Annotated in this window: 56 protein-coding genes (1 of these 56 running past the window's edge); 30 read left to right on the plus strand and 26 right to left on the minus strand. The window is 50.7% G+C overall.

Annotated elements, in window-relative coordinates; translation table 11 throughout:
• From ACFOMG_RS11030 to ACFOMG_RS11115, 18 genes are all read left to right on the plus strand, one after another.
• Window positions 1-255: transposase (locus tag ACFOMG_RS11030; RefSeq protein ID WP_376866641.1), on the plus strand; the 255-nt coding region annotated here is incomplete at its 5' end.
• A gap of 220 nt (window positions 256-475) precedes the next feature.
• Window positions 476-862 carry a hypothetical protein gene (locus tag ACFOMG_RS11035; protein ID WP_345849297.1) on the plus strand — a complete coding sequence of 129 codons (387 nt, stop codon included), beginning with the start codon at window positions 476-478 and terminating at the stop codon, window positions 860-862.
• A 96-nt stretch (window positions 863-958) separates the two neighbouring features.
• Window positions 959-1,735, plus strand: a complete 777-nt coding sequence (locus ACFOMG_RS11040; RefSeq protein WP_376866642.1) for a hypothetical protein — start codon at window positions 959-961, stop codon at window positions 1,733-1,735.
• 92 nt (window positions 1,736-1,827) lie between these two features.
• Entirely contained in the window at window positions 1,828-2,172 is a 345-nt protein-coding gene (locus ACFOMG_RS11045) for a hypothetical protein (protein ID WP_376866643.1), read from the plus strand.
• Between the two features lie 136 nt (window positions 2,173-2,308).
• Window positions 2,309-4,750, plus strand: a complete 2,442-nt coding sequence (locus tag ACFOMG_RS11050) for a hypothetical protein (RefSeq protein ID WP_376866644.1) — start codon at window positions 2,309-2,311, stop codon at window positions 4,748-4,750.
• A gap of 163 nt (window positions 4,751-4,913) precedes the next feature.
• On the plus strand, window positions 4,914-5,231 hold the full coding sequence (locus tag ACFOMG_RS11055) for a transposase (protein WP_376866646.1): 318 nt from the start codon (window positions 4,914-4,916) through the stop codon (window positions 5,229-5,231).
• Window positions 5,225-6,097 carry an IS3 family transposase gene (locus ACFOMG_RS11060; protein WP_376866647.1) on the plus strand — a complete coding sequence of 291 codons (873 nt, stop codon included), beginning with the start codon at window positions 5,225-5,227 and terminating at the stop codon, window positions 6,095-6,097. The genes ACFOMG_RS11055 and ACFOMG_RS11060 overlap by 7 nt, the downstream gene beginning before the upstream one ends.
• Window positions 6,098-6,664: 567 nt before the next feature.
• Window positions 6,665-8,656: a hypothetical protein gene (locus ACFOMG_RS11065; RefSeq protein WP_376866648.1), complete on the plus strand. Its 1,992-nt coding sequence runs from the start codon at window positions 6,665-6,667 to the stop codon at window positions 8,654-8,656.
• A 249-nt stretch (window positions 8,657-8,905) separates the two neighbouring features.
• On the plus strand, window positions 8,906-9,586 hold the full coding sequence (locus ACFOMG_RS11070) for an RNA polymerase sigma factor (RefSeq protein WP_376866649.1): 681 nt from the start codon (window positions 8,906-8,908) through the stop codon (window positions 9,584-9,586).
• Entirely contained in the window at window positions 9,579-9,968 is a 390-nt protein-coding gene (locus ACFOMG_RS11075; protein ID WP_376866650.1) for a VOC family protein, read from the plus strand. Before ACFOMG_RS11070 ends, ACFOMG_RS11075 begins: the two co-directional genes overlap by 8 nt.
• Before the next feature lie 162 nt (window positions 9,969-10,130).
• A complete protein-coding gene (locus ACFOMG_RS11080; RefSeq protein ID WP_376866652.1) occupies window positions 10,131-10,592 on the plus strand; it encodes a carboxymuconolactone decarboxylase family protein in 462 nt (153 codons plus the stop codon).
• Between the two features lie 52 nt (window positions 10,593-10,644).
• Window positions 10,645-11,388, plus strand: a complete 744-nt coding sequence (locus tag ACFOMG_RS11085; protein WP_376866711.1) for an AraC family transcriptional regulator — start codon at window positions 10,645-10,647, stop codon at window positions 11,386-11,388.
• An 87-nt stretch (window positions 11,389-11,475) separates the two neighbouring features.
• Window positions 11,476-13,098, plus strand: coding sequence for a hypothetical protein (locus tag ACFOMG_RS11090; protein WP_376866653.1), 1,623 nt, complete (start codon window positions 11,476-11,478; stop codon window positions 13,096-13,098).
• A 237-nt stretch (window positions 13,099-13,335) separates the two neighbouring features.
• Window positions 13,336-14,940, plus strand: a complete 1,605-nt coding sequence (locus ACFOMG_RS11095; protein WP_376866654.1) for an ATP-binding cassette domain-containing protein — start codon at window positions 13,336-13,338, stop codon at window positions 14,938-14,940.
• A gap of 62 nt (window positions 14,941-15,002) precedes the next feature.
• Complete coding sequence (locus ACFOMG_RS11100) at window positions 15,003-16,151, plus strand: glutathione S-transferase family protein (protein WP_376866655.1); 1,149 nt, start codon at window positions 15,003-15,005, stop codon at window positions 16,149-16,151.
• Window positions 16,152-16,519: 368 nt separating this feature from the next.
• Window positions 16,520-16,837 (plus strand): DMT family transporter, encoded by a 318-nt coding sequence (locus ACFOMG_RS11105; protein WP_376866656.1) that lies wholly within the window; start codon window positions 16,520-16,522, stop codon window positions 16,835-16,837.
• Window positions 16,838-16,937: 100 nt separating this feature from the next.
• Entirely contained in the window at window positions 16,938-17,867 is a 930-nt protein-coding gene (locus ACFOMG_RS11110) for an ABC transporter substrate-binding protein (RefSeq protein ID WP_376866657.1), read from the plus strand.
• Window positions 17,864-19,597 carry a diguanylate cyclase domain-containing protein gene (locus tag ACFOMG_RS11115; RefSeq protein ID WP_376866658.1) on the plus strand — a complete coding sequence of 578 codons (1,734 nt, stop codon included), beginning with the start codon at window positions 17,864-17,866 and terminating at the stop codon, window positions 19,595-19,597. Before ACFOMG_RS11110 ends, ACFOMG_RS11115 begins: the two co-directional genes overlap by 4 nt.
• Window positions 19,598-19,665: 68 nt before the next feature.
• On the opposite strand, the gene ACFOMG_RS11120 is transcribed toward ACFOMG_RS11115, so the two are convergent.
• From ACFOMG_RS11120 to ACFOMG_RS11150, 7 genes are all read right to left on the minus strand, one after another.
• Complete coding sequence (locus ACFOMG_RS11120; RefSeq protein ID WP_376866659.1) at window positions 19,666-20,589, minus strand: porin; 924 nt, start codon at window positions 20,587-20,589, stop codon at window positions 19,666-19,668.
• A gap of 313 nt (window positions 20,590-20,902) precedes the next feature.
• On the minus strand, window positions 20,903-21,616 hold the full coding sequence (gene phoU, locus ACFOMG_RS11125; RefSeq protein WP_376866661.1) for a phosphate signaling complex protein PhoU: 714 nt from the start codon (window positions 21,614-21,616) through the stop codon (window positions 20,903-20,905).
• Window positions 21,617-21,641: 25 nt separating this feature from the next.
• On the minus strand, window positions 21,642-22,445 hold the full coding sequence (gene pstB, locus ACFOMG_RS11130; protein WP_376866662.1) for a phosphate ABC transporter ATP-binding protein PstB: 804 nt from the start codon (window positions 22,443-22,445) through the stop codon (window positions 21,642-21,644).
• A 57-nt stretch (window positions 22,446-22,502) separates the two neighbouring features.
• The gene (gene pstA / locus ACFOMG_RS11135; RefSeq protein ID WP_376866663.1) at window positions 22,503-23,789 is read right to left on the minus strand and encodes a phosphate ABC transporter permease PstA; all 1,287 of its coding nucleotides are present in this window, start codon (window positions 23,787-23,789) and stop codon (window positions 22,503-22,505) included.
• On the minus strand, window positions 23,782-25,155 hold the full coding sequence (pstC, locus tag ACFOMG_RS11140; protein ID WP_376866664.1) for a phosphate ABC transporter permease subunit PstC: 1,374 nt from the start codon (window positions 25,153-25,155) through the stop codon (window positions 23,782-23,784). The genes pstA and pstC overlap by 8 nt, the downstream gene beginning before the upstream one ends.
• 98 nt (window positions 25,156-25,253) lie before the next feature.
• Window positions 25,254-26,297, minus strand: coding sequence for a PstS family phosphate ABC transporter substrate-binding protein (locus ACFOMG_RS11145; RefSeq protein WP_376866665.1), 1,044 nt, complete (start codon window positions 26,295-26,297; stop codon window positions 25,254-25,256).
• A gap of 163 nt (window positions 26,298-26,460) precedes the next feature.
• The gene (locus tag ACFOMG_RS11150; protein ID WP_376866666.1) at window positions 26,461-27,141 is read right to left on the minus strand and encodes a zinc metallopeptidase; all 681 of its coding nucleotides are present in this window, start codon (window positions 27,139-27,141) and stop codon (window positions 26,461-26,463) included.
• A 130-nt stretch (window positions 27,142-27,271) separates the two neighbouring features.
• On the opposite strand from ACFOMG_RS11150, the gene ribA reads away from it, so the two are divergent.
• Complete coding sequence (ribA, locus tag ACFOMG_RS11155; RefSeq protein WP_376866667.1) at window positions 27,272-27,919, plus strand: GTP cyclohydrolase II; 648 nt, start codon at window positions 27,272-27,274, stop codon at window positions 27,917-27,919.
• On the opposite strand, the gene ACFOMG_RS11160 is transcribed toward ribA, so the two are convergent.
• The 5 genes from ACFOMG_RS11160 to ACFOMG_RS11180 all read right to left on the minus strand — a co-directional run bounded on the left by ACFOMG_RS11160 (window position 27,901) and on the right by ACFOMG_RS11180 (window position 34,154).
• Window positions 27,901-29,256: an HD domain-containing phosphohydrolase gene (locus ACFOMG_RS11160; protein WP_376866668.1), complete on the minus strand. Its 1,356-nt coding sequence runs from the start codon at window positions 29,254-29,256 to the stop codon at window positions 27,901-27,903. The two genes, ribA and ACFOMG_RS11160, sit on opposite strands and share 19 nt — an antisense overlap.
• Entirely contained in the window at window positions 29,243-30,931 is a 1,689-nt protein-coding gene (locus ACFOMG_RS11165; protein ID WP_376866669.1) for a sensor histidine kinase, read from the minus strand. Before ACFOMG_RS11165 ends, ACFOMG_RS11160 begins: the two co-directional genes overlap by 14 nt.
• 75 nt (window positions 30,932-31,006) lie before the next feature.
• The gene (gene dxs, locus ACFOMG_RS11170) at window positions 31,007-32,878 is read right to left on the minus strand and encodes a 1-deoxy-D-xylulose-5-phosphate synthase (RefSeq protein WP_376866670.1); all 1,872 of its coding nucleotides are present in this window, start codon (window positions 32,876-32,878) and stop codon (window positions 31,007-31,009) included.
• Between the two features lie 113 nt (window positions 32,879-32,991).
• A complete protein-coding gene (gene ispA, locus ACFOMG_RS11175; RefSeq protein ID WP_376866671.1) occupies window positions 32,992-33,870 on the minus strand; it encodes a (2E,6E)-farnesyl diphosphate synthase in 879 nt (292 codons plus the stop codon).
• A complete protein-coding gene (locus tag ACFOMG_RS11180; protein WP_376866673.1) occupies window positions 33,870-34,154 on the minus strand; it encodes an exodeoxyribonuclease VII small subunit in 285 nt (94 codons plus the stop codon). Before ACFOMG_RS11180 ends, ispA begins: the two co-directional genes overlap by 1 nt.
• Before the next feature lie 174 nt (window positions 34,155-34,328).
• Here ACFOMG_RS11180 and pomA point away from each other — a divergent pair, with 174 nt between their 5' ends.
• The 4 genes from pomA to ACFOMG_RS11200 all read left to right on the plus strand — a co-directional run bounded on the left by pomA (window position 34,329) and on the right by ACFOMG_RS11200 (window position 37,555).
• Window positions 34,329-35,084 carry a flagellar motor protein PomA gene (gene pomA, locus ACFOMG_RS11185; RefSeq protein WP_376866674.1) on the plus strand — a complete coding sequence of 252 codons (756 nt, stop codon included), beginning with the start codon at window positions 34,329-34,331 and terminating at the stop codon, window positions 35,082-35,084.
• Between the two features lie 43 nt (window positions 35,085-35,127).
• A complete protein-coding gene (locus ACFOMG_RS11190; RefSeq protein WP_376866675.1) occupies window positions 35,128-36,123 on the plus strand; it encodes a flagellar motor protein MotB in 996 nt (331 codons plus the stop codon).
• A 40-nt stretch (window positions 36,124-36,163) separates the two neighbouring features.
• Window positions 36,164-36,736 carry a PilZ domain-containing protein gene (locus ACFOMG_RS11195; protein ID WP_376866677.1) on the plus strand — a complete coding sequence of 191 codons (573 nt, stop codon included), beginning with the start codon at window positions 36,164-36,166 and terminating at the stop codon, window positions 36,734-36,736.
• Between the two features lie 93 nt (window positions 36,737-36,829).
• Window positions 36,830-37,555 carry a 16S rRNA (uracil(1498)-N(3))-methyltransferase gene (locus ACFOMG_RS11200; protein ID WP_376866679.1) on the plus strand — a complete coding sequence of 242 codons (726 nt, stop codon included), beginning with the start codon at window positions 36,830-36,832 and terminating at the stop codon, window positions 37,553-37,555.
• A 22-nt stretch (window positions 37,556-37,577) separates the two neighbouring features.
• Here the strand turns inward: ACFOMG_RS11200 and ACFOMG_RS11205 are convergent, their stop codons facing one another.
• The 3 genes from ACFOMG_RS11205 to rep form a co-directional block, all read right to left on the minus strand.
• Window positions 37,578-37,859, minus strand: a complete 282-nt coding sequence (locus tag ACFOMG_RS11205) for a hypothetical protein (protein ID WP_376866680.1) — start codon at window positions 37,857-37,859, stop codon at window positions 37,578-37,580.
• Window positions 37,860-37,957: 98 nt separating this feature from the next.
• Window positions 37,958-38,647 (minus strand): 2OG-Fe(II) oxygenase, encoded by a 690-nt coding sequence (locus ACFOMG_RS11210; RefSeq protein WP_376866681.1) that lies wholly within the window; start codon window positions 38,645-38,647, stop codon window positions 37,958-37,960.
• 99 nt (window positions 38,648-38,746) lie between these two features.
• A complete protein-coding gene (gene rep / locus ACFOMG_RS11215) occupies window positions 38,747-40,774 on the minus strand; it encodes a DNA helicase Rep (protein WP_376866682.1) in 2,028 nt (675 codons plus the stop codon).
• 250 nt (window positions 40,775-41,024) lie between these two features.
• Here rep and ACFOMG_RS11220 point away from each other — a divergent pair, with 250 nt between their 5' ends.
• Window positions 41,025-41,315 carry an EAL domain-containing protein gene (locus ACFOMG_RS11220; RefSeq protein WP_376866684.1) on the plus strand — a complete coding sequence of 97 codons (291 nt, stop codon included), beginning with the start codon at window positions 41,025-41,027 and terminating at the stop codon, window positions 41,313-41,315.
• Between the two features lie 5 nt (window positions 41,316-41,320).
• On the opposite strand, the gene ACFOMG_RS11225 is transcribed toward ACFOMG_RS11220, so the two are convergent.
• The 10 genes from ACFOMG_RS11225 to ACFOMG_RS11270 form a co-directional block, all read right to left on the minus strand.
• Window positions 41,321-41,470, minus strand: a complete 150-nt coding sequence (locus ACFOMG_RS11225) for a hypothetical protein (RefSeq protein WP_376866686.1) — start codon at window positions 41,468-41,470, stop codon at window positions 41,321-41,323.
• Between the two features lie 71 nt (window positions 41,471-41,541).
• Window positions 41,542-43,059 (minus strand): YifB family Mg chelatase-like AAA ATPase, encoded by a 1,518-nt coding sequence (locus ACFOMG_RS11230; protein WP_376866688.1) that lies wholly within the window; start codon window positions 43,057-43,059, stop codon window positions 41,542-41,544.
• A gap of 128 nt (window positions 43,060-43,187) precedes the next feature.
• A complete protein-coding gene (locus ACFOMG_RS11235) occupies window positions 43,188-44,234 on the minus strand; it encodes an SMP-30/gluconolactonase/LRE family protein (RefSeq protein WP_376866690.1) in 1,047 nt (348 codons plus the stop codon).
• A 344-nt stretch (window positions 44,235-44,578) separates the two neighbouring features.
• Entirely contained in the window at window positions 44,579-45,349 is a 771-nt protein-coding gene (locus ACFOMG_RS11240) for an SDR family oxidoreductase (protein WP_376866692.1), read from the minus strand.
• Between the two features lie 42 nt (window positions 45,350-45,391).
• Window positions 45,392-46,081: a histidine phosphatase family protein gene (locus ACFOMG_RS11245; RefSeq protein WP_376866694.1), complete on the minus strand. Its 690-nt coding sequence runs from the start codon at window positions 46,079-46,081 to the stop codon at window positions 45,392-45,394.
• A 2-nt stretch (window positions 46,082-46,083) separates the two neighbouring features.
• Window positions 46,084-47,184 carry a phosphotransferase family protein gene (locus ACFOMG_RS11250; protein ID WP_376866696.1) on the minus strand — a complete coding sequence of 367 codons (1,101 nt, stop codon included), beginning with the start codon at window positions 47,182-47,184 and terminating at the stop codon, window positions 46,084-46,086.
• Window positions 47,181-48,032 (minus strand): SDR family oxidoreductase, encoded by an 852-nt coding sequence (locus ACFOMG_RS11255; RefSeq protein ID WP_376866697.1) that lies wholly within the window; start codon window positions 48,030-48,032, stop codon window positions 47,181-47,183. Before ACFOMG_RS11255 ends, ACFOMG_RS11250 begins: the two co-directional genes overlap by 4 nt.
• Window positions 48,033-48,131: 99 nt before the next feature.
• On the minus strand, window positions 48,132-49,355 hold the full coding sequence (locus tag ACFOMG_RS11260; protein WP_376866699.1) for an acyl-CoA dehydrogenase family protein: 1,224 nt from the start codon (window positions 49,353-49,355) through the stop codon (window positions 48,132-48,134).
• Window positions 49,356-49,487: 132 nt separating this feature from the next.
• A complete protein-coding gene (locus tag ACFOMG_RS11265; RefSeq protein WP_376866700.1) occupies window positions 49,488-50,603 on the minus strand; it encodes a PilT/PilU family type 4a pilus ATPase in 1,116 nt (371 codons plus the stop codon).
• A gap of 28 nt (window positions 50,604-50,631) precedes the next feature.
• Window positions 50,632-51,666 (minus strand): type IV pilus twitching motility protein PilT, encoded by a 1,035-nt coding sequence (locus tag ACFOMG_RS11270; protein ID WP_376866701.1) that lies wholly within the window; start codon window positions 51,664-51,666, stop codon window positions 50,632-50,634.
• Between the two features lie 188 nt (window positions 51,667-51,854).
• On the opposite strand from ACFOMG_RS11270, the gene ACFOMG_RS11275 reads away from it, so the two are divergent.
• The 3 genes from ACFOMG_RS11275 to ACFOMG_RS11285 all read left to right on the plus strand — a co-directional run bounded on the left by ACFOMG_RS11275 (window position 51,855) and on the right by ACFOMG_RS11285 (window position 54,101).
• Window positions 51,855-52,541 carry a YggS family pyridoxal phosphate-dependent enzyme gene (locus ACFOMG_RS11275; RefSeq protein WP_376866702.1) on the plus strand — a complete coding sequence of 229 codons (687 nt, stop codon included), beginning with the start codon at window positions 51,855-51,857 and terminating at the stop codon, window positions 52,539-52,541.
• Window positions 52,542-52,609: 68 nt separating this feature from the next.
• Window positions 52,610-53,428 carry a pyrroline-5-carboxylate reductase gene (proC, locus tag ACFOMG_RS11280; protein ID WP_376866703.1) on the plus strand — a complete coding sequence of 273 codons (819 nt, stop codon included), beginning with the start codon at window positions 52,610-52,612 and terminating at the stop codon, window positions 53,426-53,428.
• An 85-nt stretch (window positions 53,429-53,513) separates the two neighbouring features.
• Complete coding sequence (locus ACFOMG_RS11285; protein ID WP_376866704.1) at window positions 53,514-54,101, plus strand: YggT family protein; 588 nt, start codon at window positions 53,514-53,516, stop codon at window positions 54,099-54,101.
• A gap of 3 nt (window positions 54,102-54,104) precedes the next feature.
• On the opposite strand, the gene ACFOMG_RS11290 is transcribed toward ACFOMG_RS11285, so the two are convergent.
• The gene (locus ACFOMG_RS11290) at window positions 54,105-56,084 is read right to left on the minus strand and encodes a DNA topoisomerase III (RefSeq protein WP_376866705.1); all 1,980 of its coding nucleotides are present in this window, start codon (window positions 56,082-56,084) and stop codon (window positions 54,105-54,107) included.
• Window positions 56,085-56,216: 132 nt separating this feature from the next.
• Between ACFOMG_RS11290 and ACFOMG_RS11295 the strand changes: the two genes are divergently transcribed.
• The 3 genes in view from ACFOMG_RS11295 to ACFOMG_RS11305 are tightly spaced (at most 17 nt apart) and all read left to right on the plus strand, a layout consistent with a single transcriptional unit that may run on beyond the window.
• On the plus strand, window positions 56,217-56,879 hold the full coding sequence (locus ACFOMG_RS11295) for a hypothetical protein (RefSeq protein WP_376866707.1): 663 nt from the start codon (window positions 56,217-56,219) through the stop codon (window positions 56,877-56,879).
• 1 nt (window position 56,880) lies between these two features.
• Entirely contained in the window at window positions 56,881-57,534 is a 654-nt protein-coding gene (locus tag ACFOMG_RS11300) for a hypothetical protein (RefSeq protein ID WP_376866708.1), read from the plus strand.
• A gap of 17 nt (window positions 57,535-57,551) precedes the next feature.
• Window positions 57,552-57,671, plus strand: partial view of a Dyp-type peroxidase gene (locus tag ACFOMG_RS11305; RefSeq protein ID WP_376866709.1) — the beginning only. Its footprint extends 1,437 nt past the window's final position; the window shows 120 of its 1,557 coding nt (coding positions 1-120); its start codon is at window positions 57,552-57,554; the stop codon falls past the right edge of the window.

Below are 57,671 nucleotides of genomic sequence, written 5' to 3' on the forward strand. Positions count from 1 at the left end.
GGAAAGCAAAATTTACAAGGCATCAGCAAGCGAGGTGATGCTTATATTCGTAAGATGCTAATCCATGGTGCCAGAGCCGTAATTCGTCATATGAATAGGAATAACGCTCCGGTAGATTGGCTTGAAGATCTTATGAGGCGTCGTCACCACAATGTAGTCATTGTGGCGTTGGCGAACAAACTAGCAAGAACGATCTGGGCTTTGCTGAGCAAGGAACAGAATTACAAACGATATGAAGACACCGTAGTTGCGTAAGTGAAATTAGATGTCTAAAAGGTAGGACCGCAATCCGGAAACTCTGTTACTAACTACGTTCTTCGGGAACGATAAGCTGATAAGAACCGGGTTGGCGAAGTTCATCAAGGATCTGGCCTGTAGGCCAATTGGAATCCGAATAGATGGCTGCACTACACCAAAGACAGATTTCGCTTGCACAATGAGGGGTGTCCATAGATGTTAAATGTAAGGAAGGCTCATGTATCTGCGTTTTGAAATAGATGAAAAGGACGATGTCTCGGGCAGGGAGAAAGGAATATTCATGGCCATGGATATCCTTCTTGAAAATGGCGATCTATATGAGTACGAGCAAGAGCTAGAAAAGGAGATCTATGCTTGGTTCAAGAAATATCTCAAGGTGCCAAAAGCTCAATCTAGCAAATCTGGGTATCATGCCAAACCAAGATCAATTAGCTGGTTTAAAAGTTCGGCAACAGAGCACATTGATAAAATGCGCCAATATGCACAGATTCTTGAGGCACATGATATGTCTGTAAAACAGCTAGCTACAGACCGACCTGGCAATATCGTGTACGAAGACGAACACCAAATAGCAGCTATACCGTTCAATGACACATTTAAGTAAAACATTTAACAAGGCCAGCCAGAGGGACCAAAAAACCGCCGCTCCGCTCTGGTTTTTCGGCCCCTGCTGGCGGCGTTAACTCACTAAAGGGAAATTATGCCAGCAACAGCAAAAAAGCATTTTGATGAAGATGTATCAAGAGCAAATGCTATTCTAAATCAGGCACATGGAATGCCACACACAACGCCCCAAGAAAAGCTGCTCAGAGACGATTTGCTTCGTAGTAGCTTAATGTATGGTGTTGGAGCTGTAGATGCGTATTTCTGTGATGCCTATGCTGATCTGGTCGCCAGAATTCTTAGAGCAAAAACACTGCAAGGAAATGTCTCCATTCCAAGCGGAGTTCAGAATATTGTGTTGCCTGTGTCAGCTCTATTCTCCAGTCAGACGCAACGGGATAACTGGAAATGGCGTATGGCTGCAAGAGGCATTGTCGAAAAAGACAATGTTCTTTCTCTCTCAAAAATACAGAAGTTGTTAAATCCATTTTTTCGCACCGGAAACAAGCTCTTCGATCCAGTCGTAATGGATAGCTTGATAATTAGTCATAACGCCCCGAATAGGGTAACTGGAATAACAAGAACAGAATACCGCCGCAGGACAGGTCAGCACCTAGATAGCGCAAGAAAATCTATAAGAAAAAAGATCAATGAAAGGTATTCAAAAATATTCCAGCGTAGACATGACTGCATACATAACTGCGATAGGCCAAAACAAAGCGTACAAACCATTTCTTACGAAAGAGCAGTAAAGGTGATAAAAGACTTGAACTTGTTGGTTGCTGTTATTGATCAACATATAGAATCTGAGTTTAACGAGTTCCTTACTCATGTTGGCTGTAGTGCTGGCACAAGGAATTCGGCAGGCTATTGAGTTAACAAGCGGCGGCAGGCGGATCAAATTTCCGCTCGTTCCTCGCTCCAATTTTACCGCTGCGCCGGGCGTTATATGCAAATAGTAATCGAATGACATCAGTAACTTTAAATGAAGTAGAGTTGATAGCTAACCCTCCTAGACAAGTGAGGGAGTGGGGATCGAGATTGATCGCCAGCTATCGGCTATCCGTTGAATTCGATGATGAACTACATGAATTTATATGGGTTCTAGCTGGAGAGAATCCTGATTCTCCTTGTACGGAATACGATAATGATTTTGATGAGTTCCTTGTGACTATTTGCAAAGGCGATACCTTTAGTAAGTGCAAACGGTTTGTTGGAGAAATCCAAGAAAAATTTTCACTCGCGGTTCATTTCTTTCATACTAGAGATAAGGCTATCGAAACAAAACTACCTATTAAGGTGGTACGTTGAAGCATATAACAAATACATGTTGCATAAACCACTGCGTGGTTCGGACGTTTTTTTCGCTCGTACCTCGCTACAAAATCGCCGCAAATGTAAGGCGTTCAGTGCTACTCGCGACATACAAATGAATAAGGAGAATAAATTGACAACGTTAGCTGAGGGAGAAGCCTCTTTACGTTCCCTTATATCTAAATTGGAGCTTGACTCTGATATGAATGAAGCTCAAACAAGGTTTCATATCATTGACAAAGTACTGTTTAATTGCCTCGGATGGTCGCGGGATGAAGTTGAAGTTGAAAAATCTGAGCAAAGAAAGTTTACAGATTATGAACTAGGGAAACCAAGGCTTGCTATCCTTGAAGCTAAACGCGAAGGAAAAACCTTCGAAATTCCAGCTGGACTGTCGAAGACATTGATAAGTGACTTACCTTCAATAATTAAGATCGATGCAGACTCATCATCTGCAATCAAACAAGCACAAGAGTACTGCAGTCAGCGTGGTGTAGCAATTGCTATTGTTAGTAATGGACATCAATATATAGTTTTCTTAGCTTCCAGACAGGACGGGATATCTGTCTATGAAGGAAAAGCTGTCGTTTTCACAAGTCTTAGTCATATGCTCGAAAACTTTCCTATTGCTTGGCAGCTTCTTTCTCAAGCTGGAATTAGGGAAAGGAATATTTCTAGATATTTGGCTTCGGGCGAAAGCGGAATACCAAACAAGCTATCTTCAAAATTAGTGAACTATCCAGTTGTCAGATACCCAAGCGAGACGCATGCGACCTTGAGGCAACTCTCTGAACTATTTCTACAAGATATTATTGAAAACAGTGAATTAGAGGAAACATTTTTCTCAGAGTGCTACTGTAACAGTGGTGCATTGTCAAAGTATGCTTTATTGAGTAAAAATATCTTAGAAGCTAGATATGCATCGTTATTCAACGAGACTGAATCTGTTCCACATGTCGCGCCTGTCAAGGAAAAGAAAAACGATAATTTTTCGCCAGATATTCTCTCTGAGGCAATAGCAAGGAGGCCAATAGTATTATTAGGAGATGTCGGGGTAGGAAAGACCTCCTTTGTAAAAAATTTAATGTATAACAGCGCTCATGAAGAGTTTAAAAATGCAATCTATATCTACATTGACCTTGGATCTAAAGCCGCCCTTGCTCAAGATTTGAAAACTTTCGTTCTGAATGAAATTGAAGCACAGCTTCATGAAAAATATAATATAGACGTCAATGCCTTTAAATTTATTAAGGGGATCTATGCGTCAGATATACATCGATTTTCAAATGGCATATGGGGAAAGAAGAAAGAAAGCAACCCTGACCTATATGAAACTAAACTCTTGGAAATGCTTGACTCTATAACCAAAGAAAAAGATCAACATTTAAAGAGGTGTATCAATGGATATGCAAAGTCTACTAAAAAGCAGATTATCATTTCCTTAGATAATGCTGATCAACGGGACTTTGACATCCAGCAAAGCGCATTCATTATTGCTCAAGAACTCGCGAAAGACTGGAACTCAACCGTTTTTGTCTCCGTTAGGCCACAAACATTTTTTAAATCCAAGCGTTCGGGCGCGTTAGCAGCATACCCTCATAAAATCTTTACAATATCTCCACCAAGAATTGACACAGTCATTAAGAAACGTCTACTTTTTGCTCTCAGCATGGCAGAAGGCAATGTTCCTATTGAGGCCATTAATTATGTAAGAGTAAATGCAGGTAATTTAGCTCAGTTTTTGAAGGCACTTATAACATCTTTGTCCGAAAATTCGGAGCTCTATGAGTTTCTATCAAATATTACTGGTGGGAACATACGGGCTGCAGTCGAATTCGTTACAGGGTTTATTGGAAGCCCAAATGTGGACGCGGAGAAAATCATTAGGATTATGAATGAGGAAGGACGATATAGAATTCCACTTCATGAATTCACGAAGTCTGCGCTGCTAGGTGATTATTCCCATTATAATCCCGACACCTCAATTGCGATGAATATCTATGATATTTCTTCCGCTGATTCAAAAGAGCACTTTTTAAAGCCAATTATATTGGCACTACTAGATAGAGTGGGCGAGCATCTTGATAATGATGGATTCTGCCAGACGAGTAACCTGTTTGAGCAGATGCAAAGCTTAGGATTTACAGTTGACCAAATAACACACTCTTTGAGGAGGTGTACTAATAAAAAACTCATTGAAACATCCCAAAGAGTTACATTTGAAGAGGATATTAATGGCACTCTTATTGGCGAAATGCCAAGTTCATTCCGAATTACGAGCGTAGGAGCTTATCACCTAAAAAGATGGCTTTCAGTTTTCTCTTATTTAGATGCAATGGTTTTTGACACACCAATACTGGATAAAGATAAACGAGAAGAACTGATGCACGACTTGAATTCTCTAGCTATCGATTCTCGATATAGAAGAGCAATCAAGTTTAAAGAGTATTTAAAGAAAGCATGGATTGATATGGGTAGTAAGCCTAGCTATTTTGACTTTGATACTTTAATTGAAGATGGCAACCAGACCTTCTTAACTGTTAAGCGTGCAATAGATAGTAATGGCAGAAGTTAAAGTACTGAACAAGCGCCTGCAAGCTGACCTCCGGCCACTGTCACCTTTTGTGCAAAAGGCTGCACAAAAGGCGCCAGTAGCCTCCGGAAGTTGAGGCGGGCGTTATGCCTCCGAGTTACCCATGAAAAGTAGACCCTCACTACTACCTAATGAGGGTCTTTACATGACTAAGAAAACGAAGAATAAATACAACCACTACACCGAAGATTTCCGTCGTGAAGCAGTCCGTCGATCTGATCTTCCCGGAGCCAGTGCTGTAGAGGTTGCTCGCGAACTCGGTATTCATCCGGGTCAGATTTATAATTGGCGTCGTCAGTGCAAAAGGCTGTCTGATAAGCAGTTCAATACAGTAAATGGCGTCGATTATTCCCAGGAAGAAAGTGAAGAGATCCGTAAGCTCAAGCGTCAGATCTCCGATCTCAAAGAAGAGAACGAATTCCTAAAAAAGGCCACAGCGCACTTCAGCAAAGAAAAGTGGTGAGGTACGCCTATATCCGCTCTTTAGCTGGAGAGTACTCCATTTTTAAGATGTGCCGCTGGCTTGGTGTTAGCCGTGCTGGGTACTACAAATGGTTGAGCCGTGGAACGTCTGAGAGCGAGAAGAGGCAACAACATCTTGAGAAGGTCATCGCTACGACCTTTGAGCGGTTCAAACACCGCTACGGAGCGCCGAGGCTGGCTGTTGAGCTGAATGAGTCGGGTATCCCATGCAGTGTGAACTATGTGGCTAAATTGATGGCCCAGAGCAGCCTCAAAGCTCGTAACGGCAAAGGATACAAGTTTTTCCCGAACATTCAGGCCAGGAACCATGTTAGTGATAACCTCTTGCGCAGAGACTTCACTGCGGAACGACCTGACGAAAAATGGGTATCGGATATTACGTATATCCCACTGGATAAGGGCTTTGCATATCTGGCCGTTGTGATGGATCTGTATTCGAGAAGGATCATCGGTTGGTCACTGGACTCCACCATGACAAATCAGCTGATCATAGACGCCTTCCAGATGGCGTATGACTCACGGCAGGTGAAGCCTGGTCTGATACTGCATTCTGATCATGGGGTGCAAGATCGATCAGGCGAATATCAGCACCGGTTGCTCAGCAAAGGTATACGCCCTAGTATGAGCAGAAAGGGAAACTGCTGGGATAACGCAGCCATGGAATCATTCTTCTCAAGGCTCAAAGTTGAATCCGTTTACGCAGATCAACCGACGACAAAGCAGGAAGCGTACTCGCTCGTATTTGAATACATCGAATTGTTTTATAACCGAGTACGAAGGCACTCTGCGATAGGCTATAAAAGTCCAGCAGAGTATGAACAGGAATATCACGAGAAGTGTGCCTGAAATGGTGTCTACTTTTCGTGGGTAGGATCACACAGAAATAGACAACACTATGGATTGGTTATCAGAAGTAATTTGGCCGCTGCTAGTTGCATTTTTGGCTTTAGTGTTTCGTAGTTCAATAGAGAGCTTATCTAGTCGGTTAGTTTCCTTGAGCTATAAGGATTTATCTCTATCGTTCGAACCTCAGGTAGTCAAAGTTATTGTACAAAATCTTGGCGGTTTCGAAAAATACTGGGCTAAGGGGAAAGATGTAGTTCCTCTAAGCGCTAACGAATATCTAATAGCGCTGCACGACTCGCAGAAGTACAACGCAGCATTTCAATGTAAACTCCGCCAGCGTTAACAAGTCAAAGCAGCACAGGCCTACGGGCTTGGACAGCCTTGCCGTTTTTTTTGAATCGTTAATCAAAATTGGTGGTCACAGTTGTTCTTTAGTTACAAAGAAAATTGCTCAAAAAATTAAAATTGCATTAGCTTAATAAAAACTTATAATTTGTGCGTGAAATCGACATACTAGAAATAATAAACCCAGGCGTTTATTAGAGTTTAATTCTACAAGGAAAAAGCATGGCACGATTAACAATTTTTTTCACTGTATTCCTATCATTTATGGCTTTTGCCAGTGCGCCCAAAACAACCTCAGAAAGCTTTACCCAATTGGTTGAACAAAGCCAGTTGGATGAAATTTCCAAGCGTCTGCAAACACCCACACTAACTTTAGCTGATGTGGCCAATCCAATAAGTTATATCAACAGCCAAGCCCATGATTTTGTGCAGTTTGAACCGCCTTTTTTGGTGATGTGTAAGTCGTCACTTTACCGCCCATGTTCTGGTGGGCTAGAAGTGTATAACACTCAAACTGAGAAACGAATTGCCAAGCTGCCCTACACCCTTAGCGACAATCCTGCATTTATTGCAGGAAAATGGTATGTAAGGTCAGTAAATCGCGAAAAGCTAGAGGTATATAACTACCAGACAGGAGAGCTGGTAAAAACCTTTAAAACCCGAAGTCGCAGTGTTTGGCGCCAAGATAACAGCATGTTTATTTTTAAAGGGCGTTCAAGCAATTCTTGGCAGCAAATAAGCTTAAAGACCTTGAATGTGTTAAGCAGCGGAAAAAGATACGATGATGGGCATAAGCGTTTTGCCAATAAAAAAAATAAAGTCACCGTCCACAATATTAAAAACTGGCAACAGTTGCCTGAGACCTTGAAGCTAGACAAAGGCATTGAAGCGTGGGCTAAACCTGGTAGTTTTGAATTAAGAGCCAAAGGCAAACCAACGATAAAGTTGCATGACGATAGCCAAAAACGCTTTTTAAAAATTGACCAGCAAAACATTTGGCTTTCGGCCCGTGAAGAAGGTATTTGGCGCATTAACACCAAAAACTTGCTGCAACAGGCAAAGCAATATTGGGTTCAGCTTGAAACCCAAGCCGAGAATGAAAAGGCCTTACGACAAGCGGTTAAAAGTTCCCAAGTAACTCCAAAAACAATCAATGCCTGGCAACAGTTTTCAGCGCGTTTTCCTAACTATTTAAGCACCCAAACTCTGCACAAACGGGCCCAGCATCATTTGACAGAAAACCCGATAAACCCCAAAATAACACTGAAAACCTCGGTGGATGACTACGTGCAAGGCAAGCGCTATTTGCCTGAAGCTACCAACAGTTATTACGCCACAGAAGATCAAAGCTACACTGTTAATGGTGAGTACGTAAATAAGCTAACCTCAAAACGCAAGCAAGCTAGCAACGGTGGTTACAATATTTCGATAAAAGGCTATGACCGTATTTTTGCATTAACCAATACCGCAGCAACGCCTTACCTGGTACGCTACCAAAGCGCTTGGCGCGGGGCCGAAAAGAAAATCGAAAAAGAAGAGTACTGTGCCCGCAAAGGGTTTTTATTTTGTGCTGACTGGCACCATCGTTATGTAGCAAAACCGTATTATAACGACAGGCAATACCAAAAAGTATTTTTAATTGCTCCAGGCGGGCGAGTAAAACACCGTTATTTATTAGGTGAAGAAAAACCAAAAAAAATATACGATTATATCGCTGAGGTAAAACCCATCAGCCAAGAAATCTTTAAACAAATACAAAGCCTTTACCAGCCAAGCGCTTACGGCGATGTCAAAGCCAGCCTAGCCTTAATAAAATCGTTAAGCCAAAAATCAGAGATAACAATGTTTGTGCCTACCCTGCAACAAAGGGCAAAAGCCATACAGCGAGAGGTAGCCAAGCGCTTTGATAAAAAACACCGCGCAGCCGCGGTGCTTGAAATAACCTCTAGTAAAAATTTTGACCCCGATTTTGAAAACACCGTGCAAGTGCTAATAACAACCGATGCGGGCAGCTTTAAAGCGCAGCTTGCCACCCCAGCAGGAAAAAAATGGCTGGCGGTGGATAAGCGCGTATCGGGCTGGCAAGCTTTGGGTTATTGTTTGCTATGTGAATGGCAAAGCCAGCCAACCACAATAAAGGTGCCCAAAGGCACCAGCAAAAAGGATTTACAAAAACAGCTACGCATTATTAAAGCCAAAGCATTAACTCCTTAGTAAAATGATATTCCCCCGCTTTAACGGACACCAAAGTCAAACTGACGAGGTGTCCAATCCCCCTGTACAAAAACCATTCATGGCTGGCAATCACGAACACCCGAAAAACCGCAAGATTAATGCGCTTAGACGATCTGGGGCTGGCGCCGAAAGAAATCGATACCATGCGATAGGAACATAGACACCCGCATAAGTAATTCGTATCTTCTGTATTGAATCACCTTTGCAACTTTTGTACATAAAGCCTTTATGAGACAGAATCAAAACCCGTCCTATACGGAACTGCTCCTCTACGCACGCAAGGTCGCGCGCCATATCGATGAAGCAGAAGACCTGCTGCAGGCCATACTGCTCGCAGCGGTTGAGGCCGGCCGTACCGATCTGTCCTGTGGTGACAACCGCCGCTGGTTATTCGGCGCTTTAAGAAAGCGCGCTGCATTTGATGCACGTTCAGCCGTACGGCGACAAAAGCGTGAAGCTTCTTCCACCCTCACTCTCCCCGAAGAATCGACAGAGCAGTCACAAGCCGACAACGAAGAGCCAGCACCGGAGTTTATTCAGACTCTGCCACCCAGCCTTCGTAGTACTGCCCTTCTGGCGTTAGCAGGACACACCAGGGCAGAGATTGCCTGGCTATTACGCCTATCAGACACAGCCTTACGACAGCGCATTACCCAGATTAAGCGCCACTGGCGTCAGTTCGATGGTAAACACGTTACCGGTCTGTCGAACTTAAAAGGAGAGCTGGCTTTCGGACAAATACGGCAAGCTTTGCTTCAGATGGCTCGTTCCAGCGATTTAATACAGACAAGTGCGATATTGGCCAGTCACGACCCGAATGGACATCTTTTTGTTGTAAGCTCACAAAACGACCTCTCACGGCAACGTAAGGGAGTACCAACCAACAAAGAGGAACTAAGGAATGTTTAATAACAGTAAAATCGGCGCTATTTGCTACTACGTCAGCGATGTGGATAAGACTGAGGCTTTCTACCGCGATGCGCTTGGGCTGGATGTTCAGAGGATGGAAGATGACGGCAGTGGCAACGACTGGCTGTTAGCAAAAACAGGCAATGATATTGAGCTGCTGTTTTTCCAGCAGGAATCACGGCCTGGCAACTCCCCTATCATCGTTTTTGATCTTCCTGAAGGAGGTATTGATGATACGGTGAACGCGCTGGCGGAAAAAGGCGTCACCATTGTGACACCGGTGAGCCATGCACCCGGTGGATGGTCTGCCGAAATTGCCGACCCGGACAATCATCAGATATCCATGTATCAGTCGGATGAGCTGCCACGTAAGGCTCAGTAAATCCGGGCTGCACTGATACTAACGGAGTAACTGCCCGCCCTCCTGTATTAACAGGAGGGCTTCATGGAAAATGCTATGATCAGCTTTTCTTGTCGAAAATATTCAATACCCGGTTTTTAACCTCACATACTGTATACCCAACGTCAAAAAACGAGGATATACATGATGACAACCCGTGCAAACTACTTCGCCCTTGGCGCTGATGCCATGAACATCCTGATGCAACTGGAAAACTATCTGCGTACTCAATTCGATCAGCCAACCAGCCTCGGCACCCCACTCTGGGAACTGATAAAAATCCGGGTATCGCAAATCAATCAATGTGCTTTTTGTATCGATATGCACACTCACGATGCCCTGCAACAGGGTGAAACGGCAGAACGGATTGTTGCTTTAAATGCCTGGCGTGATATGCCAATGTATTCCGATAGCGAACGTGCCGCGCTGGCATGGGCCGAACACCAGACCGCTGGCCTGGCGGTTGATGACGAGTGCTACCACAGCGCGGTGACAGCGCTGGGCGAGCAGGCTCTGGTTGACTTAACCATCGCCATTAATGCCATCAACAGCTGGAACCGCATCGCCAAAACCTTTAAACCCGAAGTGGGCAGATTCAGAAAATAGGTAAGCCATTATAAAACCGCATAACAGCGAATATTCTGCGTTTGATTTACAGCTGTCCCACCCATCGGGACAGCTGGCCGATATGGTGCAGGGCATCTGGTCGGTATCACTCAGCGCCAGCCAGAATCATCATCAGAGTATCGAAAAAACTCTGTTTGCTGATGGTGGCAGTGGCATCGTGTTTATGCTCGACGGCGATGCACAGGTCGATGGTATCCGCTTACCTCATGGCGTGATCATGCTGCCGGTTAATACCCGCGCTGACAGGTTATTGATGCGCCCGGGGGCCGTGCTCGCCGGCATACGTTTTCAGCCTGCGATGGGCTACCGGTTATTGGCTCGCCATTATCACCAGCTGACCCGTCTGGATGAAAAAGATGATCAGCAATGGTCGCTGTATTCACTGCATACGGCATTGCAACACGGCAGCAACAACCAGCAACGTATTGACCATCTGTATCACTGGGCTAACCAACACTGTTTGTTAAGCCAGCCGGAAGATTCGGTCGAACAGCTATTACTGCTGATTAATAACGACAGCCTGTTAACGGAACTGCAGAACCATATTGCGCTCAGCCAGCGACAACTGGAGCGTTTATTTAAAACCCGGCTGGGCATGACGGCGAAAAATTATCAGCGCATCATCCGTATCCGTCAGGCCATCGCTGCAATTAAAGCCGAGCCCGGCCGCTCACTGGCGGATATCGCGCTGAGCAGTGGTTTCAGCGATCAGGCACATATGACCCGGGAATTTAAAGCCATCGCCCGGGTTACACCGGGGAAGTTGTCGTCTTAACCGCAACGCCGACGTTACTAATAAAATAATAAAGATATCCTGAACCCAGCCGATAACCGCAACACATGGCTTCAATGGATGATCCTTATGAAACTGCCTCCTCTGGTTTCTGCTCCTGTTTCACCGCCCCCCGGTAATACCGATGCCACAGCTAAGATACAGCAGGTAATCACCAGTCAGCCGCTTACCCCGGCAGAAGGCGTTAGCGTGCAGTTGGGCCAGGTAAACAACCCTCCTCCGAGAGTCGTATTCGAACCGCCGGTTATTATTCGTGCTTCTTCCATCAGTAACAGCGAACACCAGACCCGCACCAGCGAACGTTTACAGCAACAGCTGGATGACTTCAGTTTCAGCCTGAGAGGAACAAATCGCTTTAACGGTGCCGGTGAGCGGTTTGGCGAACTGCTGCGCGACGGCGAAACCCCGTACCATCAGGAGATGCGTCGTTACCAGTATTACACTGACAAAACCCGCGCGAATCAGCCGGTCGATTTCAGTGAGTTTTCGATATCAGAAGAACGCCGTACGCAAAACTTTGACCTCAGCCTTACCACCCGTTCCGGCGCCAAAGTCTCCTTTCAGCTGCAGAGCTTTTCCGGCGTTGGTAAAAATCCGGATACCGTGCTGTTTCAGTCGGATGAGATGACTCTCAGTAAAGCCGGCCAATTTGCCAGTTTTAACCGCACCGAAGTCCGTTTTAATATCGAAGGTGAACTCACCGACGATGAACAGCAACAGCTGCAGAAATTTTCCGAACAGCTGGAGGCATTTGCTGGCGGTTATTTTAATCAGGGAAAACCGTCATTAAAGGATCTTAATCTGTCGCAGTTCGACAGCATCAGCAAGCTGTCGGTTACCGGCAATGGTGGCGGCCAGGCAGATTTAAAGCTGGAATATCATAACAGCGAAGATAGCCGTGACATCCGCTTCCGCTTTGACGGCAATAAAGCGGAGTTCAAACTGGATAAAACCAATCCACTCAGTTATCAACAGCCAGGCAAACAGCAGGCGATCGAACATTATCTGGATTTATTGGATCGCAGTGCTAAAAAAGCCAAAGCCGATGATATGCAGCAAAACATGATGAAAGATGTATTGGCGGCTGGTTTCGAGTTCAGCCAGGCAGAATTGAATCTGGCGCAACAGCAACAGCAACAGCAACAGCAACAGCAAGATAATACATTTAACAGCGATGGGCTGAAGCAGAATCACTTATTTGTTCCATTACCAGACTTTGATTTCCGTTTTTCCAGCCGTAAAGACCAACTCCCCACAGACGTTATTTCATTACAGGAACGTGGCTTTGATCTGAGCCTGTCACTGAAAACACAAAAGCGGCAGGACAACGGCAAGGTATCCATTCAGCAAAAACAAAGTTTTGAACTGAGCGGCAGTTATACCGAACAGCCTGACAAAGATGGCCTCAATTTTCGCCGCACCAGCTTCGATATTAAATCGAGCAATATTATTTATACTGAAAGCAAACAAGGTGAGCTGCTCAGCGCTATGGTCGAAAAACAGCAGTCTCAGCGTGAGACGGTTGAAGATTTTAATTTCGACACTCTGGTTAACACCGAGAAAGAAGAAAGTGAATTTATCAGTGCAGACGAACTGCCTGATAGCGTAACACACACTCCGCTACAGCAATGGCAACAGCTCCAGCAACAACAGCAATGGCTGGATCAGCTACTGCTTAATCCGTTTGCCTGACAGTCGTTGGCAGCCTGTCAGCCAGGGAGTATACTGACCTTATTCCTCATTCGATTGTTATTCCTTAGTCTTCCGGAGCTTACGCCATCATGAACAACTGACTCCTGTTAGCCGATTTTTTCTTTCCACCGGACTAACAGGGTTAGTGGGCGTTGCTCTGCTCTGCGTTTATCAAACAGCATAATGTCGCTGGCATTAAATCGCACGCCCCTGCCCCTGTCACACAGGAGCGCGCTTATGCCTTGTCTGCAAGCCAGCCAACTGGGTTACCGTTTTGACGACGGTGACTGGTTATTTGAACAATTAACTTTCTCTCTGCAACAACCACGCACAGCCCTGGTTGGTCGCAACGGTGCCGGCAAATCGGTATTAGCCGAGCTGCTGGCAGGCCTGCGCCTGCCCGGCAGTGGCCAGCTTAACATTCAGACTCAGGTTGAATTATTCCGGCAATTACCAAGCCAGCGCGACTACCAGCAAACACTGGCGGAATACCTCGGGCTGGCAACGCAGTTACAGGCACTGGAACACATAGAAGCCGGCAGCTGTGACACCTATTGGTTTGAGCAACTGCAAGACCGCTGGCAGCTACGTCAACAGCTGCAACAACAACTGAAATTACTGGGCCTGCCACAGGATCCGTATTTCCCCTGTGCACAACTGAGTGGTGGCCAGCTGGCCAGGCTTGGTTTATGGCGCAGCTTTGATCGCCGGGCCGGATTATTAATTCTTGATGAGCCCTCAAATCATCTCGACTACCCCGGGCGTCAGTGGCTCCAGCAACAAATTCTGAGCTACCACGGCCATATCCTGCTGATCAGCCATGATGTTGCGCTGTTAGGTCTAGCGCAGGAGTTCTGGCAACTCAACCGCCGTGGCTTAACTCGCTTCCGTGGCAGCTATGAGTCATTCTCAGAGCAGCAGCATCAGCAGCAACAGGCGTTACAACGTCAGCTGGAAGATAACCGTAAACAACAACATCAGCTGGCAATCCAGCGCCAGAAAAATCGTGAAAAAGCGCAACAACGGGCTGCCGCAGGTAATCAGTTACGCCGCTGTGGCAGTCAGCCGAAAGTGCTGCTGGATGGCAAAAAAAACCGTGCCGAAAACGCCGGTCAACACCGACGTAAACAGCAACAGGCACAGCAGCAACGCCTGCTGCTGCAGCAACATCATTTACAGCAACAACAAGCAGCAACGCACACTCAGACCGTTAAGGGGTCGCCGGTATTGCTGCCCGCAAATGGCAACCGGGCGGGCCTGCAATTAATCATCACCGATGGCCAGCTGGCCCCGGCAGCAACGCAAACGATTAACCTGACGCTGAAGCAGCACAGCAGGTTATTACTTCAGGGTGACAATGGCAGTGGTAAATCCACACTGTTGCGTATTATTGCCGGCCGACAATCACTGGCCAGTGGTGAGCTGCGCTGCAACAGCCCGGTCTATTACCTCGATCAGCAACTGCACATGTTCGCTTCGCCATTACCGGCATTACAGTTATTGCAACACTATTGCCCGCAGCTGTCACCAACCACAGGACACACATTATTAGCGACTATAGGCTTAACCGGACATCAGGCACAAACAGCGGTTATGCAACTCAGTGGTGGTGAAAAAGTAAAACTGGCGATGTTAATTGCGGCTCAACAACCCCACTCACCCCTGCTGTTACTGGACGAGCCGGATAATCATCTGGACCTGTTCTCCAGACAACAATTAGCGGCTGCTTTGCGTCATTATCCGGGGGCCTTTATTCTGGTCAGCCATGATAAAACGATAATTGATGAATGTGATATTAATCAGACTTTCTGCTTAAACACATACAACCAATATGGTCATTAATGCCCTGTTTTTTCTCGTCATCTGCTGTTATAAAAAGACCCGTACTTTCAGGAATATTGGTTATGGATATCAACAGCTCCGACTCTCAGCCCGGCTGTCAGCCTTATCGTCTTAATGGCTGGGTCGTGTCGCCTTTTTCTCAGAAAACACTGGCTTATCTGCGTTATAAAGGAATTCCTCATCAACAGCAGACTCCCGGTGTCTGGCGCCTGATGCGTACTATTCAGCAACAAGTGGGTAAAGCCATTATGCCTACGGTTGAAACAGCCGGCGGCGACTGGTTGCAGGACTCAAGCGAGATAATCGACTATTTTGAACAAGCCTATCCGGAACACAGCATCGAGCCACAAACACCGAAACAACAGTTAGTCGCCCATTTATTAGAATTACATGCCGATGAATGGCTGGTTATGGCGTCACTCTGGTATCGCTGGAAAGTACCACAAAACCGGGATTTTATTATTGCCGAGTTCGGTCGTTATGCGTTACCGGGCATGCCGGTTTTTATCCGTAATCTGATGGCCAATTCAATCCGGCGCACTATGATGGGCTATCTACCCCGTTTTGGTATTAACGATAAAACACAGCAGGGAGTACAGAAATATTGCAAACAACTGCTGGCATTACTGGAAGATCATTTTACCCAGAATAAATATTTTTTAGGCAATCGCCCCTGTATTGGCGACTTTTCTTTTTTTGGCCAGCTGTATGCCCACCTTTATCGCGATCAGGGTTCACAACACCTGTTCGATAACACCCCGGCACTACGCGATTGGATAAATCGCCTGTTATTGGCAGATGGCCAGGAAGCAAACCCGGCAAATAATCCGCAATATCGTTTTTTACCCGATGATGAAATTCCCAATACTCTGCTACCCATTCTGGAACTGATTTTCTCCGAACAGATGCCTTTTATTGCCACGGTAGTGGATAATATTAATCAGTATGTTGCAAATAAACCTGACAGCCAGCGGGTTTCTCGTATTGTTGGTGAAGGCGACTTCAGCATTGGCGGCGTCAAGGGGCAACGGCAGCAATTTAGTTTTGTGCAGTGGAAATTGCAGCGCTGCACCCGGGTCTGGCAACAGCTCGACGACCAACAGAAAATACCACTGGAACAATGGTTACACGATATTGGCGGTGAACAACTGCTGGCGATTGATATCCGCCATCCATTAAAACGCCAGAACTTCAGCGAAGTTCTGGCGTAATATTGTTGCTGAAAAATGGCTGCCAGCCTAACTGGCGCAAATCATAACGTGAGGACATAGAAACCCCTGACGAGTTAACGTCATTAATCTAAAAATCAGGGGCTGTATTGAGCCCCGGTTCAGAAGAACCGGGCGACGGGGTTTCAGATCTGAGTCTGAGCCAGCGCCCGGAAGGTGTTTACTACAATCATCAGAGTATCCTCCTGCCGGATTTAAATAAGGAAAATCACCGTAGCAAAAAGCCGGTTGCCGGTCACGTATTAACGAAGGATTTGTGCAGCGCGGTCAACGCACTATTCCAGTGCCGGACACCGTCTGGTACAACAGATCTGATAATATACAGCAGTTAAACACTACGAGTTAAAACCATGGCCTGGATTTACCTGATACTCGCCGGTCTGTTTGAAATTGGCTGGCCGCTGGGTCTGAAGATGGCACAGCAGGAACACTCCCGCATCAGCGGCATTCTTATCGCACTGGTGTGTATGACCATCAGCGGCGCGTTATTGTGGCTGGCTCAGAAAAACATCCCGCTGGGAACCTCTTATGCAATCTGGACCGGTATTGGCGCCGCAGGCACCTTTCTGGTTGGAGTATGGTTTTATGGCGACCCATCCAGTCTCAGCCGTTATCTCGGCATCCTGCTGATCATCAGTGGTGTGGTGGTATTAAAGCTGGCGCACTGAAGTGCCGGCTTGATCTGACGCATACCGGCCAGCGTGAATCAGGTAGAACAACAGATTCTGAACTACACTTGCAGCATAATAATCAACTGTTGTGACAACCATGAAATCTGTACTCTGCCTGCTGTTGTGCTGCCTGAGCTGGGCCGTTAATGCCAGTCCACTAAAGGTCGGAACCACCATGTGGAGCGGTTATGAGCCCTTATATTTAGCCCAACATAATGGCTTTTATAACCGCGATATCCGTATTATTAATTACCCCTCCAGCAGCGAGGTGATGCGCTCATTCCGCAACAAGGCACTGGAAGTAGCAGCGCTGACTCTGGATGAGGTGATTCAGCTGCGTGAAAAAAAACTGCCGGTTACCGTGTTCCTGATCTGTGATATTTCAAACGGATCTGACGCCCTGCTAGCCCGCCCGCCGATAAACCGTTTAACTGATTTAAAAGGCAAGCGGGTTGCCGTTGAGTCCACAGCAGTGGGCGCTTATGTATTAACCCGGGCGCTGGATATCGGCCAGTTGCAGCTACAGGACATCCGCCCGGTCAATAAAGAAAATAACGAACAGCTGGAAGCTTATCTGAAACAGGAAGTCGACGCCGTGGTCACCTACGAACCGGTACGCAGTCAGTTATTGGCTAACGGCGCCCGGGAGATATTTAACTCCCGTGAGATTCCCGGGGAGATTGTCGATGTACTGGTTGTCCATACCGAGTTACTGGACCAACGCCGCGATGAGCTGCAACAACTGACCGACGGCTGGTTCCGGGCGCTGGAGCATATGAAAAAGCACCCGGAAAACAGCCAGCGCTATATCGCAGAACGGCAGAAAATTTCACCGCAGGATGTCGGCCGCAGCTTGCGGGGACTGGAATTTCCCGACCGGAAAAAAACGCTCAAGCTGATGACCGGTAGCCCGGCGCTGCTGGAAATTTCATTACAGCGTCTGGCGGAAACCATGAAAGGCAATCAACTGCTGCATCAGGATGTTTCTGTCACCAACCTGTTAAGTGTCGAATTCGTAGAGCCATGACTTACTATCTGCCGCTGCGATTTTTTGTACCGCTGATTATTATGATCTTTTGTGTGCTGGTGACCATCACCGGCTACCTGACGGTGCGTGCACAAACCGAGCAACGTATCGTCAGTCAGGCAAAACACCACATCAATATGGAGCTGAACAAATTGCAGGGTCTGGTGGAATACGCGCTGGAAAATAACAGCATCAGCTTATTACGCCAGATCCATGCCGGTAAGTTATCCGAACCTGACCTTAAGGCGCTGGTCATTACCGACACTCAGGGCCAGATTACGGCATCCACCACGCCGCAGGATCTGGGCCGGCACTGGGGACAAAGCAGCCTGGTGCACTACCGTAAAGCCATCCAGAACACTCTGGAACAATACACCAGCCATAACTGGACCGATGCAGATAACCGGCTGATCACCGGTATGATCAATGTCTGTACCCGGGAATTCGGCCTCGGTCTGCGCGGCCAGTCCTGTGGTTTTATCCTGTACCAGGTAGACCTGAAGATTCTCCTGGATGAAGCCATTGGCGACTTATTCCGCCAGACCATTTATATCACGCTGTCGATTGCGGTTGGCATGTTGCTATTAATCGCCACGCTGGATCTGCTGATCAGCCGGCGGCTGGTTAAAATTCACGAAATATTACGCCAATGGCAACAGGGCGCACGAAACCAGCGGATCAACCCCGGTGGTGCGGATGAAATAGCCGAAATCGGTAATAAAATTGATCAGCTGCTGAGTCGCTTCAGCGAGGATGAACAGGCACTGATTTACAACCAGCAACTGACCCAGGCGGTCATCGAAAGTGCCAACTACAGTATGATTACCGCGGATACCAAAGGCATGATTCAGACGCTGAATCCGATGGCAGAAACCATGCTGGGTTACAGCGCCCGGGAGCTGATTGGCCGCCAGTCGTTATGCCTGTTTCATGATCCGCTGGAGATCGAAGAGCGCGCCCGTTACCTGAGTGAGCAACTGGGCGAGGTGGTGCCGATTGGCTTTGAAGCACTGGCCGCCAAAGCCCGTCATGACTCGGTGGACGAACATAACTGGAGTTATTTACGCAAAGATGGCAGCCGCCTGCCGGTGCGCTTATCGGTCAGCCCGATCCGGGATAAAGACGGTGCTTTAACCGGTTTTCTGGCCGTGGCTAAAGATATTACTGAGCAGCTGCGCACCGAAGAAAAGCTGGAAAATATGGCCTACTTTGATCAGCTGACCCAATTGCCCAATCGCGCCTTGTACCATGACCGGCTGGAGCAGACATTATTCCAGGCCAAACGTCAGGGCTGCAGTGCCGCGGTACTATTTCTCGATCTGGATAAGTTTAAATACGTCAATGACACACTTGGTCATGAAACCGGCGATAAGTTATTGATCCGGGTAGCGGATTTATTATTAGGTTGTGTGCGGGAATCCGATACCGTCAGCCGTTTAGGCGGTGATGAGTTCACCATTATTCTCAGCAACCTGAATGCCAACAGCCAGCGCAAAGACATTGGCCAGATCTGTGACAAAATTATTGATGTTATTTCCCAACCGCTGAAAATTGACGGCAATGAAATTCATATCGGCGTCAGTATCGGTATCGCCATTTTTCCGGAGCATGGCAACAGTATCAGCAAACTGAATAAAGCGGCGGACGTCGCTATGTATTCTGCCAAAGCTGCCGGCCGTGGTTGTTATTATTTTTATTCCCCGGGGCTGGAACTGAATCCGAAGCTGTAGTTTCTCAGGCGCATAAAAAAATCCGTTGTGTTGCCACAACGGATTTTTTACCAGCTTCTGATCAGTGATCAGAACTTATATTCAATACCAACACCGGCGTATTCGCTGTTGTCGGCTGCTCTGAAGTTATTCGCGGTGTAATACACATAAGTTTTAGCACCTTTGCCTAACTTATAGTCGGCACCCACTGACGTGGTACGGGCACCTCCATCATTGTTAATTTCGGACTCACCATGCTGGGCTTTCAGTTTTACCGCACCCAGCTTGTAAGCGGCTGATGCCAGCCAGCCTTCAGTCTTGTCGCCGTCGTTGTCCTGCTTTTCCCATAAAACACCCAGCTGTGCATCACCCAGATTCAGCTGAGTAACCGCTCGCAACACGTCAGTCTTGTTATATTCCACTTTGGTGTCATATGCCACGCCAACGTAGTAGTTGTCACGGCTGTACGTCAGGCTGGCTGAGGTGCCATCCTTACGGGTGCTGGTTTCATCTTCAGAAGCAATCTGATCCACCTTCAGCTGCAGGCCCGCAAACTTAGGCGAGGTGTACTGAACGCTGTTTTCTTTACGGTTATCACTTTCGGTGATAACGTTTTTAATATCACCTTCCAGGTCGTTAAACAGATCGACTTTTTTCTGCAGCTTTTTCAGTGGTGTATCAAACATACCCACAATCACTTCACCAAAACCGCCCTGCAGACCCGCGAAGGTATTACGCTGGGTAAAGGTTTCACCACTCTTGTCGCCATCATCCGGGTTGGTTTCGTATTCAACCTGGTAGATTGCCGTCAGACCGTGATTTAACTCACCTTTACCCTTTACCCCCAGACGGGAAGCATTGGATTTAACTTCGCTGAAGCTGTTGCCATCTTCATTCGCATTCTGTACCGACAGGTTCAGCTTGCCGTAGAAATCCGGCATATCAATTTCAATCGTTTCAGCGTGTGCCAGTACCGGAGCGGTCAGAGCCAGAAATAAAGCAGTCTTTTTCATCGTATTAATCCAGAGTTATCTATACATCTGGCAGCCACCGCAGTATGAAGTTGTGGCGCCACCGAACTGATGACAAATTTATTTCATCAAGATTACAGTTTTGTTACGACGAGGTATTTTATTGCAGAAAAATGACAATCATAAGACAGTAATATGACACTCAGGCCTGCCATGTTCCGCCGCCATAACGTCCGCCCTCACAATAAACCGCTCAGGTCTGATGTCAGATTAGCAGATGAATCAGCAGTATCCGGGGAAATGGCCGTCAGGCCGAAAAATGACAGCCTGCCCGTTGCGGGCAGGCAGCAGAGAGTCAGTCCTTCTGGGCCTGCTCTTCCATTTCGGTCAGGCTGCTATGACGCACGTCTTCGCCGCTGACCAGGTAAATCACCTGCTCTGAAATATTACGGGCGTGGTCACCGATCCGTTCGATGGCACGCAGAATCCACAGGATATTAATCCCCTGAGAAATTGAGCGCGGGTCTTCCATCATATAAGTCATCAATTCCCGCAATGCCGCGGCGTACTGGTTATCCACCAGTTTGTCGTTACGCACCACTTCAATCGCACCGTCGACATCATGACGGGCAAAGGCATCCAGCGCCCCGGAGATCATTTTGGTGACTTCCTGACCCATATAACGGATCGCCTGCTGACAAATTTCGGATCGCCCTTTATCGGCTACTTCCAACGCGTGAATGGCAATTTTACAGGCTTCATCACCGATGCGCTCGAGATCGCGAACCACCCGGGAAACCGCCAGCACCATACGCAGATCGGAAGCAGCCGGCTGGCGCCGCACCAGAATCTGGGTGCATTCCTGATCAATATTCACTTCCATTTTATCCACTTCGTCTTCACGACGGATAATATCGTCAGCTGAGCTGGTATCACCGGAACAAATCGCGTCGATCGCATTTGCCACCTGGCGCTCAACCAGGCCACCCATGCCCATCATATGGTTACGGATGGCTTCCAGGTCAGCATTAAACTGGCCGGAAATATGTTGGTTAAAATTCATGTCCATGGGGGTGTCCTTTTAGGTGCAGGCCTTATCCGAAACGACCGGTGATATAGGCTTCTGTTAATGAATGCTGCGGCGTTGTGAACACCTGATCGGTCGGATTAACCTCAATCAGCTGGCCCATATGGAAATACGCTGTCCGTTGCGATACCCGGGCTGCCTGCTGCATTGAGTGGGTCACGATGGCGATGGTGTAATTCTCACGCAGCTCATCAATCAATTCTTCAATTTTAGCCGTTGCAATCGGGTCCAGTGCCGAGCAGGGCTCATCCATCAGAATGACTTCCGGATCAACCGCAATGGTACGGGCAATACACAAGCGCTGCTGCTGACCACCCGATAACCCGGTACCAGGTGAGTGTAAGCGATCCTTCACCTCATTCCACAAACCGGCACGTTGCAGACTTTTTTCAACAATTTCGTCCAGATCGACGCGCGACGATGCCAGGCCGTGAATACGCGGGCCATAAGCGATATTGTCGTAAATCGATTTCGGGAACGGGTTGGGCTTCTGGAAAACCATGCCAACACGGGCACGCAGCGGCACCACATCCACTTTCGGGTCGTAAATATTTTCGCCGTCGAGCAGAATTTCACCCTGAATATTACAGATATCAATGGTGTCATTCATGCGGTTTAAACAGCGCAAAAAAGTCGATTTACCACAACCGGACGGGCCAATTAAGGCAATCACTTCGTTAGCGCCGATATCCAGGCTGACGTTATAAATCGCCTGTTTCTCGCCATAAAATACCTGCACGTCACGCGCCCGCAATTTGGCGTTGTCAGAAAACGGCGTGCCGTCCGTCTGGTGATTTTCGATGATGCTCATAATGTTTAAAAATCCAGATATTCGTTAATTCGTTTTCCAGCGTCTTAAGGCTAAGCCTTACCAGCGACGCTCCAGGCGGCGGCGCAGCCAGACCGCAGCGGTATTCATAATAATCAGGAAGCCTAATAACACCATAATGGCGCCCGAGGTACGCTCGGTAAAGGCACGTTCCGGGCTGTCGGACCAGAGGAAAATCTGCACCGGCAACACAGTGGATGGGTCATCAACAAAGCCAGGTACATCCACCACAAAGGCGATCATACCAATCATCAGCAGTGGTGCAGTTTCCCCCAGCGCCTGAGCCATACCAATGATGGCACCGGTTAACATACCTGGCAGAGCCAGTGGCAACACATGGTGGAATACCACCTGCATTTTTGACGCCCCCAGGCCATAAGCCGCTTCACGAATGCTGGGTGGCACCGCTTTAATCGCTGCACGGCCGGAAATAATAATGGTCGGTAAGGTCATCAGTGTTAATACCAGACCACCCACTAACGGAGTGGAGCGCGCCACACCAAACATATTGATAAAAATCGCCAGACCCAGCAAACCAAAGGTAATCGAAGGTACCGCCGCCAGGTTATTAATATTGATTTCTACCAGCTCGGTAAAACGGTTACGCGGCGCAAATTCTTCCAGATAGATAGCCGCCGCCACACCAATCGGGAACGACAACAGGAAGGTCACCATCAGGGTCAGGAAAGTACCGGTAATCGCACCGCGGATACCCGCCAGTTCCGGCTCACGCGAATCCCCATTGGTAAAAAACAACTTATTAAAGCGGGTATACATAACTCCGCTGTCGACCCAGGCGTTCATCCATTCCAGCTCGGCAGCGGAAAAATGGCCATCGTACCCTTTCGGCCGATCGTGTTTATACCACTGATCCACCGCGTCATCGGCAATCAGAGTAAAGTCGACCTGCTGACCAAGCAGTGAACGATCCGCCAGTACCGCATTCTGAATCTGCCACGACGCTCCGGCACTGACCAGGCCATATAAAGCACGGCGTTGTTTACGCCCCTGGGGTTGCAGTGTGGTTTTCAGATGGCGTTTAACCAGCCCCTCAAAGTTGGCAAAACGAATTTCCTCGTCGCTCGACGCGGCGTTAATACCGAGGTAATCCGCATCGATCAGAATACGTTGTTCAATGACCGTCTGGCGAAAAGCCGAGGTCCCCTTCGACAGAATATCGCCGAATAACACCACCAGGCACAACAGGCCAAATAACACCGACGCCACGCCGTACACCCGGAAACGGGTTTCTGCCGCACGGCGGCGAGTCATGCTTTTTTCAACCTTTTCGCGCGTGGTTAAACTGGAGTGAGTCAGATTAGTCATATTGCTCTCGATATTTCTGTACGACTTTCAGGGCGGCATAGTTCAGTGCCAGCGTTACCAGGAACAACACCAGACCCAGGGCAAATGCGGCCAGTGTTTTTGGTGAATCAAACTCCTGGTCACCCACCAGCAAGGTCACAATCTGAACCGTGACGGTGGTTACGCTGTCGAGCGGATTCGCCGTCAGGTTGGCTGCCAGACCTGCGGCCATGGCAACGATCATGGTTTCACCAATGGCGCGCGACACTGCCAGCATCACGGCACCCACAATGCCCGGTAACGCCGCCGGAATCACCACCTGACGTACGGTTTCGCTGCGGGTAGCCCCGAGGCCATAACTGCCGTCACGCAGGGATTGTGGCACCGCGTTGATGACGTCATCCGACAAGGAAGACACAAACGGAATAATCATCACCCCCATCACCAGGCCGGCTGCCAGCGCGCTTTCTGACGACACCGCCAGTCCGGCACTTTCACCCAGCGTACGGATAGCCGGAGCCACCGTTAACGCCGCGAAAAAGCCGTACACCACAGTCGGGATACCGGCCAGCACTTCCAGCGCCGGTTTGGCGTATTTACGCACGGTCACGGTGGCGTATTCGGATAAATAAATGGCCGACATCAGGCCAACCGGCACGGCAATCACCATCGCAATCAGGGAAATCAATAAGGTACCGGCAAACAGCGGCACCGCACCAAAACTACCGGAGGAGCCGGACTGATCGGCACGTAACGCCACCTGCGGAGACCAGGTAGTACCGAATAAAAACTCAATCGGGCTGACTTTATGGAAAAACATCCAGGCTTCATACAACACCGACGCCAGAATACCCACCGTGGTTAATACCGCCACCGCCGAACTCGACAGCAGTAACAGGCTGACAATTTTTTCCACCTCGGTACGGGCGCGCATCTGCGGCTGAATACGCCGCCAGCTCAGACCTAAACCAACCAGCGCCAGAGTCAGCACGGCACCGGCATTTAACAGGCGAGTACGTTCCTGCAGGGCCTGCAGGTGCTCCACCGCCGGCTCCAGCTCAGGTACGGCCGCAATACCGGCACCGCTGGCCAGGTTATGTACCTTGCTCAGCGCCAGCTGGATATCGATCGCAGACCCCTGCTGAATTACGTCCGGCAGCTGAGCCACCAGCAGATGATCAATCACCGGCCCTTGTAACAGGCTCCAGATAATCAATAACAGGATGGCAGGCAAACCGGTCCAGAGTGCCATCAGGGCACCATAATGGGTTGGCAGGGAATGCAGATTACCACCCTGGTTTGCAATCGCCCGGGCGCGGTTACGACCTAATAAATAGGCGCCACCGAGAAAGATGACAATTGCAATTAGCAAACTACTGTAATTCATGGTTTGAACTCATGGCGTTTCAGTGTGAGTGTTTTTTATGTGCAAAAGCCGAGGCGCTTGGCCTCGGCTCTGCAGCATCGCTGAGCCCGTCTGGCGGCTTATTTGCCGGCCAGAGGTGTCAGGTTTTTAACGGTTTTTATCACGCTGGCACGTTCTTCATCAGACATCGGAATCATGCCTTTATCAGCCAGGTAACCATCTTCACCCATCGCACGTTCGGAAGTAAATTCAGCCAGGTATTCTTCGATACCAGGAATCACACCGATGTGTGCTTTCTTCACGTAGAAGAACAATGAACGGCTAACCGGATAATCACCTTCAGAAATCGCGTCAAAGGTCGGCAGTTTGCCGTCAATCAGAGAACCCTGCACTTTGTCGTCATTCTCTTCCAGGAAGGAGAAGCCGAAGATACCCAGTGCATTCGGGTTCGCCACCAGCTTCTGCACGATCAGGTTGTCGTTTTCACCGGCTTCGATGTAACCACCGTCTTCACGCATACCGTGGCACACCGCTTTGTACTTTTTCTTGTCCTGTTTTTTCATCGCCTTGATGAAAGGGATCTGCTTGCAGCCACCTTCCATTGCCAGCTCAACAAACGCATCACGGGTACCGGACGTTGGTGGTGGACCTAATACCTCAATTTTGCGGTTCGGCAGCGCCGGATTAACATCGCTCCAGTTCTGGTAAGGGTTTTCCACCAGAGTCTCTGAGCCATCCGGGTTCGGTACGTTTTTCGCCAGCGCCAGGAAGATGTCCTTACGGCTCAGTTCCATCTGTTTCGCAGCAGTGGTGTTCGCCAGCACGATACCGTCGTAACCGACCATCACTTCAACGACGTCTTTAACGCCGTTTTTGGCACACAGCTCAATTTCAGAAGATTTAATCGCCCGGGAAGCGTTGGTGATATCCGGCGTGTTTTCACCCACACCGCTACAGAACAGCTTCAGACCGCCGCCGGAACCGGTTGATTCCACCTTAGGGGTGCGGAAGTTGGTGGTTTTACCAAAACGCTCGGCCACCACGGTGGAGAACGGATAAACCGTTGAAGAACCAACGATGCTGATATAGTCGCGCTCTGCCTGAGCAGTGGTGCTTATCGCGGCTGCCATCAGCGCCGCACCGGTCAACAATACTTTTTTCATAGAGACTTCCTTCTTGAACCGCTGCGCGGTCATCGGTAGTTGATCATTTGTTGCCGGGCATTATTTGACAGCAATGTTACAGAAATATGACACACACCTTATTTATGACATTTGCGTTGCAGAAATATGACACCCGAACCAGCAGCCTCTCCCCTGCCCACAATCACCAGCGTCTCAGGTAACGCAGCCAGCGCCAGACGTTCAGCAGGCTGGCCAAAGAACCCGCAACATAGGTCAGCGCCGCCGCGCGCAGAATCTGCCGCGCCGCCTGCATATCGTCAGCGGCAAAATAGTTGCCCCGCTGCAGCATAGGTAATGCTTTATTAAAGCTGGCATCCCACTCCACCGGCAGGGTTACCAGGTGCATCAGCGTGCCCAGCAGCATCGATAACAGCGCCGCCAGCAACGCCCAGCGTGACGCAGCCGGCGCAACACTGATCAGTAGCGGTGCCAGCAACAGCGCCAGCGGCGCTGCTTTTTGTGCCCAGTAGGCGATATGTGCCAGCCAGGTACGGCTGTGAAATAACACTTCGTTATTATGATGTTGCAGCGCATGGCCGACTTCGTGGGCGGCCACCACTGCAGCCGTCAGGCTTTTGCCCTCCATTTTGTCCGCCGTCAGCCGTACCATGCGTGCTTCAGGATCGTAATGATCACCGTCCGCTGTCACTTCGACCCCGACGTTATCAATCGCCAGCTTATCCAGCAGATGACGCGCCATTTCAGCGCCGTTACCGGGAAAGTCCGGCCTTGGACGGCTGTATTTCTTTAACACGTGCTGCACCCAGATGCCCGGAGCACTGAGTAACAACAGCAGTAGCAGCAATATCACTAACCAGATCATGACGCGTTCTTCCCGCAATCGTTTATCTATGGGACGAACAATTCTAACGCGAAATTAGTCACGACTGGGCTTCGCTGCTAGAATACGCGCCCTGTTTTATGATCTGTTTCGGTTATCAGAGGTCAGCCCCTTGAGTATTCAATTCATCGCATCCTCCAAACTGCCTACTCCGTTTGGGGTGTTCACCATGCATGGCTTCGAAGAAGCCGGCACGGGCAAGGAACACGTTGCTCTGACGATGGGCGATGTCAGCGACGGCGAGCCGGTACTGGCCCGGGCACATTCCGAATGCCTGACCGGCGACGCGCTGTTTTCCATGCGTTGTGATTGTGGTTATCAGCTGGAAGAAGCCCTGCGCGCAGTGGCCGAAGCCGGCCGGGGCGTGGTGTTATATCTGCGTCAGGAAGGCCGTGGTATTGGTCTGCTGAATAAAATCCGTGCTTATAACCTGCAGGATCAGGGGGCTGATACCGTAGAAGCCAACGAACAGCTCGGTTTTGGCGCTGATATGCGTAATTATTCTATGTGCCAGCCTATGCTGGACCAGCTGGGAATTAAAGCCATCCGCCTGATGACCAATAACCCGCGTAAGGTCAAAGCATTAAGTGATGCCGGTGTTGATGTGGTTGAACGTGTGCCGCTGGAAGTTGGCCGTAACCCTCACAACGACAGCTACCTGAAAACCAAAGCCAGCAAGCTGGGTCACTATTTACCACAAGGCGATGTACCACAAAGTGACGACCGGCCGCTGATCAGTCATCAGGACGACGACGCCTGATTGGCATCCTGCCGGGCGATATGCAGCATAATGTCATGTCCTTCAAACTGACGCTGTAACGCCCGCAACTTTTCGATATGACGTTCTGTCAGGCAGGTATCCGCAGATAACAACACGGTACCCGACGGACTGTAGAGATTATCTTCCAGCACCATACCCGCCCGGGCCTCCCTAATGGTGATACGCTCCACCTGAGAAACAACCCCTTCACTGAAATCCTCCAGCACATCCATAAAGACATCCACCAGCTCACGGTCGTAACGCTGCGATGCCATTTTCAGCAGATAAATCCGGGCATTTTCTTCGCTGAGTTTTTCTCCGAGAAAGTTATGCTCACGCTGCAGCTCAACATAATCACTGGCGATGCGCAGGATGCGCGCCTCCAGCGGAATGGCATCACCGGCGAGACGATCGGGAAATCCCCGGCCGTTATACAGCTCGGTGTGCGAGCGGATGATATTCGAGGCGTTTTGTAGCGGCTCCAGTAACATCAGCGAGGTCTGGCCGTTTACGCTGAAATGAGCGTATTCCTTTTTTTCGTTGGCGTTCAGCTGGGTCAGTGATTTACGGATCACGGCATCGGACAAACTGACCTTACCGAAGTTTTTTAACAGCGCGGCAAAATACACATCCTGAATCTGCTGCCCCTGCAAGCCGGCAAACTCGGCAAACGATTTCGCCAGCCGGGCAAATTTTTCCGTGCTGCCGGGTTCTTCACCGATACGGGCTTCGATCAGGCCGGTCAGGATATGCACCATACTGTTAAATTCATGGTGCAGCGAGCGATAGGCCTCGCGCAGTTTGCTTTCTGCTTCGCCGACCTGATCGGACTTTTGCAGGTATTTTTGCTCCAGCTCGCGGTTCAGCCGCGCCAGCTCGGCGTTTTGTTCCACTACCCGGGCATTCAGCGACTCATTGGCCGATTTCAGCTGATGCAGGTCGATAATTTCAGCCACGATGGCGTTCAGTTCATCATTGTCCCAGGGCTTGCCGACGTAGCGATGAATACGTCCTTCATTAACTGCCAGAATGGTGGAATCCAGGTCGGAAAAACCGGTTAACAGCAGCCGTGCCATATCCGGATATAACAAATAACAGGACTTCAGCAACTCAGCGCCGGACATACCCGGCATCCGCATATCGCTGATAATCAGATCAAATTGTTCATCCTGCAGAATCTCCAGTGCTTCGGCACCGCCTGCGGCGTCCAGGACATCGTAATTACGCCGGAACAAACGGCGCAACGCCCGCCGTACCTCACTTTCATCATCAACGATTAATAATCGTGGCCGGTTTTCATCAGCACTGCGCGGCATATTCTGATTACTTAACATCATCCTCTCCGTTGTTGCTTGCCAGCGGTGCTCCGGCTGGCCGGTCGTCTTCCGCCTGTTCCTTCGCCAGTGGCAGATGGATGGTAAAACAGCACCCTTCACCGGGCGCCGTTTGCAGGTCGATCCAGCCGCCATGTTCATTCACGATTTTGTAACACAACGCCAGCCCCATACCGCTGCCCTGGTTGGAGCTTTTGGTGGTAAAAAACGGTTCAAATACCTGGGCTGCCACCTCTTTACTCATCCCCGGCCCGTCATCACAGATGGTCAGCTGAATATCGCTGTCAGTCAGTGTTTCCTGCAGCCGGATTTCCCCGGGCTGATCATCCAGCGCCTGAATGGCATTAACGATCATATTGGTCACCACCTGGGCAATCTGCGAGCTGTTGCAGAAAATATCCGGTAGCTCTGCCAGCTCAGTAGTTAAGGTAATGTTGTCGCCGAGGCGATTGCTGGCGATGTTAATCACACTGCCGATATCGTCGTTCAGGTTCGCCAGACGTTTATCCGCTGCGCCTTTACTGCTGAGACGTTTCATGTCGAGGATGATTTTTTTCACCCGTTCAATACCGGCAATACAATCCTGTACTTTATCCGGTGCATCCTCACAGACATGCTGAATATCCAGTTGCTGATAAGCAGATAACAATTGTTGATAAAAAGGTGATTCTTCTTCCAGGCTGTCGGAAGCCTGATCCAGCCGTTTGATAAATGCCTGCAGGTTTTCCAGGTCGTGTGCCAACTCACGCAGGTTAGAACCGATATACGCCACCGGGTTATTAATCTCATGTACGATGCCAGCCGATATTTCGCCCAGGCTGGCGAGGCGCTCGGATAACAATAACCGTTTTTGCACCTGATCCAGATCGTTGTTCACGTCTTTCAGTTCGTAATGGCGTTTGAGTAATTCTTTATGGCTGTGGGCGGTGCGCAACATTTGTTCGCGCAAAAATTCGGTGGTTCCGGCCAGCTCATCGTAAGTCTGCTGCAGCTGCTGCTCGGTTTGCTGATGAGCCAGCCGGGCACGATGTAACAGCGATAACAGCACAAACACCAGCAGGCCAACGCCCAGCGACACCAGCCACATCACCCGTGATGAACGCAGCTGTTGCAACAACGGCTCGCGCTCAATTTTGAGGACAAAATCCGGGGTCATAAAGTCGGGGCGTTCAAACCAGGAGTGTTCGTTCTGAGGATCGTCAAACATCGCCTGACCGCGATATTCCAGCTGTAACTGCAAGCGCCCGAAACCGGCATATTCACTCAGGCCTGCCAGCCATTCGTGCAGATCCAGCAGCACCTGACGCTGGCCGTTCTGACCCGCCTGAGATTTATGAAACACCAGCAACGCTCGGGGATGACCCGCAGGCTGGGGAGTGACCACCGCCGACATGTCCTGCAGGTCGAACTGAATACGCCAGATATGAGAAAAGCTGCTGTCACTGCTGTAGGGCAGAATGGCATCCGGCACCTGCCAGGGTGCATCGGCAACCAGAGATTCGCGTGCGGTCGCCGCCAGTTCATAAAACTCACGCAACGCACGCAGGTAGACCTGCTCCAGCACCTGATCGGCAACAGTAGTGGCGCGGCGTTCTTCCAACGGCTTCAGCAACTGATAGCTGAGTGTCGCCGTCACCAACGCCAGCAATAATGCAGCAAAAGAAAATCGGCTTAACACGATACTTAACCCAAGCGGTGATTCGCTTTAAGTTAAGCACTATCTGATAAAAAAACGACCGGTCAACTGTCGTATTCAGAGATTCTGACGGATGGTGTCCAATACCGCGTCAACGCTCAGGCCAACGTATTGCCATTGCTGCTGCGGTGCAGCGTGTTCGACATAACGATCCGGAATACCCAGCTGACGACATGCGGTAGTGATCCCCTGACTGGCCAGATGTTCCAGCACAGCACTGCCGGCGCCGCCGGCGATGGCGTTTTCTTCCAGCGTAATCAGCAGATCATGATCCGCCGCCAGCTGCTCGACCAGCGCCTCATCCAGCGGTTTCACAAAACGCATATCGGCAATCGTGACATCCAGCTGCTGTGCCACGTCCAGCGCCAGCTGTAACGGCGCACCAAAGGCCAGCAGCGCGACCCGCTGGCCGGCTTCTGCGGCACTGCGGCGCCGTACCACACCTTTACCTATCGGCAGTGCCGTCATGGTGTTTTCAACACTGACCCCGGCACCTGAGCCCCGTGGATAACGCACCGCTGCCGGGCCGGGATACTGGTAGCCTGTGTATAACATCTGGCGACATTCATTTTCGTCCGACGGTGCCATCACCACCATATTGGGGATGCAACGCAGGTAGCTGAGATCATAAGCGCCGTGGTGGGTCGGGCCGTCTTCGCCGACCAGGCCTGCGCGATCGATGGCAAATAACACATCCAGATTCTGCAGAGCCACATCGTGAATCAGCTGATCGTAACCACGTTGCAGGAAGGTGGAATAAATTGCCAGTACCGGCTTGGCCCCTTCACAGGCCAGACCTGCGGCCAGCGTCACCGAATGTTGTTCGGCAATCGCCACATCGAAATAACGCTGTGGATACAATTCAGAAAAACGAATCAGGTCGGAGCCTTCACGCATGGCCGGCGTAATGCCCATCAGGCGCTCATCGGCCGCGGCCATATCACATAACCAGCGACCAAAAATATTGGAATAGCTCGGCTTAGCCGGCGCCTGGCTGGCGGCACTGGTTTTCTTTAACGCATGGTATTTAATCTGATCGGCTTCTGCCGGCGCAAAACCTTTGCCTTTTTTGGTAACAACATGCAGGAATTTAGGCCCCGGCAGTTTTTTCAGGTTTTCCAGCGTGTGCACCAGCTCGGCCGTATCATGACCATCGATCGGGCCGTAATAGTTAAAACCCAGCTCTTCAAAAAAGATACCGGGAGCCACCATGGCTTTCATATGTTCTTCGGTCTTCCGGGCAAATTCCCAGGCCGCCGGGATTTTACCCAACACTTTTTTGCCACCTTCGCGCAGACTGGTGTAAGTCTGGCTGGACCACAGACGGGTAAAATATTTGTTCAGCGCTCCGACGTTGTCGGAGATCGCCATGTCGTTATCGTTGAGAATCACCAGCAGGTCGGATTTTTCGTGGCCGGCATGATTCAGCGCTTCAAATGCCATGCCGGCGGTCATGGCACCATCACCGATGATTGCCACCGCCTGATTATCTTTGCCCTGCGCACGCATCGCCAGGCTCATTCCCATCGCCGCACTGATCGAGGTGCTGGAATGGCCCACGCCAAAGGTGTCGTAATCACTTTCCGTCCGCAACGGGAATGCCGCCAGGCCACCTTCACTGCGGATGGCTGTCATGGCATCACGCCGGCCGGTCAGGATTTTATGTGGATAAGCCTGATGGCCAACGTCCCACACCAGTTTATCGTCCGGGGTATTAAAGACATAATGCAGCGCCACGGTGAGCTCAACCACTCCCAGACCCGCGCCAAAATGACCGCCAGACTGGCCAACACTGTAAAGCAGGTATTCACGCAACTCATGACACAGCTGAGGCAGCTGTTCCGCATCCAGTTCGCGCAGCTGGGCCGGCACACTCACGCTGTCGAGCAGCGGAGTTGAAGGTCGGGTGCTTGGAATTTCGGTAAACATCAGATAATCACAATTCCGGTAGCGGCGTCTGTTTTGACTGAGTGCGCCTGTAAAAAAGGCGCACATTCTAACGGTTTGTGCGCCTTATTAGTAGTTTTGCCCGACGCTCGTGATCAGTGATCACGTTCGATGATGTAACCTGCCAGTGCCGCTAAAATGCTGCTGTCACCCGGCAACGCCTGCAGAGCATCACGCGCTTCATCCACCAGCTCACGGGCTTTCTGGCGGGCACCATCCAGCCCCAGTAAGGCGGGATAAGTCGGTTTATTCAGTGCCACATCCGCGCCCTGCTCTTTGCCCAGCGTTGCGGTATCACTTTCGATGTCGAGAATGTCATCCTGAACCTGAAACGCCAGACCCACGGCATTGGCGTAACGCCCTAAAGCCGTGGCGATGTCGGCCGGAATCTGTTCCAGCACCGAACAGGCTCCCATATCCACCGCCGCACAGATCAGTGCCCCGGTTTTATGACGGTGCATGGTTTCCAGTTGCTGCAACGTCATACTTTTACCCACATGGCTCAGGTCGATCGCCTGACCAGCTACCATGCCAGCACCCCCGGCAGCCCGGGCCAGGATCTGAATCAGCTGCAGCCGCTGAGCAACCGATAACGGCGCCTGCGATAACACCTCAAACGCTGCCGTTAATAAGCCATCACCGGCGAGAATAGCCGTCGCTTCATCAAAGGCGATATGACAGGTCGGTTTACCACGGCGTAAATCATCATCATCCATCGCCGGCAGGTCATCGTGTACCAGCGAATAACTGTGCACCATCTCCAGCGCACAAGCGGCAGCATCAGCCTGTTGCCAGCTGCCGCCCAGCGCACTGGCTGTGGCATAAGTAAGAAACGGCCGTAACCGTTTGCCACCGTTCAGAAGGCCATACTGCATGGCCTGCGCCAGGCGGGCATCGGCCAGCTGTAATTCTTCCAGCCGTTGTAATAACTGCTGCTCAACCCGGCTCTGCACTTGTGCCAGTAATGCCTGCATTATTGTTCACCTTCCTGAAACGGATAGGGTACTGACTGCCCGTTTTGTTCCATCAGAATCTGCACCCGCTGTTCTGCACTGCTGAGTGCCTGCTGGCATTGCCGGGTCAGCTGTACTCCCTGTTCAAACGCCTGCAATGAGTCCTGCAGCGACAGCTCGCCACTTTCCATACGCTGCACCAGCTGTTCCAGCTGTGTCAGTGCGGTTTCAAATTCAAAGCCGGGCTGAGTTGCGTTTGTGTGTTGCTCAGAATGATGTTGCTCAGAAGGGTGTTGGTCAGTCATAACAATGGGCCTGTTCAGATAGCGGCAACACTAAACCGCCCCCGACCAGAATGCAATTGGTCGTTAATTAGTGATTGAACAGGAAGAACCACAAAGTTTGACTAAACTCTAGGGTGGACTCTCCGTTCTACACCTGATTCGTCTTTCGCCATTGGATATACGCAAGGAGCAGTAGTGGATCTCGCAACCCTAGTCGGACTGGTCGGCGCCTTCGGTATCGTTATTTTTGCCATGATACTGGGCGGCGATATCACCATGTTTGTCAACGTACCGTCGTTGTTAATCGTTGTTGTCGGCAGCATCTTCGCTGTGATGATGAAATATGAGCTGGGTCAGATACTGGGCGCCGCCAGTGTCATGATCAAGGCTTTTATGTTTAAACTCAGCAAGCCTGAGCCCGTGATTGAGGAAGTGGTCGAACTGGCCGGCCTGGCCCGTAAAGGTGGCCTGTTATCACTGGAGGGTAAAGAAGTCAGTGATGATTTTCTCGCCAAAGGCATTCAGCTGTTAGTGGATGGTCATGACCCCGACGTGGTACGTACGCTGCTGAATAAAGAAAAAAAATTATCCCTCGACCGCCACGTGGTTGGCGCCTCTATTTTTAAAGCCATGGGTGACGTTGCTCCGGCGATGGGCATGATCGGTACCCTGATTGGCCTGGTGGCCATGCTGGCCAATATGGACGACCCCAAAGCGATTGGTCCGGCTATGGCTGTTGCGTTGCTGACCACTCTGTACGGCGCCATGATGGCAACTATGTTCGCCCTGCCGGTAGCCGACAAACTGACGTTGCGTATGGACGAGGAAGACCGCCTGAAAGCCATGATTATCGATGCCTTGCTGGCGATTCAGAGTGGCCAGAACCCGCGGGTTATCGAAACCATGCTGCAGTCCTATATTCAGGAAGGCAAACGTACGGTGACGGATTAATCCGGACCATTAACGCAGACTTGTTTAAGGTTATCTGAGAATTATGTCCGCAGAAGAAGAACAGGAATGCCCACCCTGCCCACCCGTCGGGGCCGCCTGGGTAATGACCTTCGCCGACCTGATGTCGCTGCTGATGTGCTTTTTTGTACTGCTGTTGTCGTTTTCAGAAATGGACGCGCTGAAGTTCAAACGCCTGGCGGGTGAGCTGCGCGAAGCGTTTGGCGTGCAAACCCTGATCAACGTCAGCGATCCCCCCAAGGGCACGTCCGTGATTGCCCGGCATTTCAGCCCATCGATTCCGGAACCGACACCGATCAATGAAATTCGCCAGAAAACCAGTGATATTACCAAAAGTTCGCTGGAGGTATTGTGCCAGGATGAAGTGACCCAGCAGGAAGAAGCTCAGGGAGATCAGGGCAAGATGACCCGGGATGTGGTCGTGGAAAGCAACACCGCCGAAACCCTGGCCGCGGAGGCCGCAGCTGCCGAAGCCGAGGCACTGGATATGGCGGCTCAGCTGGAAGATGAAATTGCTGAGGGTCAGGTAGAGATCGAAACTTCCGGTAAAAAAATTATCATCCGTATTCAGCAGCGCGGAGCCTTCCGTTCCGGCTCCGATTACATTGAAGATAAATTTTTACCGGTGATCGATAAAATCCGCGAAGTACTGGTAACCGTACCGGGTAAAATTTCAGTGGAAGGTCATACCGATGATATTCCGATTCGTGGTGGCCGCTTCCGCACCAACTGGGGTTTATCGACGGCCCGGGCAGCGGCCTTTGCCGAAGAATTATTTATCGCCCCGGAAATGAACGAAGAACGCTTTCAGATTGTTGGCCACGCCGACAAAATGCCATTGGTGCCGAATGACAGTGATGAGGCCCGGGAGCGTAACCGCCGGGTGGAAATTATTATTCTGCGTTCCCGGGAAGGTGATGACGACGACCAGCCGGAAATTCAGTCTGATGACAACCGAGTTGAAGATGCTCTGAACGCGCGCCCGGAAGATTTTGAGCTGCGCCCGAATGAGATTTTCTGAGCCGTTTTAGCCGCTTTAAGCAGAGGAATCTGACACAAAAATGGAAGACAGACGCCGCTTTTTCCGCCTCGATGACGAGGTCATTCTCGATTTTCAGACGCTCAGCCGTGAAGAGGTTGCGGCCTGGCGTGAAAGTCATCAACAACAAAAAGATGAGCTGGCCCAGCTGGAGCAGGAGATCGGCAGCCATATCAGCCAGCTGCGTTCACAAAACCCCACCATCGGCCGCTTACTGGAACTGTTTAATCAGAAAATCAACCTGTTAGGCGGTACCCACCTGACAGGCAGCAATAAACCCGAACTGAATGCCACCGAAGCTCGTACCCGCATTAACCTCAGTGCCTGCGGTATGGCTTTCCATACCCACGAAACGGTGAAAGCGGAAGATCATCTGTTATTACATATGCAGCTGAAACCCTCGAATACCGAGTTATCGCTGACTGGCCGGGTCATTTCCATTGACAAAAATCCGCTGGCCGGTGAACCGGATCTGGTACGGATTGATTTTCACGATCTGCGCGAAGCTGAGCAGGAAGTACTGATTCAGCATTTATTCCAGCTGCAGAACCGCCATCTGAAATTGCGCAGTGAAGATTCTGCCAACGATGACTGAACTATTTTCAGCGCGAATGCGGTGCAGCACCCGCGCTGAGCGATAGACATTTATTTCCGTTATACTGCGCTTTTTTGCCGCCGAGCGTATTGTATGTCTGGCCCACGCGTTTATTGTGACCAACCCCTGTCCCCTGAGCAGCAGATTGAACTGGACGACATTGCCGTTGGTCATCTGTTGCGGGTGTTACGCCTGAAAGACGGCGATGGCATTCGTCTGTTTAATGGCGACGGACATGAATACGCCGCCCGGTTATGTCAGGTCGCAAAAAAGTCTGCCGCTGCCGAGGTGTTTTCCCTGTTACGCACCGATCCAACGCCCACTCTGACCATGCATCTGGGCCAGGTTATTTCCAAAGGTGACCGTATGGATTTTACTATCCAGAAAGCCACGGAACTGGGTATCAGCGAAATCACTCCGCTCTGGAGTGAACGTTGTGAAGTGCGGTTAAAAGGTGAGCGACTGGAGAAAAAACTGCAGCACTGGCGGCGGGTGGCGATTGCCGCCTGTGAGCAATCCGGTCGTAACCGGATACCGGAAATTCACGCGCCGCGTCATTTTGCCGACTGGTGTCAGCAAACCCCGGAACAACTGAAATTCACCTTACACCCTCATAAACAAAAAGCACTGCAGGATTATCCCGCCCCGGTCAGCCTGGCCTTACTGGTTGGCCCGGAAGGTGGCTTCAGTGAAACCGAGGTTGCCCAAACAATGGCGGCGGGTTTCGCCGGGCTGACATTGGGGCCGCGGGTATTAAGAACCGAAACCGCCGCTCTGGCGGCGCTCAGTGTGTTTCAGTTTCAGTGGGGCGATTTTTAACTCAGGTTGCTGTTTCCGGTTGCTATCGCTCCAGCTGTGCTAGCGCCTGGTAGCCCTGGCTGGTTAACTCCTGATTCACACAATCCAGTACATAAGCCGGCAGTTCAGCGTCGCTGACAGCATCGGACAGCGCCCAGTCTTTGCATACAGCGACCAGGTCATTCACCACCTCCGGAGGCGCGACCAGGTCCGTGTCGGCCTGCTCACTGTCATATTCCGTTGCCAACGGATAGTCCTGTTCGTCATCGCTGGCCAGCAGGCCCGCAGACATCAGCAACAAGCTGGTCATTATGATCCATTTCATCGGTTTTTCCCGTTATCGCCGTTAAAAAATCATCGATTCATCATGGCCGGGAATAATGGCACTGAAAAACAAATAATTTTTATCCTGTCGATCAGTAATTAACGTCCGGGCATCTGGCCGTCATGGCTGAGCGGTAATTGCTGTGCGCCTGCGCTGCGAAACCAACCGGCAATCGAATAACGATCACGCTGCGCCGGTAACACTTCGTGGGGAAATTCTTCACTGAGAAACACCACCAGCGTTCCCATCTGCGGCGTTATCCGGATACCGGATACATCCTGCTCATCACGATACAGCACCAGCTCGCCGCCATCCCCGGGCTGCCAGTCATGATTCAGGTAAGTCACCAGCGTCAGAGTGCGGTTGGCCTGACCACGAAAAGCATCCACATGACGCTGATAAAAATGCCCCGGCGGGTAATGAGCAAAATGTGATTCAAAAAAAGATAAACCCAGAAATAAACGCCGGTTCAGATAGCCACGTAAGCGTGTACTCCAGTCCAGCCATTTCGCCTCTAGCGGACCCTGCTCGTCGATCCAGCGGATCTGATCGTTGCGGACCGAACGGTCGGTGAGATGCTGAATACCGCGACCAATGCCGGCCTGGCGGTATCCTCCGTGGCTGTCGTCGCTGGCCAACAGCGCCAGAGCCTGTGCCAGCCCGGCGGGTAATGCCGCCGGTTGAATACTGTACCCCTGGCGGGTCAGATCCTGGCAAATATGTTCAAAAACAAGGTCATCGGATGAGGGGCTGACTGCGGCCGCTGTGGCGCAGGTAGAAAAGGTCATGATGGCGTGTCCTGATTGGGCCGGCGATACTGGCCCAGCCACAATCAGAACACCAACGATATAATCTGCTCGTCACGAGTCGCATGATTAATCGTAATTTCAGAAGTCTGCCAGCATATTTCTCAGGCTGGATAAGGTTTCCTGACCTCGCTGCTTTTTTTCTTCTTCTGAGCTTTCATCGCGCCCTTCCCAGGTGATGTCGTCCGGCGGTAATTCGTCGAGAAAACGGGAATGTGTGGTGGTGATGGCTTCGCCATACTGACGTCGTTTGCCGGCGTAGGTTAATGCCAGTGTGCGTTTTGCCCGGGTGATCCCCACGTACATCAGGCGCCGCTCTTCTTCGATGGTATCGGCTTCAATACTGTTGCGGTGAGGCATCAGCTCTTCTTCCATGCCCATGATATAGACGTGAGGAAACTCCAGACCTTTGGATGCATGCAAGGTCATCAGCTGCACCTGATCGGTTTCGTCTTCCTGTTCCTGCTGTTCCATCATGTCACGCAGAATTAATTTACCCACCGCATCTTCGATGGTTACTTCCTCACCCACTTCATCCGCTTTTTCGATCATTTTATTAACCGAATCAATCAGGAACCAGACGTTTTTCATGCGTCGTTCGGCCTGGTTCGGAGTGCCGGAATTCTGCAATAAATAACCTTCGTAATCGATGTCTGCAATCATCTCTTTGATCGCAGCAACCGGGTCATCGGTGTAGGCATTTTTGGTGATGTTTTCCAGCCAGTGGCCAAAGCGGCGCAAACGATCCACCGCTTTGGGCATTAACATTTGTTCCAGCCCCATTTCGGTGGTGGCTGACATCATTGAAATGCCACGCATGGCGGCATATTCGCTCAGCTTTTCGATGGTCGTTGGGCCGATTTCGCGGCGCGGGGTATTAATAATCCGTAAAAATGCGGCGTCATCACTGGGATTAATTAACAGCCGCAAATACCCCATAATATCTTTAATTTCGTTACGGCCAAAAAACGACTGACCGCCACTGAGTTTATAGGGAACCTGATACGCCTGTAATTTCATTTCAATCACCCGCGACTGGTGATTACCCCGGTACAACACAGCAAAATCTTTATAACCGCAGCCATAACGTAACCGTCGTTCGACAATTTCGGTGGCGATACGCTCAGACTCCACTTCGTCGTTACGGCATTTTAAAATCCGGATCGGATCGCCATACCCTTTATCGGACCAGAGTTTTTTCTCAAACTCGTGCGGGTTGTTATCAATTACCCGGTTTGCGGCGTTCAGAATCAGACCGGTGGAACGATAGTTCTGCTCCAGCTTTACCAGCTTCAGTGTTGGAAAATCCTTTTTCAGCAACGACAGATTTTCCGGTTTGGCGCCCCGCCAGGCATAAATCGACTGGTCGTCGTCACCCACCACCGTCAGGCCGGTACGGTGACCAACCAATAATTTCACCAGTTCATACTGGCTGGTATTGGTATCCTGATATTCGTCCACCAGCAGGTAACGAATCTTTTTCTGCCAGCGCGCCAGTACCTCTTCATGTTTCATAAACAGCAGCGTCGGCACCATAATCAGATCATCGAAGTCGACGGCGTTATAAGCCCTCAGCATGCGCTGATAGACTTCGTAGGTCTGGGCAATCATCATCTCTTGCGGGCTGGTCGCCATCTCAATCGCCTGATGGGGCTCGATCAGGTCATTTTTCAGACTGGAAATCGCATTCTGTACCAGTTCAATCATATCGCCGTCATCACCGTGTTCACGGTGCATTACATCGCGAATAATCCCTTTACAATCGTCCTGGTCGAGAATGGAAAAACCCGGTTTATAACCGGCTGTTTTATTCTCAAAGCGGATGATGTTCAGCCCCAGGTTGTGGAAGGTGGATACCGTCAGACCTTTGGCCCCGCCTTTCCCCACCAGCGAACTGACCCGCTCTTTCATCTCTCGTGCGGCCTTATTGGTGAAAGTCACCGCCGCGATATGATGCGCCTTGATGCCGCAGCTACCAATCAGATAGGCGATTTTTCGGGTGATCACCGAGGTTTTGCCCGAGCCGGCGCCGGCAAGTACCAACAATGGCCCATCAATATATTTGGCGGCTTCACGTTGACGGGGGTTTAGCTGGCTGAGATCGACCACGGGGTTCCTCGGTACAGAATGAGATAGGCCGGGCATTTTAGCAGCAGCGGCCGCTGAATAAATCCTTTATTCCACCCGGCCTGTTACCAGACTTAGCACAAAGTCTGAGCGTTTAGCGCCAACTACTTGTCAGCCTTGATTATTTTCTGCATGTTAACCTCTCCAAGAAAGCGAATTGCCTGATCATCGGGCTCTGGAATGTTATGTCTGCAAGCCCATATTCGACAGACCTGCAACTGGCACTGCAACTTTGCCCATTACCGGCATTAAGCTGGATCGCTCGTTTGTTGCGCCCATGGCCGATAATGAATCCCAGGCTCATATCGTTCGCAGTATGCTGGAGCTGGCCAAACGCATGAAGCTTGAAACCACCGCAGAGGGGGTTGAAGATGAACACTGCCTGAGGCTGGTGCAGGCGCTGGGTTGTGACCGGATTCAGGGCTTTTTATATTCCGCGCCGTTGCAGCTCGACACGCTGATCCGGTATGCACAGGAGGGGTTTCCCACCTCCCGCGACTTTTATCAGCACAGTTTATTCTGAAATATTCAGCAATAACCGGCTGCCGGTTGAGTGTGTTGGCCAAAGAACACTCCGGAGTCATAGGGGTTCTGCCGCTGAGTATGCCAGTAGCTGAGTCCGGCAATCACCAGCAACAGCAACAACAAAAAGATCAGCAGGTTCAGTGGTGGTTTCATTCCGGCCTCCAGCAGTCAGATCGGATTACGTCGAAGCTGTTATCACCATAGCAGCCCAGCTTCCGGTAACACTATTTTTGCAGGTAACGATCAATCGTGCGGTAACTCAGGGCTTCCAGTAAATGAGGCCGTTCAATCCAGTCTTTGCTTTGCAGGTCGGCAATGGTACGGGCAATTTTTAACACCCGGTGATAAGCACGGGCCGACAACTTCAGACTTTCGATCGCGCCCAGTAACCACTCCCGATCATCAGTAACCAGCGCACACACCTGATCCCGACGATCACCCGACAACTCAGCATTAATACACCCCTGGCGCTCAAACTGACGCTGGCGCGCCGCCTGAACCCGTTGCTGCACAACATCCGTCGGATCCCCTTCCGGAGCCTGTTGCAACATTGCGGTTGGAATCGGTGGCACTTCAACATGCAGATCTATGCGATCAAGTAAGGGGCCGGAAGCCTGGCCCTGATAGCGCCGCACCTGGTCGGTGGTACACTGACAACGTCCGCCCGGGTCACCAAAGTAGCCACACGGGCAAGGGTTCATCGCTGCAATCAACTGAAAGCTGGCCGGGTAGGTAATAGAGCGGCTGGCACGGCTGATCACAATGCGGCCACTTTCCAGCGGCTCTCGCAGCACATCCAGTACTTTGCGGCTGTATTCCGGCAATTCATCCAGAAACAGCACACCGGCATGTGCCAGCGATATTTCCCCGGGTTTAGGTTTGGTACCGCCGCCCACCAGCGCCACGCCGGAAGCTGTATGGTGTGGTGAGCGAAATGGCCGTACCCGCCATTGCTGCTGCCAGTCGTGTTGATGATTGGAAATGGAATAAATGGAAGCCGATACCAGGGCTTCCTGCTCCGACATCGGTGGCATAATGCCGGGTAAGCGACTGGCCAGCATGGTTTTACCGGTGCCGGGTGGGCCAATAAACAACAGGTTATGTTGTCCCGCCGCCGCAATTTCCAGCGCGCGCTTGGCCTGAGGCTGACCACGCACGTCGCGTAAGTCGGCCGGTGGCTGCTGGCGCTTAACCTGAGTGGCATCGATCGGCACTACATCACGCAAACTGCGCTGGCCATGCAGGTAATCACTCACTTCCTGCAACGAACTGGCGGCTTTGAAGTGGCCGGAGGTGCATAATGCCGCTTCTTCCGCATTCGCTTCCGGCAATACCAGCAGTTGTTCGGCGTTCGCTGCCTGCAGCGCTGCCGGTAACACACCCGGTATTGGCTGTAACTCACCGCTCAGCGCCAGTTCGCCAATAAACTCTTTGCCCTCCAGCCCAGTGGCCGGCATCTGTTCTGACGCGGCCAGAATGCCCAGCGCAATCGCCAGGTCATAACGGCCACCATCTTTAGGTAAGTCGGCCGGAGCCAGATTGATGGTGATGCGTTTTGCCGGAAATTCAAAGCCACTGTTAAGAATGGCAGACCGCACCCGGTCTTTGCTTTCTTTAACCGCCGTCTCCGGCAGCCCCACCAACGTCAGTGACGGCAAACCACTGGATAAATGAACTTCGACACTGACCCGCGGGGCATCAATGCCCAACTGCGCACGGGTGTAAACTCGGGCAAGCGACATAAGCATTCCTTGCATCTTATTCTTCAGGGTATGTACCACTAAAAGACTAAGGCACGGAATGGCGTTGCTGTAGTGATTAACCCTCCAGATGACACTTTATGCTGAGCTGCCAGTACAGCAACCTCACATTAATACGCCAGTTTACCGACCGCCGGACCGTGTAACGTCCCCAGATACAAGGCATCGCCATGCGGTTGCACTGAGGTGATTTCACCAATCGCGACCGCCGCCTGATCGTGCAGGCTCTGTAAGATATTGCCCTGCTCATCCAGCTGTACAATAAAACCGTATGGCTTAGGAACCGGGGCAAATGAACGCGGCAGTTTAGCCAGCTGATTTTTAATAAAAGGGACAGGATGAAATTTATCCAGCGTGGCACTGCGTGGCGCATACAACGCCATCCAGAAACGGCCGCTTTCATCCCGGGCGATACCATCCGGCAAACCCGGTAACTGACTGGTAAATAAATCACGCTGACCGGCTTTTTCACCCGTCAGCCAGATACGGCTGGTGCGGTAGGCAAAGGTTTCGTTAACCAGCACAAAACTCTGATCCGCGGCCACGGCCACACCGTTGGCAAAAAACAATTCATCGGCCAATAAATCCAGCTTGCCGCTCAGCGGATTAAAAGCAAACAGCCGCCCGGACGGTTTAGCGGTTAACGCATCCCACAAATAATCTTTTAACGGGAAACGACTCGAAGCGTCACTGAAATAAATGGTGCCATCCGCTGCAATATCGACATCATCCACCACTCCGAGACGTTGGCCCTGATACTGATCCACCAGCGTCACCAGCTTGGCCAGCGGCGTCAGCATCAGCAAACCTTTAACACCATCGGCAATGATCAGGTTACCGGCAGCATCGAACGCCAGCCCCAGCGGCCGGCCGGCCGTGTTAGCCAGCGTTTCCCAGTTGCTGTATGGACATTTACGCAAAATGTCGCCGTTTTCGGCTCCGGTGTACACACAATTGAGTTTATCCAGTGCCACGTCTTCGCCGCCACGGGCACCCGGTAATGGCAATAAGGTCGTGCGTTGCAACGCATCATTCGGCGCCAGCACACCGTTCATCGCCAGCGGCCGCGATGGCTGAAAAGCCGCTGAGTCGATCGGCGACGGATAACCCAGCGCCGCCGCAATAACAATCACCACCAGCAAGAACAACTTAAACATACTTCACCCATTCGTTTTTCTGCCATTGTTTGGTAATTCATCAACAGAGTCCAGTGACTCGGTTAGCAAAATACGATAACTCAGAGGTGAACAGCGGATGAACACAACTCCTGCCACGGGCTGAACAACGGAAAGTCATTCTGATTCATATGATGGGCAGCCATGCAGCCGGATAATATCACGGCCAACATGGTCGAAATTCCATTGATTTTCTGGATCAATAATCCGGAAAAACAATCAGCTATGGACCAGAATAGCGGCCGTGGCTTTAATTACCTTACAGAAATAAAAAAAGCGCTGACGAATATTTTATCAGCGCTTTTTTATAGTTACCTGCGCCTGAGTTAAACCAGCAGGTAACCACCATCAACATTAATGCTGGTGCCGGTGGTATAGCTGGAGGCATCCGATGCCAGATACAACACGGTGCCGGCCATTTCATCGGGTAAGGCAACACGTTTCATCGGAATATGCATCATAGCCTGCTTCAGAATGGCTTCATTACTGGTTAACGTGCTGGCAAATTTAGTATCGGTTAAACCTGGCAGCAAAGCATTGACTCGAATCCCCAGCTGCGCACATTCTTTGGCAAACGTTTTGGTCATGGCAATCACTGCCGATTTAGTGATCGAATAAATGCCCTGGAAATCTCCCGGGACCACACCGTTAACCGATGCAACATTAATAATGCTGCCACCGCCGTTCTTTTTCATCAGCTTGCCGCCGGCACTGGACATAAAGAAATAACCGCGGATATTCACATCCACTGTTTTCTGGAAAGCACCCAGGTCGGTATCCAGCACATGTCCGAAATACGGATTGGCGGCGGCGTTATTCACCAGAATATCCAGCTTGCCGTGTTGCTCTTCAATGCTGTTAAAGCAGGCTTCAATCTGATCCATCTCACCGATATGGCAGGCCAGTGCCTGTGCACTGCCGCCCGCACTGGTGATCTCATCCGCAACCCGCTGACAACCATCTATTTTACGGCTGGAGACAATCACGTGCGCCCCGGCTGAGGCTAATAATTTAGCGATGCTTTCACCAATACCACGGCTGGCACCGGTAACCAGTGCAACACGACCTGACAGATTAAATAATTCTTGGGGGTTCATAATAGTGATTCCTTATTATTGTCTTGCAGCAGCCGGGGCTGCTCAGCGATAGGTTACGAAGTGCTGCCCGGCAGCGTCGAGATGATGATGTTCATTACAGCTGGCCAGACTTAAACGGCCACTGCGGCTATATAGCAGCTGGGTTACACCGGCGTTCAGTAAGGTCCAGTTCAGCTCAAACGCCTTCTCATGGGATAACCCCAGACACCGTTGGGCAATAGCGGTTACCGGCCCACCCGAGGTAAACACCACACCATCCTTACCATCCAGCTGCTGGATTAACCGGTCCAGCGATTGATTACAGCGTGATGTAAATTCAGCCCAGGATTCCTGATATTCATGATGTTCGCCCGCGGTCCAGCGCGCCACCGCCTGAGAAAATAATTCCTGAAATGCTTTGTGGCGGTTTTTCTGAGTTAACAGCCAGGCGCCTAATGCCGCCTTATTAGCAAACTTTGGAAATGCGCAGGCAATTACATCATCCGAGTCGAACTCATTAAAGCCGGCCATTTCCACCACCGGGCCATGAGCATGCCAGTGCCGCTGAGCCCCTTGCAGGGTTTCGCGATGACGTACCATCGCGCCATGCACGACTTGTCCGGCTTCCACTCCGCGTTGTGTCAGCGCCTGACCAACCCGTTCAGCCTGTTGCCAGCCCAGCTCCGATAACTGATCGTAATTCAGCTTACCAAAGCCGGCCTGACCATGACGAATCAGATAAATACTGGCCATAATCAGCGCACTTTTGGCAATTGACTGGCACGCATAATACGGTTGCAACGCCAGTTAATATAATGAACAAACAACCAGAAATTTTTAAACGCCGGATTATCCGTTTGTTTATGGTGATAGCGGTAATAAATCTGCTGCACAATCACCGCCAGACGGAATAAACCAAACACCTCATAAAATGGCCACATGGATTTATCCAGCCCCATTTTTTCACAATAATAATCGACGATTTCAGCGCGGCTTAACATGCCTGGTAAATGACTCGGCTGCCGCCGGATGGCACGCATCAGAAAATCGTCATCCGCCTGTACCCAGTAGGCTAATGCACCCCCCAGATCCATTAACGGATCCCCCAGGGTTGCCATTTCCCAATCGAGCACACCAATAATATCGCCCGGGTTATCCGGATTTAACACCACATTATCCATGCGGTAATCATTGTGAATAATGCAGGTTTTTACATCGTCAGGCTGATTATCGGCCAACCACTGCATGGTTTTTTTAAACCCCGGAACATTCCAGGTTTTTGATTGAACAAAACGTTTACTCCAGCCAGCTACCTGACGCTGAACGTACCCCTGGCCTTTGCCTAAATCCTCTAACCCGGCCGCCTGATAATCGACCTGGTGTAAATCAATCAGTTTATCCACTACCGATAAACATAAATCGTGTGCCTGCTGCTGACTGAGCGTCATACCTTTTGGCAAATTACCTCGCGGAATAATACCCACCAGCTTTTCCATGACATAAAAATCACAACCGATGACACTGTGATCTTCGCAAAAAGCGAGCATTTCCGGCACATAAGGGTAAACGGGTTTTAATCGCGCCATGACGTTATATTCACGCTTCATATCATGGGCACTGGCCGCTTTATGACCGGCTGGCGGGCGGCGCAGAATATAGTCTTTATGATTGCCATCTGCAGCGCTATAACTCAGCTGATAGGTCAGATTGGAGGCTCCACCTGAAAACTGCCGCACTTCAGGAAGCGTTTCCCCTAAATTCAGTCCCTGATCATTTAACCAGTGATGTACGGCAGCGATATCAAAGGCATCACTGTCGCGCAGGGTTTTGGGTTTATCGATATATTGTTCGCTCATTTCGCTCCCGCTTCTCCCTGCTGCTGAAACTGAGTTTTTAAATTCGGATCTCGTGCTTTCAGTGACTGAGCAAATTTTTTCATCTGGGCGCGGTATAACCACGGCAGGTATTTTTTAACGAAATAAGCGCGCCGCCCGGCCGGGTGTGGATTACAGATCATCTGATTATTCTGCATCGCCCGATACGCCGCTTCGGCAATGTCATCAGCATCCAGCGCCGACGCCTCAAACACTTTATCGACAAACTTATACATCTGTGGATCTGATGTTTTCATGCCTTTGTCGAGATTGGTACGGAAAAAACCCGGGCACAATGCCGTGGTGCCAATGCCGTATGGTGCCAGTTCAAAATGCAGAGTCTCAGACAAAGCCACCACCGCCGCTTTGGTCACGTTATACGACCCCATCGATGGTGCTTTCATTAATCCTGCCAGTGACGCGACGTTAATAAAATAACCCCGGCCCTGTTGTTTCATCATTGGTGTGAAAGTACGACAGCCCAGCGCTACACCTTTCAGGTTGATATCAATCACCCATTCCCACCAGCTCCATTCACCCGCTTCAATACGGTCACCGGTGGCGACACCGGCGTTATTAATCACCACATCGATGCCTTGCCAGCGCTGTTCCACTTCGCCTAGCAGCGTTTGCCATTGCTGTTCTGAACGAACATCCAGATCAACAACCCAGCCCTGGCCGCCGGCTTTTTCCACCAGTGCCAGAGTTTCCTGTGAACCTTCTTCGTTGATGTCGGCAATACAGATATCAGCACCGGTTGTGGCAAAGCGTAATGCCAGTGCCCGCCCCAGACCGGAAGCCGCTCCGGTAATTAATACTTTTTGTGTCATGTGTATGCTCTGCCTGATAGTTCCGCTTTGTTGTTATTTATTCATACAACAAATGGCTCCTTAAGAGCCATTTGTGCCATATCAAATTAATCCGCCGGATTAACCCTTCGGCATGTATTTTTTATATTTTGCCAGTTCAAACTTAGCGATCAGGCCGCGGTGTACTTCATCCGGACCATCGGCCAGACGGATCGCCCGGGCTGCCAGAAACAGGCCAGCCAGCGGGTAATCGTCAGACAAGCCACCACCACCGTGAATCTGCATCGCCGCATCAATGATTTCCTGCGCCATATTCGGTGCCACCACTTTAATCTGCGAAATCTCGCTCATGGCCCCCATCGCACCAACGTTATCAATCATCCAGGCGGCTTTTAACACCAGCAGTCGTGCCTGCTCGATATTCATCCGGGCATTGGCAATAATGTCGCGGTTACCACCCAGATTGGCCAGCGGCTTACCAAATGCCACACGCGATGCCGCACGCTTACACATCAGTTCCAGTGCCCGTTCTGCACCACCGATCATACGCATACAGTGGTGAATACGGCCAGGTCCTAAGCGGCCCTGAGCAATTTCAAAGCCACGTCCCGGCCCGGCAATCACATTACTCAATGGCAGGCGGACATTGGTAAAACTGATTTCACCATGCCCGAACGGCTCATCATAATGACCAAACACCGGTAACATACGTTCTATTTTGACCCCCGGCGCGTCCATCGGGAACAACACCATAGAATGTTGCTGATGACGTCCGGCATCCGGGTTGGTCAGGCCCATAAAAATACCGACTTTGCAGTTCGGATGACCAATACCGGTACTCCACCATTTGCGGCCATTCAGTACAATTTCATCACCATCAACAATGGCCGTCGCTTCCATATTGGTGGCATCCGAGGATGCAACATCCGGCTCCGTCATACAAAATGCCGAGCGGATTTCACCGGCCATTAACGGCTTCAGCCATTGTTCCTGCTGCTCCGCTGAGCCATATTTTTCCAGCACTTCCATATTGCCGGTATCCGGCGCATTACAGTTAAACACCTCAGGGGCAATAAAAGAGCGGCCCATCAGCTCCGCCAGCGGCGCATATTCCAGATTGCTCAGACCAACACCGTGTTCCTCGTCCGGGAAGAACAGATTCCACAAACCAGCGGCTTTGGCTTTGGCCTTTAATTCCTCGATGATGGGTAATACCACCCACTTGTTATCCAGGCTGTGCAGCTCACGCAGGTAATCGTCTTCCACCGGTTCGATTTCGGTTTTGATAAAGTCGCTGACACGTTTGATGTATTCCTGTGCCTTGGGCGAGTGCTGAAAATCCATAACGAAACTCCATTGAGCATTAGTTGATGTATTCAGTGTAGGGAGGGCTTAAGAATGAAAGAAGTGAATATTATGAATACTGATCTATTAGCATGACGAATAGCAAAGTCCCTATGCTATTCGCCGGCTACATCAGTCCTGCAACCGTAAGCGTGAGGTCGCACTGTCGAGTGAATCGGCATCGGTCTCCGAACCCAGCTTAATCATCAGACGTAAATCGTTGGGTGAATCAGCGTGAGAAATGGCGTCTTCGTAGGTGATTTCGCCCTGCTCATACAAAGCGTACAACGCCTGGTCGTAGGTCTGCATGCCTATTTCATTGGATTTACGCATCAGCGGCTTCAGCTCGTGTACTTCACCTTTACGGATCATATCGGATGCCAGCGGCGTGTTGATCAGCACTTCGATCACCGCCCGCCGCCCGCGACCGTCCGGGGTCGGAATCAGCTGCTGCGCAATAATGGCCTTCAGGTTAAGTGATAAATCCATCCACACCTGGCTATGACGTTCCGGCGGGAAAAAGTGAATCACCCGCTCAAGTGCCTGGTTGGCGTTATTGGCGTGTAAGGTTGCCAGACACAAGTGCCCGGTTTCAGCGAAAGTAATGGCGTGTTCCATGGTATCGGCAGACCGTACCTCACCAATCATGATCACATCCGGCGCCTGACGCAGGCAGTTTTTCAGCCCCACTTCAAAGGTTTCGGTATCCAGCCCCACTTCACGCTGCGTGACAATACTGCCTTCATGCTGATGAATAAATTCGATCGGGTCCTCAATACTGAGAATATGCCCTTTGGAATTACGATTACGGTGGCCAATCATCGCCGCCAGCGAGGTCGACTTACCGGCACCAGTGGCACCCACAAATAAAATCAGGCCACGCTTTTCCATCGACAGATCTTTGATCACATCCGGCAGGCCCAGCTGATCAACCGATGGAATACGGGTTTCAATACGCCGCAATACCATACCGGCGACGTTACGCTGGTAGAACGCACTGGCGCGGAAACGCCCGATGCCTGAGGCATTAATAGCGAAGTTGAGTTCTTTTTTATCTTCAAACTCATCCTGCTGACGAGAGTTCATCAGCCCCAGCACAATATCGCGGGTCTGTTCAGCACCCAGCGCATTTTTGGTCAGCGGCATAATACTGCCGTTCACTTTCATGGACGGTGGAACACCGGCCGTAATAAATAAGTCTGAAGCGCCTTTTTCGACCATCAGGCGCAAAAATTTATCCATTGCCATGGAAATTACCTTTCCTCAGTTACCGGCATCAGAAGTTGTCGGGGTTTTTAGCTTTTTCACGGGCGATGTCGCGGCTGATCAGACCTTTGCTGACCAGTGTCTGCAATGACTGGTCCATAGTGGTCATGCCGTACGCACCACCGGTCTGGATAGCAGAATACATCTGCGCCACTTTATCTTCACGAATCAGGTTACGAATGGCCGGTGTGCCCACCATAATTTCGTGTGCCGCTACCCGGCCACCGCCGTTTTTCTTCAGCAGCGTCTGGGAAATAACCCCCTGCAGCGATTCCGATAACATCGAACGTACCATCGCCTGCTCTTCCGACGGGAATACGTCAACGATACGGTCGATGGTTTTTGCCGCTGAGCTGGTGTGTAACGTGCCAAACACCACGTGGCCGGTTTCCGCCGCTGTCAGTGCCAGACGAATGGTTTCCAGGTCCCGCATCTCACCCACCAGAATCACATCCGGGTCTTCCCGCAGTGCCGAGCGTAATGCTTCGTTAAAACCTAAGGTATCACGGTGTACTTCACGCTGGTTAATCAGCGACTTTTTCGATTCATGTACAAATTCAATCGGATCTTCGACCGTCAGGATGTGGTCGTATTTTGACTCGTTAATGTAATCGACCATCGCTGCCAGCGTGGTGGATTTACCGGAACCGGTCGGGCCGGTTACCAGCACAATCCCCCGGGCAACGTTGGCCATATCTTTAAACACCTGGCCCATGCCAAGCTGTTCCATGGTCAGTACTTTTGACGGAATGGTCCGGAATACCGCACCGGCACCGCGGTTATGGTTAAAGGCGTTCACCCGGAAACGTGCCACACCCGGCACTTCAAACGAGAAGTCGGTTTCCAGAAACTCTTCGAAGTCCTTACGCTGTTTGTCGTTCATGATGTCATAAACCAGACTGTGGACTTCTTTATGGCTCAGCGACGGCAGGTTAATACGGCGGACATCGCCATCCACCCGGATCATCGGCGGTAACCCCGCCGACAGATGTAAATCGGAAGCACCCTGCTTCGCACTGAATGCCAACAGTTCTGTAATATCCATAACTTCTCCTCAGAATATACGTGGGCCGAGATTTACAGCAATGCGGCGGCCTGTGGCAACTAGGATAGAACAAAGCTGCCGGCCAGTGCTCATAATCGCAGGTATAAAATGCAAACTGCCGTTGGCAGTGCCTGCGTCGCTTCTATATCATCAACCGGAAAACGAATATCCTAAAGCAAGCCTCTGCAATGTCTACTCTCGAACAGAATTATCAACGGGTAACCCAGCGTCTGATCAATGCCTGCCAGCAATCCGGCCGCCAGCCTGGCGAGGTGCGGCTGCTGGCCGTCAGCAAAACCAAACCCGCCGACATGGTGGAACGCTGTTACCAGCTGGGCCAGCGCAGCTTTGGTGAAAACTATCTGCAGGACGCCGAAGCCAAAATTGCGGCACTGCAGCACCTGAATGAGATCGAGTGGCACTTTATCGGCCCGATCCAGTCGAACAAAACCCGTCCGATTGCGACTCATTTCCAATGGGTCGAAACCGTCTGCCGCGATAAAATCGCCCGTCGTTTAAACGACCAGCGTCCGGACGATATGGCACCACTCAATGTTTTATTGCAGGTGAATGTCAGTGGCGAACCCCAAAAAGCGGGCATCAGCCTGGCCGATATTCCTGCACTGGCGCAACTGATCGAACAATTGCCCCGCCTGACCCTGCGTGGCCTGATGTGTATTCCGGAAAATACCGCCGATGAGGCGGCATTAGCGGCCCAGTTCGCACACATGAAGCACGCCTGGCAACAACTGCAGCAACAATATCCGCAGGTGGATACATTATCCATGGGGATGTCTGCCGACCTGGAGCTGGCCGTTGCTCAGGGCAGCAGTGAAGTACGCATCGGTACCGATATCTTCGGCGCACGCGGCTGATCAGAGCTAAAATCAGACACAGATTCAGCCCCTGCACTCTGGCAGCGGCAACTATTAAGGAACACTTTATGACACAAATTGCATTTATTGGTGGTGGCAACATGGCCACCAGCATCATTGGTGGCCTGATTAAACAAGGCGAAAGCAAGCCGGATATGATCCACGTCAGCGACCCGAATGCCGATCAGGTACAACAACTGAGTGAGCAGTTTGGTATTCATGGTCACAGCGATAATCAACAGGCTATCGCCAGCGCCGATGTGGTGATCATGGCGGTCAAACCTCAGGTAATGAAAGCGGTGTTAGCTCCGCTGAAGGATACTCTGAGCCAGCGCCAGCCCATGCTGTTATCCATCGCGGCCGGTATCAGCCTGACGTCACTGCAGAGCTGGAGCGGTTGCGAAGCCATTGTCCGCTGTATGCCCAATACACCGTCATTACTGGGGCTGGGTGCAAGCGGCCTGTTTGCCACCGATAAAGTTTCCATCGATCAGCGCAATATTGCCGATGCCTTATTACGCGCGGTAGGGATCAGCGTCTGGGTTCAGAATGAAGCAGAACTGGACGCAGTGACGGCTGTTTCCGGCAGTGGTCCGGCGTATTATTTCCTGCTGATGGAAGCCATGATCGAAGCCGGTAAAAAACTCGGCCTGAGTGAAGAAACCGCCACCCAGCTGACCCAGCAAACTGCATTAGGGGCCGGCAAAATGGCCATGGAAGCCGACGTCAGTGCCGCAGAATTACGTCGCCGGGTAACTTCACCGGGCGGCACCACCGAACGCGCAATTCAGACATTTGAAGCAGCCCACCTGCGTGATATCGTCGAAGCTGCATTAACGGCCGCCAGCGACCGTGCCGCTGAGCTGAGCAAACAACTCGGCGACTAACAGCAATAACCCGGGTGAATTGCATTTCAGTACTTCGCCCTTATAAATACACAAGCAATACAGAAACTTTTAACCTGGAGTAAACATGTCGCCTTTATCGGAAGTAGGTATGTTGTTAATCAACACCATCGGCAGCCTGGCACTGCTGGTTGTGATCCTGCGTTTCCTGCTGCAGCTGGTACGAGCCGATTTTTACAATCCGATTTCGCAGTTTATCGTTAAAGCCACCAATCCGCTGCTGATACCACTGCGCCGTCTGATCCCGGGGCTTGGCGGTATCGACGTCGCGTCGCTGGTGCTGACCTATGCGATACAGGTACTGGTGATGGCCGGTGTACTGATGTTGTCCGGTTATCCCCTGCCCTGGGCCAATATTCTCATCTGGGCTCTGATCGGCATTACCGCTCTGGTACTGAACGTGTATTTCTGGGGGCTGATTATCACAGTTATCGCTTCCTGGATCGCGCCCAACTCTTACAATCCGGCGCTGATCCTGATTAACCAGATTCTGGAGCCTGTCATCCGCCCGATCCGTGAAAAGATGCCCGATATGGGCGGTCTGGATCTGTCGCCGATCGTCGTATTTCTGCTGATTCAGGTGCTGGAAATCATGGTGGTAGGCCAGCTCGCCGTGATGACCAATATGCCTAAAGTACTGGCGTTCCTGATCTGAACTTCAGCCGCCGGCAGACGCTTTCGTGCGTCTGCGGCCCGGCTTAGTCGTCCTGGCGGATGTTGTGCGCCGCTTCCTGCTCACCTTCTTTGGCTGTTCCAGCCGGATACCCGATAACTGGCTGACATCCAGATTCCTGGCCTCGTTAATCAGGCCATTCAGCTCCTGTTCCAGCGGAGCCATAAAGCCCTGGTAATTCTGCTGACGCTGACAGATATGACTTAATTGCTGCTCCCACAGCGCCGTTCTGTCAGGCAGCGTGGTGGATGCGGGCAACGCGGCAATCAGTGCTTTTCCCAGCGCTGTGGCACGGATGTGTTTCCCTTCACGGCGCAGAAACTGCCGGTTAAATAATAATTCGATAATGCTGGCGCGGGTCGCTTCTGTGCCTAAACCATCAGTTTCTTTTAACGTTTGCTGCAGGGTTTTATCAGCTACAAACCGGCTAATCCCCGTCATCGCTGCCAATAAAGTGGCATCGTTAAAATACGCCGGTGGCTGAGTGTGTTTATCCCGGATACATCCTTCATGGCACCACAACGCCTGACCTGGCTGCAGCGCCGGCAGCTGGCTCTGAACCTCATCACCGTCACCAGCGGCTTTCGCAGAAGACGGCTGCGGCATCGCCTGCTTCCAGCCTGGCAGCAGGGTTTCTCTGGCGTTCGCGCGAAATAAACCGCCACCAATACGAACATCCACTCTGGTATCTGCATATTCAAATGGCGGATAAAACTGCAACAGATATTGCCGTGCAATCAGGCGATACACCCCCTGCTCCCGGCTGCCGAGTTTGTCCACTGAGGTTTGTTTTGCTGTCGGGATAATGGCGTGGTGGGCATCCACCTTGGCATCATTCCAGGCTTTGCTGCGTAATGAAAAATCGGCCCGGGCCACTACATCCTTCAGATCACGGCAATTATGATCAATCGCGCCAGCGACCGCCGCACGATCATTCAGGTGCTCTTTGGGTAAATAACGGCAGTCCGATCTGGGATAGGTAATCAGCTGGTGCTTTTCATATAACGCCTGACACACATCCAGCACCTGCTTGGCACTCATGCCCAGTGCTTTGGCAGCATCAATCTGTAACGCCGACAGATTATACGGCAGCGGTGCAAACTGATTTTTGTTTTTACGCTGGACGTCCTCAACAAGAGCCGGCTGTTGCTGAATCCGCTGCGCGACATTTTCAGCCAGTTTCCGGTTCAGCACCCGGCCATCGTCATCCTGATGAGGGGCACAGGCATCACTCGGAAGCCACCTGGCCTGAAAAGCAATCGCCTGATCAGCAGCCAATGCCAGCTGCGCAAAGACCTCATAAAAAGGTTTCGCAACAAAGTTGTCGATGTCTTCATCCCGGCGTACCACCAGTCCCAATACCGGAGTCTGTACCCGGCCAACGGATAACACCGCCGTTACGCCCGCCTGACGACCTTTAATACTGAAAGCACGGGTCAGGTTAATACCATACAGCCAATCAGCTCTGGAGCGCGCCAGGGCCGACACCGATAAAGCGGTAAAGTCGCTGTTCGGACGCAGATTATGCAGTGCTTTTTTCACCGCGCCGGGGTTAAGGTCAGAAATCAGGCAGCGCTGAATCTGCTGCTTGCGGCTTTTTGACAGCTTAAGAAAATCGAACACTTCATCCACCAACAGCTGACCCTCTCGGTCAGGGTCACCGGCATGAACCAGCTGATCCGCCTCCCTGACCAGCTTGCGTAACACCGACAGCTGTTTGCGGGTCTTGGCTTTGGCCTGTAGCTGCCATTGTTGCGGCACAATCGGCAGGTGATCGAGACGCCACTGTTTATACGCCGGGTCATAGGCATCCGGTTCGGCCTGTTCGAGCAGGTGACCAATACACCAGCTGACCACATCACCGTTGGCGGCGCGGATAAATCCTTCACCCTTTTGCTGAGGCTTTGGCAACACCGCCGCAATGGCACGTCCAAGGCTGGGCTTCTCGGCAACAAATAATCGCATAACTCTTGACAAGATACTGTATATAAAAACAGTATAGCAACGATTTATGCAAAAGCACTAGGCTGGCCCTTTAATGTGGGTTTAGATTAATCAGCCTGACCGTTATCCGGACCATCAGAAAAGGAGCTCCCTGTGTCGAATATCGCTGGTAAAGCCTATGGTATGAATGTCATCACACCCTTACGGTGGTGGACGGCCATCTGGCAGAAAATTATCTTTTGGGTGGTGGTCAAAACCTTCCCCTATTTCGTTAAAGGGTTATTAACCCTGTCACTGATTCATTACGCCCGCTGGACCATTATTGGCCGCAATGCTTTCCCCCGGCTGGATAAATCACAGCCAAAAGAAACGCTGAATTACAGCTACATGTTGTTTGAGAGCAACTTTAATGGCAGCTGGGACCAGTATATCGATTCCTTTTCCTTTGCCATTCCCGGCGGCCTGGATATGTTCTGGCGCTGGAACATTAAATATCCGAAGTCCGTGCCACTGCATGATTTCTACCGTTACATCCGCTTTAACCAGGTCGAAACCGATCACTACTACAACGCCTACCCGCTGGCATCAGCCAACGATGTGAAAAGTGCACAAGCCTTAATGGAAAACCTCAGGCAACTTGCCACGGACTCTGCAGAACTCTCGGATGACGATTTTCTCCGGGCTTACAACAGCTTCCTGAATGATAACCAGCACGCCTTCGGGAGCATGGGTCAGGGGCCGGTAATGTCATTACAACCCGATCCGGAACAGCCAACGCCGGCATTGCAGTCACAGCTGAATAAAGAGGAGGCCTGAGATGGCAAATAAATTTGGCCAGTCCTATGGCCTCACCTGCTTATGTCCGATTAAAAACGGCCGCTGCGAAACCGGCTATGATAATGCTGGCGATCAGGCCGCATACGATAAAATCACCCGGCGCCGGATTCAGACTCTGGGACTGCACGACAAAAGTCCGTTTGCCAAAGTCCCTGATACTTATTTTGCCCGGTTATTTATTCTTAACGATGTATTTTTTGAACAGGGGAATGAGGTTAAGCGCGATCACCTGAAATCGAAATACCTGGTGTTCACGAGCAATTTCCATGGAGAGCTGGAGACTTACCTGGAAGGTATGTGGCACAGTGCCGCTGGCGATATCGCCGAGATCTGGCAATACGCTGTGGGTTTCGATCAGGTCAGCAGTGCCGCTGACTTTATCGCTTACATCAAGCAGTGCCAGCTCACGACCACGCTGTTTTTTAATGGCTCCAGCGATCAGTCATTAAAGCAGCAGCTGAAATCCTTATACATCAAACAGGCATTCACCGAATTTACACTGACCAACCAGGGCAAACCCGCCGCCGAATTACGCCACAACTTTCAGCAGTTTCTGCAGCAGATCGAACTCGACAACCTCGAATCTCCCAGCTGGTTCGCTGGTCAATATGAACTCGAAGACAGCGTATTATAAGGGTTAAGGATAACAACATGAGCAATCAACGCCCCCTCGATTTATACGATATTCAGGGCAATATTTGTAAAGGTTACGGCCGTTTTGGTTTTCCCAAAGCGCGCTATTTTTTTCTCGACTTTCATCAGCCCCAGCTG

Source organism: Bacterioplanoides pacificum, assembly GCF_042648445.1.
Lineage (GTDB): Bacteria > Pseudomonadota > Gammaproteobacteria > Pseudomonadales > Oceanobacteraceae > Bacterioplanoides > Bacterioplanoides pacificum.

Coding starts and splice junctions, on each gene's coding strand:
- pstB (WP_376866662.1), bottom strand. CDS start 22,445: ATGAGCATCATCGAAAATCACCAGACGGACGGCACGCCGTTTTCTGAC.
- dxs (WP_376866670.1), bottom strand. CDS start 32,878: ATGTTTACCGAAATTCCAAGCACCCGACCTTCAACTCCGCTGCTCGAC.
- ACFOMG_RS11230 (WP_376866688.1), bottom strand. CDS start 43,059: ATGTCGCTTGCCCGAGTTTACACCCGTGCGCAGTTGGGCATTGATGCC.
- ACFOMG_RS11300 (WP_376866708.1), top strand. CDS start 56,881: ATGGCAAATAAATTTGGCCAGTCCTATGGCCTCACCTGCTTATGTCCG.
- ACFOMG_RS11110 (WP_376866657.1), top strand. CDS start 16,938: ATGAAATCTGTACTCTGCCTGCTGTTGTGCTGCCTGAGCTGGGCCGTT.
- ACFOMG_RS11065 (WP_376866648.1), top strand. CDS start 6,665: ATGGCACGATTAACAATTTTTTTCACTGTATTCCTATCATTTATGGCT.
- ACFOMG_RS11245 (WP_376866694.1), bottom strand. CDS start 46,081: ATGGCCAGTATTTATCTGATTCGTCATGGTCAGGCCGGCTTTGGTAAG.
- ACFOMG_RS11160 (WP_376866668.1), bottom strand. CDS start 29,256: ATGATGTTAAGTAATCAGAATATGCCGCGCAGTGCTGATGAAAACCGG.
- ACFOMG_RS11105 (WP_376866656.1), top strand. CDS start 16,520: ATGGCCTGGATTTACCTGATACTCGCCGGTCTGTTTGAAATTGGCTGG.
- ACFOMG_RS11190 (WP_376866675.1), top strand. CDS start 35,128: ATGTCCGCAGAAGAAGAACAGGAATGCCCACCCTGCCCACCCGTCGGG.
- ACFOMG_RS11100 (WP_376866655.1), top strand. CDS start 15,003: ATGGATATCAACAGCTCCGACTCTCAGCCCGGCTGTCAGCCTTATCGT.
- ACFOMG_RS11040 (WP_376866642.1), top strand. CDS start 959: ATGCCAGCAACAGCAAAAAAGCATTTTGATGAAGATGTATCAAGAGCA.
- ACFOMG_RS11250 (WP_376866696.1), bottom strand. CDS start 47,184: ATGAGCGAACAATATATCGATAAACCCAAAACCCTGCGCGACAGTGAT.
- pstC (WP_376866664.1), bottom strand. CDS start 25,155: ATGAATTACAGTAGTTTGCTAATTGCAATTGTCATCTTTCTCGGTGGC.
- ACFOMG_RS11195 (WP_376866677.1), top strand. CDS start 36,164: ATGGAAGACAGACGCCGCTTTTTCCGCCTCGATGACGAGGTCATTCTC.
- ACFOMG_RS11265 (WP_376866700.1), bottom strand. CDS start 50,603: ATGGCAATGGATAAATTTTTGCGCCTGATGGTCGAAAAAGGCGCTTCA.
- ACFOMG_RS11285 (WP_376866704.1), top strand. CDS start 53,514: ATGTCGCCTTTATCGGAAGTAGGTATGTTGTTAATCAACACCATCGGC.
- ACFOMG_RS11055 (WP_376866646.1), top strand. CDS start 4,914: ATGACTAAGAAAACGAAGAATAAATACAACCACTACACCGAAGATTTC.
- ACFOMG_RS11270 (WP_376866701.1), bottom strand. CDS start 51,666: ATGGATATTACAGAACTGTTGGCATTCAGTGCGAAGCAGGGTGCTTCC.
- ACFOMG_RS11075 (WP_376866650.1), top strand. CDS start 9,579: ATGTTTAATAACAGTAAAATCGGCGCTATTTGCTACTACGTCAGCGAT.
- ACFOMG_RS11095 (WP_376866654.1), top strand. CDS start 13,336: ATGCCTTGTCTGCAAGCCAGCCAACTGGGTTACCGTTTTGACGACGGT.
- ACFOMG_RS11045 (WP_376866643.1), top strand. CDS start 1,828: ATGACATCAGTAACTTTAAATGAAGTAGAGTTGATAGCTAACCCTCCT.
- ACFOMG_RS11090 (WP_376866653.1), top strand. CDS start 11,476: ATGAAACTGCCTCCTCTGGTTTCTGCTCCTGTTTCACCGCCCCCCGGT.
- ACFOMG_RS11290 (WP_376866705.1), bottom strand. CDS start 56,084: ATGCGATTATTTGTTGCCGAGAAGCCCAGCCTTGGACGTGCCATTGCG.
- ACFOMG_RS11080 (WP_376866652.1), top strand. CDS start 10,131: ATGATGACAACCCGTGCAAACTACTTCGCCCTTGGCGCTGATGCCATG.
- ACFOMG_RS11275 (WP_376866702.1), top strand. CDS start 51,855: ATGTCTACTCTCGAACAGAATTATCAACGGGTAACCCAGCGTCTGATC.
- ACFOMG_RS11240 (WP_376866692.1), bottom strand. CDS start 45,349: ATGAACCCCCAAGAATTATTTAATCTGTCAGGTCGTGTTGCACTGGTT.
- proC (WP_376866703.1), top strand. CDS start 52,610: ATGACACAAATTGCATTTATTGGTGGTGGCAACATGGCCACCAGCATC.
- pstA (WP_376866663.1), bottom strand. CDS start 23,789: ATGACTAATCTGACTCACTCCAGTTTAACCACGCGCGAAAAGGTTGAA.
- ACFOMG_RS11210 (WP_376866681.1), bottom strand. CDS start 38,647: ATGACCTTTTCTACCTGCGCCACAGCGGCCGCAGTCAGCCCCTCATCC.
- ACFOMG_RS11035 (WP_345849297.1), top strand. CDS start 476: ATGTATCTGCGTTTTGAAATAGATGAAAAGGACGATGTCTCGGGCAGG.
- ACFOMG_RS11115 (WP_376866658.1), top strand. CDS start 17,864: ATGACTTACTATCTGCCGCTGCGATTTTTTGTACCGCTGATTATTATG.
- ACFOMG_RS11145 (WP_376866665.1), bottom strand. CDS start 26,297: ATGAAAAAAGTATTGTTGACCGGTGCGGCGCTGATGGCAGCCGCGATA.
- ACFOMG_RS11260 (WP_376866699.1), bottom strand. CDS start 49,355: ATGGATTTTCAGCACTCGCCCAAGGCACAGGAATACATCAAACGTGTC.
- ACFOMG_RS11120 (WP_376866659.1), bottom strand. CDS start 20,589: ATGAAAAAGACTGCTTTATTTCTGGCTCTGACCGCTCCGGTACTGGCA.
- ACFOMG_RS11235 (WP_376866690.1), bottom strand. CDS start 44,234: ATGTTTAAGTTGTTCTTGCTGGTGGTGATTGTTATTGCGGCGGCGCTG.
- ACFOMG_RS11225 (WP_376866686.1), bottom strand. CDS start 41,470: ATGAAACCACCACTGAACCTGCTGATCTTTTTGTTGTTGCTGTTGCTG.
- ACFOMG_RS11150 (WP_376866666.1), bottom strand. CDS start 27,141: ATGATCTGGTTAGTGATATTGCTGCTACTGCTGTTGTTACTCAGTGCT.
- ACFOMG_RS11205 (WP_376866680.1), bottom strand. CDS start 37,859: ATGAAATGGATCATAATGACCAGCTTGTTGCTGATGTCTGCGGGCCTG.
- ACFOMG_RS11070 (WP_376866649.1), top strand. CDS start 8,906: ATGAGACAGAATCAAAACCCGTCCTATACGGAACTGCTCCTCTACGCA.
- ispA (WP_376866671.1), bottom strand. CDS start 33,870: ATGCAGGCATTACTGGCACAAGTGCAGAGCCGGGTTGAGCAGCAGTTA.
- ACFOMG_RS11180 (WP_376866673.1), bottom strand. CDS start 34,154: ATGACTGACCAACACCCTTCTGAGCAACATCATTCTGAGCAACACACA.
- ACFOMG_RS11255 (WP_376866697.1), bottom strand. CDS start 48,032: ATGACACAAAAAGTATTAATTACCGGAGCGGCTTCCGGTCTGGGGCGG.
- phoU (WP_376866661.1), bottom strand. CDS start 21,616: ATGGACATGAATTTTAACCAACATATTTCCGGCCAGTTTAATGCTGAC.
- ACFOMG_RS11200 (WP_376866679.1), top strand. CDS start 36,830: ATGTCTGGCCCACGCGTTTATTGTGACCAACCCCTGTCCCCTGAGCAG.